This is a genomic window from Mycetocola sp. Y171 (genome assembly GCF_056713165.1).
This window is the reverse complement of the sequence record NZ_JBWYGX010000002.1, coordinates 110434-167574: the sequence shown is the minus strand read 5'-3', so window position 1 is coordinate 167574 and position 57141 is coordinate 110434. Positions and strand designations below refer to the sequence as shown.

The window sequence follows — 57141 nt, the reverse complement described above, 5'->3', positions numbered from 1 at the left end:
GGATGCCGCGTGCTCTGCGCCGCGGACGATGCCGAAGATCATCGGGTTGGTGATGTCGGCCAGGAGCAGCCCGAGGGTGTTCGTCCGGCCGGTCGGCAGGGCGCGGGCCATCGGGTTGAGCCGGTAGTTCAGCTCCTTCGCCGCCTGGTGGATCCGCTCCTCGGTCTTGATGTTGATCCGGCCGGGCTGACTCAGCGCCCGTGAGACGGTCGACGGGTTCACCCCGGCGAGCTTCGCGACGTCGTAAATGGTCGGGGCGGACTTGCCGCCGCGCGGGCCACGCTGCCGCACCGGCTGCTGCGGTTCTTCGGCTACGGCGTCACTCGGCATGTCGGTACTCCTCCGGGCGCGATCTCGGCGCCGTCTCGTCCGCCTCTGCGGTCGGGTCTACGGTATCGCACGGATTTGCGACTCGGCCTACGCCGCGACGCCGGCCTGGATGTCCTGTTCACGCTGTTGCGCGAGAAGTCGGAGCCGATTCGCGCGGCGCTCCTCCTGGCGGTCGGGATCAGGGACGGGTGATGCGAGCAGAAGCCGCTGGGTGTACGGATGCTCCGGGGTGACGGTGACGTCTCCTGCATGCCCCTGTTCGACGATCTCACCCCGGTACATCACGGCCACCCGGTGGCTGATGTGGCGCACGACGTCGAGGTCGTGCGACACGAACAGGTACGAAACTCCTGTGTCCCTCTGGATCTGGAGGAAGAGATCGAGCACCCGGGCCTGCGTGGTGAGGTCGAGCGCTGAGACGGGCTCGTCGCAGACGATGAGCTTCGGCGAGAGCGCGAGAGCTCTGGCGATCGCGACGCGCTGGCGCTGCCCGCCGGAGAACTCCCGCGGGAGCCGCTGGGCGGCATCCGACGGCAGTCCGACCTGATCGAGGAGCTCTCCGACGCGTTTGCGGGCCGCCGCCTTACCGATGCCCTGGACACCGAGCGGTTCGGCGAGGATGTCTCCGATCTCAAGGGCGGGGTTGAGCGATGTGTACGGGTCCTGGAACACGACCTGGAGGTCACGACTCAGTTCCTTGCGCTTTTTCCGGCTGGCGTGGCTGATGTCCTGTCCAGCGAAGGTGATCGAGCCGGCGGTGACCGGGGCGAGGCCGAGGACGGCCCTGCCGAGCGTCGTCTTGCCCGACCCGGACTCTCCGACGAGACCGAGCGTTTCGCCCTGCCCGATGGAGATGTTGATGTCGGTCAGTGCGCGGAACGACTTCGCCCGGAAGCCCGAGCCCGGGTATTCCACGTTGAGGCTGTCGATGGTGAGGAGACGGTCGCCCATCATGCACCGTCCTTTCCGGTTGTCGTGAGCATGGACATCGGCGTCTTGCCTTCGAGCATCGAGCCGAGCAGGGTCTGCGTGTACGGATCCTGCGGATTGCGGAGGATGTCACGGACTTCGCCGGACTCGACCACCCGGCCGCTCTTCATTACGACGACACGATCGGCGAGGTCTGCGACGACACCGAAGTTGTGGGTGACGAGGATGACACCGACGCCCAGACGTTTCTGCAGGTCGCGGATCAGGTCGAGCACCTCCGCCTGGACGGTCACGTCAAGCGCCGTGGTCGGCTCGTCCGCGATGATGAGGTCCGGTTCGCAGCTGATCGCTCCGGCGATGAGCACACGCTGCGCCATCCCGCCAGACACCTCGTGTGGATAGGCGTCGAATGTTCGCTGCGGGTTGACGATTCCGACGCTCTCCAGGAGAGCGATGGCCCGCTTCTTCGCTTCGGCTCTGGAGATCCCGAGGACTGTGACCATCGGTCGGACGAGCTGGGACCCGACGGTGTATGCCGGGTCGAGGTTCGACATCGGTTCCTGCGGGATGTACGAGATGCGCTTGCCGCGGAGGTCTCGGAGGCGGTCCTGGTGCACAGTCTCGTCGCCAGGAGCGACCGAGTACTTTCCGTCGAACTGGATGCTGCCTCCGACGATCCGCGCCGTATCCGGGAGCAGGCCGAGGATGGAGAAGGCGGTCTGGGACTTGCCGGAGCCCGACTCCCCCACGATCCCGAGGACTTCTCCGCGGTCGAGGGAGAAGGACACGTCGTCGACGACCTTCTTGATCGACCCGTCTGCCTGCGGGTAGCCGACAGCGAGGTGGTTGACCTTGAGCAGATGTTTCTCGGTTCCGGCTTCGACCTTCGCGATGATCTTGCGGAGCTTCCCCGTGCGCGGTGACGGGGTGTCACTGCGCGGCGACGGCGCCGGGACGATCGTCTTCTTCGGCTTCGGGATCTTCTGGCCGTCCTCCAGAGCATCGCGCACGGCGTTCCCGAGGAGGACGAGCGCACCGATCGTGAGGCCGATGGCGAGACCTGGCCAGAGCAGGAGGAGGGGGTTGAGGTAGACGTTGCGGAACCCGTCACTGAGCATGACGCCCCAGGTGGCCTCACTCGGGTCACCGAGACCGAGGAACTCGAGTCCGGACTGGATGGCTATCGCCACTCCGCAGACCATCGCGGTCTGGATGATGATCGGGGCCCGTACGACGCTGAAGATGTGCCTGGTGATGATGCTCACGTCGCTGAGACCCGCCACTCGTGCCGCATCGACATACAACTCGTTGCGGACCGACTGCACCGCCGTCCGTGTGAGCCGGAAGTAGCCGGGACTGATCAGCACGCCGAAGACGATCATGCTCGTCCAGACCGACGGACCGAAGGCGGCTCGGACGGAGAGGAGGACGATGATGCCCGGGAGGCTCATCAGCATGTTCGCGAACCAGCTTGCGACCTGGTCGAATTTTCCGCCGTAGTACCCGGCGATCAGGCCGGTGGGCAATCCGATGGCGATGGCGACGATCGCGCAGAGCAACGCGGACAGCAGGGTGAGTTGTGCTCCGTAAACGAGCCGACTGAACACGTCCCGGCCGGCGCTGTCGGTACCGAGGAGGTTGTCGCCGCCTGGGGGCGCCAGCGTATTGGTGATGTTCGCGAAGTTCTGGTCGAACGGAGCGATGAGAGGGGCGAAGACGGCCACGAGCACCACGATGCTGAGGACGGAGAGGGCGAGGACACCGAGCGGGTTCCTCAGTATGCGGCGGAAGACGTGGGCACGCACGACCGTGCCTGCCTGGCCGGGGATGTCGACTTGCTGGGTCATGAGACACGCACCTTCGGGTTGAGCCAGCCGTTGATGAGGTCGACGACCAGATTGACGATGATGACGATGACGACCGTGTAGAGCACGACCCCCATCACGAGCGGGATGTCGCCGAGGGTCGTCGCACTGACGGCGAGGGCGCCCATCCCGGGGAGGGCGAAGATCTGCTCGATGATGACGACACCGCCGAGCATGCCGACGAACTGCAGGCTGAGCACGGTGAGTCCGGCGGGGGCCGCACTGCGAAGCACGTGCTTGAACAGGATCTCGCGTTCGGAGATGCCGCGGCTGCGGAGCGTACGAACGTAGTCCTTCTCCAGTTGCTTGATCACGGCACTCCGAATCTGCTGGGCGCCTGAGGTGACGGCATTGATGGTGAGGGCGATGACCGGAAGGGCCATCGAGGCGATCCAGGCATCCGCGCCTGCTCCAGGCGTGATCGTCGAGATGGCGGGGAAGAATCCGAGCTGGATGCCCAGGACGGTGACGAGGACGATGGCGAGGACGAACCCGGGGATGGCATCTCCGATGACGGCGCCGATCTGCACCACCCGGTCGACCCAGCCGCGCTTCACCGCTGCGGCCATGCCGAGGGCAGTGGCGACGATCGCGGTGAGGAGGATGGCGACGACGACGAGGGTGAGGGTGATCGGGAGCCGGTTGGTGAGGGCGTCGGCGACCGTCTCGGCGCTGAACCAGGAGCGGCCGAGGTCACCGGTGATCGCGGACCCTGCCCAGCCGAAGAAGCGGACGGGGAGTGGCTGGTCGAGGCCGAGCTCGGCCTCCTTGAGCGCGACGGCCCCCTCCGTCGCCTGGTCCCCGAGGATGTTCCTGGCGATGTTCGAGCTGGAGAAGTACAGAAGCGTGTAGGTCAGGATGCTGATCGCCGCGAGGAGGACGACTCCCGCCGCGAGACGCTTGAGAGTGAAGGTAACCATGCTGCTCCATTGCAAGTTGGTTGAGGTATGCGGGGGTGGGGCGGATGCCGATGCATCCGCCCCCGCGCCGGGAATCGGCGCGTCGATGGGTGTTAGCTCGCCGGAGCGAAGTTGTAGATGGACGGAACAGCCTGCTGCGTCTGCGGCGTCGAGGTGATCTTCTTGCCGTTGATGTAGAACATCTGGTCGACGCGGAACAAGGGGGCGAACCAGGCGTTTTCGGTGACGTACGTGTTGACGTCCTTCGCGAGTTCGGCCGATTCGTCGCCACCGGTGCGGACAGCGTCGATCATTTCCTGCAGTTCAGGGTCGGTCGAGTCGAATGCGTTGTACAACGCGTCAGTGGAGATCATCTGGTTGATGGCCACCCACGGTTCGCCCTGGAAGAGGAAGAAGAATGCAGCCGGGTACTTGCCAGAAGAGATGTCCGTCACGATGTTGGCCGGAGGAACTGTCACGGACGTGAGCGTGATGCCGACATCTGCGAATTGCTGGGTCAGGATGGCCATCAGGGATTCGAGGCCGACGAAGGACGGGATGGTCAGGTCGAAGCCGTCTTCGTAGCCTGCCTCAGCGAGGAGTTCCTTCGCCTTCTCGGGGTCGTACGGGTAGCTCTCATCGAGTTCATCCACATACGCGCCGCTGTCCGGCCCGAAGACCTGGTTGGTGACGGTGCCGTAGCCGAGCTGGAACTGCTCGAGGATGCTCTCGCGGTCCAGAGCGTAGTTGATCGCCTGGCGAACCTTGACGTCGCCCATTGCCGGGTTGAGTGCGCCGTCGCGGTCGAGGAGGAGCAGTCCTGCCCAGTCGACCTGGTTGTCGCTGAGCGTGAGGCCAGCGCCCTCGACCTGCGCTGCGGCGCGGGCGTCCACCAGGGTCGCGTCGACCTGGCCGGAGACGATCGCGTTGGTCCGGGCGGTCGGGTCCGTGAGCACCTTGAAGACGATGCTGTCGAACTTCTGGAGGTCCTTGTTCCAGTAGTCCTCGCGAGCGGTGAAGGTGTACTGGGAACCGACGACCGAGGCCTTGGCATCCATCACGTATGGGCCTGAACCGACCGGGTCGGCGGCGATCTCATCGGTGCCGAGGGCGTCGGGGCTGCCCATCAGGCCGAGGGCCTGGCTGAGGTAGTACTCGAAAGCGGGGTCAGGTGACGTGAGCGCGATCTCGATCGTGTCCTCGTCGACGACGCTGACGGAGTCGAGGGCCTTGGCCTGCGCGGCCTGACGTCCGTTGGATGCCGTGAAGCCTTCGAGGTTGGCCTTCGCTGCTTCCGGGGTGAAGTCCTCGCCATCGCTGAACGTCACATCGGTCCGAAGGTCGACGGTGAGCTTGGTGAGGGACTCGTCGTACTCCCATTTCGTGGCGAGCATCGGGCTCAGGGTGCCGTCCGGCTCGCGGAGAATGAGCGAATCGTACGCGGCCTGGTACGGCTGGAGCGCGTGACCCACGTGGGCCTGGCTGGGATCCCACGACGGGATGTCGACGACGGCGCCGAGTGTGAGAGTTCCGCCGCGGGCTGACGTCTTGTCGCCGGCCGGGGTCGAACCACCGGCTCCGCAACCCGAGAGCAGCACTGCTGCCCCGGCTGCGAACGCAGCGACTTTGAGTGAATTACCGAACTTCATTGTTGGCTCCTGTGCATCTTTGCGGGAAGGACCGGATCTTTCTCCGGGTGAAGGGGCGAAGCGGGCCTCGCTGGACTCAGGCTACAAAGGATTGCCCGGTTTGGCAACCGATTGTCAAAATTGCCTCGTCGACCGTTATCTGGGTGTGATAACCCCGGTATTTGCGGGTCAACACTACAAAGCAATCGGTTGCTAAATCTATGGCGCAATACCGCGGAAACACGGAGGGCCCCGCCGCTTTCGCGCCGGGGCCCTCCTGGGATCCGGTCAGCCGCGGACGGCGAAAGTTCCCTCGTCGACGATCCGCGAGTTCAGCTCCGAAAGGAACTCGTCCTCGTCGAAGTCCAGTGAGACCTCCTTGCCCGTCCACGCAGACAGGTGGATGGCGTTCGCAAGTCGCACACCCTTCACGCCGTCCGAGCCTGGGGCGAGCAGCGGTGTGCCGTCCAGGATGTTCGCCGCGAAGTTCTGGAGGACGCCGGAGTGCTGCGTGCCCCAGGCCGAATCGAACTCGATGGTTTCCTGCGTGTACAGCTCGTCGACGTCGAGCTGACCCATGAACAGTTTCATGACGTCGCCCATGTCCATGCTCTCGGAGAGTTCCCGCTCGGGCCGCTTCAGCCGCGTGACCGTTGCGGTCTTGCTGTTCTCGACGACGATCTTGCCCTGGTCGCCGACGATCTCGAACCGGTCCGTCCCCGTGAGCTCATGGGTGGCGGTGATGAAGACGCCTGTCGCGCCGTTGCCGTAGTCGACGAGGGCGGTGACCTCGTCCTCCACGGCGATGTTGCGACGGTAGCCGAAGGCGACCTTCGAGTAGACCGACTTCGGGACGCCGCAGATCCACTGCCACAGGTCGAGCTGGTGGGGTGCCTGGTTGACAAGTACCCCACCGCCCTCGCCGCCCCAGGTCGCGCGCCAGGCACTCTGGTCGTAGTACCCCTGCGGCCGCCACCAGTTGGTGATGATCCAGTTGGACCGCAGGATCGTGCCGATCTCGCCGTTGTCGACGATCTCCTTGAGCCGGACGTAGAGCGGGTTGTTGCGCTGGTTGAACATGATCCCGAAGCTGAGTTCCGGCTTCGATGCCGCGAACGCGTTGAGTTCTGCCACCTGCTTCGTGTAGACGCCAGCAGGCTTCTCGACGAGCGCGTGGATGTCACGCGCCAGGGCGTCGATGCCCATCTGAGGGTGCAGGTAGTGCGGCACACATGTGACGACGGCATCGACCGTTCCGCTCTCGAGGAGTGCGATGTGGTCATCGAAAAACGCAGCATCGGGGTAGGCCTCGGCGGCGACAGCAGCCTTCGCTGGGTCGATATCGGCGATGGCGCCGATCTCCATGTTGGGCACCAGGCCGTCGGCGATGAACGTGGCGTACATCGAGCCCTGGGCGCCGAGCCCGATGATTCCGAGGCGGACTTTTGTCGTCATTGCTGTGGGTTCCGTTCTGAGTTGTCGAGCGTCGGGGAGCCGGGAATTCCGGCCCTGTCGGGGAAGGATTGGTCGTACACGTCCTGGATGATGTCGAACGAGGCGCGGGCTTCTACCGGTCCGATCCAGAACGGGTTACCCGTTCCGAAGCCGGCGTAGAAATCCTGGATGAGCAGCTCGTGCGAGACACCCCAGTAGGCTCGCTCACCCTCTGCCGTCTTCCGCTCCGCGACCGTCTCGACGGCGCCGTCCGCGTGCGTGATCGTGAGATCGCCACGGATGTGCAACGTCGCCCGCTCGGTCACGATCTCGATGTCGACGGGGGCGTTCGCCGAGTGGGCGAGTGTGGCGTAGAAGACACTGCGCGCACCGTTGACGTGCCGCAGCGTCATCTCCGCGGTGTCCTCGACCTCGATGACGTCGTCGAGGAATCGGGTACTCGCGTTGCCGCTGACCGATGCAACCGGGCCGACGAGCCACTGGACGAGGTCGAGGGTGTGGATGGCCTGATTCATCAGCAGCCCACCGCCCCCGGTCGACCAGCGCCCACGCCAGGGGCGATCGAGGTAGTAGTCGGCGCTCCGGTGCCACAGCACCGTTGCCGATGCCCCGAGAACGGCGCCGAGGTCGCCGGTGGCGAGTGCGGCGCTGGCGGCCTGGACAGGGGCGTTGTACCTGTTCTGGAAGCAGACGGCGAGGCGCGCGCCGCTCGTCTCAGCCGCCAGCTGAAGCCGGTCGGCCTCGTCCCGGGTGTGCGCCAGCGGCTTCTCGAGGATCACGTCGATCCCGCGGTCGAGCGCGGCGACCGCGATGGCGGAGTGGGTGTGGTGCGGGGTGCAGATGTGCACGACGTCGGGCTTCAGCTCGTCGAGCAGTTGCCGGTGGTCTGCGAAGCCGGGAACACCGTTCGCCGTGGATGCCGCCGCGAGTCTCCCCTGATCGGTGTCGCAGACCCCGACCAGGGTGGCCCCAGGCACGGTCGCGATGGCATCGAAGTGCAGAGCTGAGATGTCGCCGCAACCGATCACGGCGGCGCGGATGGTTGTCATGAGCGCGCCCCTGCCTGATCGGCGAGCGGGCCGAATCCGATCCGCCGGATGATGCCCTCGTACTGGCGGAGGTGGTCGGCGAATGCGACGTCATCGGCGCTTCTGCCGTCGGAAGGGCCGGCATCGAACGGGAACCAGGTCGCGGCATCTCCGTCAGGGAGTGCGCGTCCGCCGACGACTGCCGTACCGGCGCGAACGGCGGCCGTCGCGGTGCCCGACGCGTCGTCGGGGACGCTGATGGCCACGATATGGATCGCCGTGGCGTCGAGCGCGGCAGCCAGGTCAGGGAAGAGACGTGGGCGTTCGCCTTCGAAGCGATTCACGACATCGTCGGCCAGGGTCTGTCCCGACTGTTCGTCGGTACCGATCAGGGCGACGAGCCTCAGGTCGGGGTGAGCGACAGCGACCCTGGCGTGCGCGCGGGCGAGCTCACCGGATCCGACGATCGCGACGAGAGCGGGCGACCCACTCATCTGGTCGCCACCCCGATGCCGGAGAGCAGCCCGTCGAGGGCCCTGGCGGCCTCGCCGAAAGCGGCGGGACCGGAGAAGCCGCCAAGCGCGTGGGCCTCGTCGAGATGCGGCTCGAGTGAGGCGAAACCGGTGTACCCGTCGTCGCGCAACGCCGTGAGCGTCTGGAGCACCTGCCCGTCACCCTGCCCGGCCGGAACGACCGTGCCGGTCGAGGCGACGGCATCCTTCACCTGCAGGTAGTCGAGGTAGGGGCGGAGCATCGCGAAGCCGTCGTCGTGCGGGGCGGCGACACCGACCTGGACGAAGTTGGCACTGTCCCAGGCCAGGCGGAGCGCAGGGGAACCCACTGACTCCACGAGGTCGAGCACGCGCTCGGGGGTGTCACCGTAGATGTCCTTCTCGTTCTCGTGGAGGAGGACGACGCCCTCGCGCTCCGCATCGTCGGCGAGCAGTCGCATCCGGAGCATCACGTCGTCGCGGGTCGACTCGACGGAGACGCCGTCACCGCGGAAGAACGAGAAGATGCGGATGTTCGGGGTTTCGAGTGTGTGGGCGACACGGATGATGCGGCGCAGGCGCTGGACTTCGAGGTCCGGGGCGAGTGAGATGTCCACTTTGCCGATCGGCGACGCCACCGCGGACACGCCCATGCCCTCCTTCGCCAGGAAGCCGGCGAGGGTCGAGAGCTGGTCGTCGGAGAGGTCTACGACATTTGTGGTCCAGGCGCTTCGCACTTCGATGTGGGAAGCGCCGAGGGCCTTGAGCACGGCGACCTGGACGGCGGGGTCGGGATCGATCTCGTCGCCGAAGCCGGACAGGGTCCAGGTCACCGGATTGGACTGGGTCATGAAAGGAAAACCACCTTTGCGTGTGTTCACGTCACTGGGAACCTCGCCGGAGCAACTCCGCAAGGCAATGCGCCCACTCTAGGCCGGAGTACACGTTTGTGCAACCGATTGCCAAACCTCGCAGGAGCGGCCGGGGCGAGAATGTCCGGCGGTTTGGCAATCGGTTGACAAATTGCGGGGCGATGGTGTCTCATGGATGCTGCGGCGTGTGTTCTTCCCGCCGATCCGTCCCCTGAAAACAAGGATGTCCTCATGGTCGATCTTCGCGCGAAACCCTTCAATCTCGACGACGAAGCGGTCGCGTGGGTCGAGCGGACCGCCGAATCTCTCACCCTCGAGGAGAAGATCGGCCAACTCTTCATCAACCTCAACGTCTCGTTCGACGAGGGTTACCTGGACAACGTCGTGAACAACCTCCACGTCGGCGGGATCCGCTACATGGGCGCCGACTCTGCAGCGGTCCAGAAGCACATCCGCTACGCGCAGTCGAAGGCGAAGGTGCCCCTTCTGGTCGCCTCGAACCCGGAGATGGGCGGAGCCGGCAGCGCAGACGACGGCACCCTCGTCTCGACGCACCTCCAGGCCGGATCACACCCGGACAAGTCGATCGCCCGCCGGATGGGCCGCGTCGCCGGCCGGGAGACGGCAGCGATGGGGTGCAACTGGGCGTTCGCCCCGATCGTCGACATCCATTACAACTGGCGGAACACCGTCATCAGCACGCGCTCGTTCGGCAACACCCCTGACGTCGTCATCGAACGGGCCAAGGAGTACTTCGACGGCATCAGCGAATCGAAGACCGTCTGCGCGATGAAACACTTCCCCGGTGACGGAATGGACGAGCGTGACCAGCACGTCGTCACGAGTTACAACACGCTCGGTTACGACGACTGGACCGCCACATACGGCCGGGTCTACCGCGAGCTCATCGACCACGGCGTGCAGTCGATCATGATCGGGCACATCGGAGCGCCTGAACTGTCGAAGCACTTCCGCCCTGCGATGACGGATGCCGATGTCCTGCCGGCGACTCTCGCCCCCGAGCTCCTCAACGACCTGCTGCGCGACGAGCTCGGCTTCAACGGGCTGATCCTCACCGACGCGTCGATGATGATCGGTATGACCCAGGCGAAGAAGCGCAAGGACCTCGTCCCGGCCGCGATCGCCGCCGGGTGCGACATGTTCCTCTTCTTCCGGAACGCCGATGAGGACTTCCGGTACATGCTCGACGGCTACCGAAACGGCATCATCACCGAGGAGCGACTGCATGACGCCGTCCTCCGGATCCTGGCGCTCAAGGCATCCCTCGGCCTGCACACCACTCCGCGCGACGAACTCGTCCCGTCGCCTGAGGCACTCTCGGTCATCGGCAACGCCGAGCATCACGCCATCGCCGCCGAGATCGCCGACAAGACGGTCACGCTCGTGAAGGACACCCAGGGCAACCTGCCCCTCACGCCGGCGACTCACAAGCGAATCCGCCTGTATGGCATCAGCGGCCAGGCCGACTTCACAGGTACAGACCCGAACGGCTATCTCGAGATCGCTCGCGACGAACTCGAGAGCGCCGGCTTCGAGGTCCACGTGTTCAAGAACGCGAAGCAGCGGGCCGCAGAGGGTGAGGAGAACGTCTACTTCCACACCGTGATGGCTGACGAAGCGAACGAGCAGTACGCCGAGAAGTACGACGCGGCGATCGTGTTCGCCAACGTGACCGGCTTCGCGCAGGAAGCCAGCGTCCGCATCATCTGGTCGACGCCGATGGCGGCGGAGATCCCCTGGTACGTCACCGAAATACCGACCGTCTTCGTCTCGCTCGCACAGCCGAACCACCTCATCGACGTGCCCATGGTGAAGACCATGATCCACGCGCACGCGCCGAGCCGTGAAGCGATCTGCGCTGCCGTCGACAAGATCCAGGGCCTGTCCGAGTTCACCGGGACGTTCAACGAGAACGTCTGGTGTGACACGTTCGGGACCCGCCTGTAGCCGACGGCCTCACATCATCGGCGTCGTCACGTGAGAAATCGGACATACCCGGTTTGCTAGCGTGTACACAGAGCCGCCGTGATCCGGCCGCCCCATGTTTTCTTCGTCTTCCTTCGGTGCGCCGTCGCGTGGACTGTCCGACCTTCTGACCGCTGAACACAAGAGGAGACCTCCATGGCGGATACATCACAGGCCCAGGCCAACATCGGCGTCGTCGGGCTGGCGGTGATGGGCTCGAATCTGGCCCGGAACCTGGCCAGTCGCGAGGGCAACACGGTCGCGGTCTACAACCGCTCGTGGGCCAAGACGGACACCCTTCTCACCGAGCACCCCGAGGCTGGATTCGTGGCCTCGGAGAAGATCGAGGACTTCGTCGCGTCGTTGCAGAAGCCGCGCACGGCGATCATCATGGTGCAGGCGGGCAAGGGCACCGACGCGGTCATCGACCAGCTGACCGAACTCTTCGAACCGGGCGACATCATCGTCGACGGCGGCAACGCGCTGTTCACCGACACCATCCGTCGCGAGAAAGCCGTCCGTGAAACCGGCATCAACTTCGTCGGCGCAGGCATCTCCGGCGGCGAGGAAGGCGCGCTCAAGGGCCCGTCGATCATGCCGGGTGGTTCCGCCGAGGCCTATGAGACCCTCGGCCCGATCCTCTCGTCGATCGCCGCGGTCGCCGAAGGCGAGCCGTGTGTCACGCACATCGGCACCGACGGCGCGGGCCACTTCGTCAAGATGATCCACAACGGCATCGAATACGCCGACATGCAGCTCATCGCAGAGGCCTACGACCTCATCCGCCGCGGAACGGGCAAGTCCCCCGCAGAGATCGCCGACGTGTTCGCCGAATGGAACAAGGGCGAGCTCGAGAGCTACCTCATCGAGATCACCGCGGAGGTCCTCCGTCAGGCCGACGCTAAGACCGGGCGGCCGCTCGTCGACGTCATCGTCGACCAGGCCGGTTCGAAGGGCACAGGCGTCTGGACCGTGCAGACCGCCCTCAACCTCGGCACCCCGGTGTCAGGCATCGCCGAAGCGGTGTTCGCCCGCGGCCTGTCGTCCCACCCGGAGCAGCGCGAAGCGGCATCCGGCCTGCCGGGCCCGAGCGACACCTGGACCGTCGACGACAAGGACGCCTTCATCGAAGACGTTCGCCTCGCGCTGTACGCATCGAAGATCGTCGCGTACTCCCAGGGCTTCGACGCCATCGCCGCCGGTGCTGACGAGTACGACTGGAACATCGACCTCGGCGCCGTGTCGAAGATCTGGCGGGGTGGCTGCATCATCCGTGCGCAGTTCCTCAACCGGATCGCCGACTCGTACGAGGCCGTGCCCGACCTGAAGCTCCTCCTCTCTGCGCCGTACTTCGCTGACGCCATGGCTGGTGCCCAGGATGCCTGGCGTCGCGTGGTCGTCGCATCGGCGCAGTCCGGCATCCCGGCCCCTGCCTTCTCATCGTCGCTCTCCTACTACGACGGCCTGCGTGCCGAGCGTCTGCCCGCTGCCCTCGTGCAGGGCCAGCGCGACTTCTTCGGCGCGCACACCTACAAGCGGGTCGACGCGGAAGGAACGTTCCACACGCTGTGGTCCGGGGACCGCTCCGAGATCCAGGCCACGGACAGCCACTAGACACCCACCGGCCGACGGGTCCCCACCGCTTCCGCGGTGGGGGCCCGTTCCGGTTGCGGGCGAAGCCGGAACCCGTTCGGCCGGGTACGCTCGAGGTAACGCCGCACACCGGAAGGCCCCATGACCTCGAACCTGTCGACGACCACCCCCGAGACCCGCCGCGTGGTCAGCTGGAACCTCCTGCCCGGGCTTCTGCTCGCCGCGTCCGGCTTCCTGCTCTTCGGAGTCCACTGGCGCCCTGGCGGTTACGTCGTCCTCCTCGCTGCGCTGATCGCCGCCGTCATCGTCAATCGCGCTTTCGCGAAGGACCTGCTGCTCATCGCCGCCGGCCTGGTGATCATCAGCCTCGTCCAGATCAACACGGACATCTCCTGGGACCACATGATCATCATGGGGATCGCCCTCGCTGCCGCTGTACTCGTCCCGTACCTGACGTCACGTTTCCTGTACCGCGACCACGCGATCAGGTTCCCGGTGGCGACAGGGCAACGCTGGACGAAGGTCGAATGGTGGTACCTCATCGCCGTTGTCGTGCTGGGCTGGATCCTGCTGCCGATCTACATGATCCCGACCGGTGTCTACGAGAACTGGCCGGCGGCATCCTCCCCTGACGAGATCGCGCGCCTCTTCCTCGGCACCAACGCGCTCGGTATCTGGGACGAACTGTTCTTCATCTGCACGTGCTTCACCCTGCTCCGCCGGCACTTCCCCGACTGGCAGGCGAACCTCATCCAGGCCGTGCTGTTCACCTCGTTCCTCTGGGAACTCGGCTTCCACGCCTGGGGCCCTCTGATCATCTTCCCGTTCGCACTCGTTCAGGGCTGGATCTTCAAGCAGACCAAGTCGCTCAGCTACATCGTCAGCGTGCACCTGCTGTTCGACTTCGTGCTGTTCCTCGTGCTGCTGCACGCCCACAACCCCGAGTGGCTGACGATCTTCCTCTACTGAGAGTCCCCGGCTGGGAATCGCCCGGGTGGCTCGCCTGCCCGTTGGCGGCGCGTCCGTTGCGGAGGACAATGGGGACCCCAACCACGAGGAGATCATCATGACCGACGACCACACCCTGGATACGCCCGTCGAGGACCAGCACCCGCAACCGCTCGACGACAAGGTGGCCGGCATCCTCATCCAGGAGGAAGCCGACCTCGCCGGGCACGATCAGGCCGAGATTCTCGAGGCACTCCGCCAGCGATTCTCGGACGCAGGCATCGCCATCTCCGAGGACGAAATTCTCGAGCAGAGCACTCGGATCGCCGCAGCAGACGCCGGGTCGTTCTCGAGCGAGTGAGGCAGGTCGACTGAGATCACGGGTTCGAAAACTGTCAACCCCCTGTGCGGGGGCCCATTCCGAACTACCCTCAGAAGTAGAAGATTCTCCCCCGAGTTACCCCGCTTAGGCGCTAGTGAGAGCACCCGGACGACGGGATATTCCGGAGAATCCTCGAGGGCGGGATAGTCGGGATATTCCGCCCTCTTCCTTGGCCTGTTGGCCGTCGGCTTATGCCGCGCCGTCGAACATGCTCGTCACGGAGCCGTCCTCGAAGACCTCACGGATGGCGCGCCCGAGCAGCGGGGCGATCGGCAGCACAGTGAGCCGTTCGAACCGCTTCTCCTCCGGGATCGGCAGCGTGTCGGTGACGACGACGGAGTCGATGAAGTCGCTCTGCAGGATCTCGGTGGCCGGGTCGCTGAACACCGCGTGAGTGGCGGCGACGACGACGCCGATGGCCCCTGCGGCTTTGAGTGCCTCCGCGGCGCGAACGATGGTACGGCCGGTGTCGATGAGGTCGTCGACAAGGAGGCAGACACGCCCCTCGACCTGACCGACGATCTCGTGCACGGAGACCTGGTTCGGGACCAGCGGGTCGCGGCGCTTGTGGATGATCGCGAGGGGAACGCCGAGCTTGTCGCTCCAGATGTCTGCGACCCTGACCCGGCCCATGTCAGGGGAGACGATGGTGAGGGTGCTCGGGTCGAGCTTCTCGCGGAAGTGCCCCAGGAGAACGGGCATCGCGAACAGGTGGTCGACGGGGCCGTCGAAGAAGCCCTGGATCTGGGCGGCGTGCAGATCGACAGACATGATGCGGTCGGCGCCCGCCACCTTGAAGAGGTCGGCCACGAGACGGGCGGAGATGGGCTCGCGTCCGCGGCCCTTCTTGTCCTGGCGGGCATAGGGGTAGAACGGCGCGACGACGGTGATGCGCTTCGCTGAGGCCCGCTTGAGCGCGTCGACCATGATCAGCTGTTCCATCAGCCACTCGTTGATCGGTGCCGTGTGGGACTGGATGACGAAAGCGTCGCTCCCCCGCACGCTCTCATCGAAGCGGGCGTAGAGTTCGCCGTTCGCGAAGGTCCTGGCATCCGTCGGCACGAGTTCCGAACCGAGCTCTGCAGCGATGTCGACGGCCAGTTGCGGATGCGCACGGCCTGACACGAGAACGAGTCGTTTCACTCCACTGCTTTTGATGCCCGACACGACCCCTGCTTCCTGCCGACACCGTCGGCGTTACTGCCTAGTTTTCTTCGAGAGAAGTTTGCTGTGCTGCCTCAGCCGCCTGGGCTGCTGCCGTGCCTGGCCGGTGCGAAACCGTCCACCCGTCCATGTTGCGCTGTGGGGCGACGCTGATGGCCAGCGCTCCTGCCGGGACGTCCTTGCGGACGACTGTTCCTGCGCCGGTGTAAGCCCCGTCGCCAATTCTAACCGGAGCGACGAAGACACCGTGCGACCCGGTGCGCACGTGGGAGCCCACGACCGAAGAGTGCTTCTTCACACCGTCGTAGTTGGCGAAGATGCTGCCTGCGCCGATGTTGGAGCCCTCGCCGATCTCGGCGTCGCCGACGTAGGAGAGGTGCGGCACCTTGCTGCCGGTGCCGATCCGGGCATTCTTGGTCTCGACGAATGCCCCGATCTTTCCGTCGGAACCAAGGATCGTTCCCGGTCGCAGGTAGGAGAACGGGCCGACGGATGCCCCGGCACCGATCACAGCGAGGGTCGCGTCCGTGCGCCTCACTTCGGCGCCTTCACCGACCTCGCAGTCGACGAGGGTGGTGTCTGGCCCGATGACGGCGCCGGTCTCGATCGCGGTGGCGCCGAGGATCTGTGTACCCGGCCTGAGGGTGACGTCTGGGGCGAGGGTCGCTGTGAGGTCGATCCACGTCGACGCCGGGTCCTGGACCGTGACACCGGCCATCTGCCATCCCCGCACGATCAGGGCGTTGAGCCGCAAGGCCTGTGCGCTGAGTTGTGCCCGGTCGTTGACCCCTTCGACCAGCCACGGTTCCGCGACCGGGATGGCATCCACGCCGCCGCCGGCCGAGCGGAGCAGCCCGACGACGTCCGTGAGGTACTTCTCCCCCTGCGCGTTGTCCGTGGTGAGGTTCGCCAGCTGTGCCCGCAGGGTGCCGAGCGTGAAGAGGTATACCCCGGCGTTGATCTCGTGGACGGCGAGCTCGGCGTCCGATGCGTCCTTCTGCTCGACGATGTAGTCGAGGCCGCCGGAGTCGCCGCGGATGATGCGACCGTATCCGGTCGCGTCGTCGAGGATGGCGGAGAGCAGGGTCGCAGCCGTCCCCGCGTCGCGGTGGCGGGCGACGAGGGAGGCGAGAGTCTCCGCGTCGAGGAGCGGAACGTCTCCGTTGACGACGAGGACGTCGCCGTCGAAGTCGGCCGGGAGCGCGGCGACGGCCTGCTCGACGGCACGACCGGTCCCGGGCACCTCGTCCTGGTCGACGATGATGCTGTCGGGCAGCTCGGCGGTGATGACCTCGACGAGGCGATCACGCTCGTGCCGAACGACCGCGACCACGTGCGCGGCGTCGAGCGCCCGTGCCGTGGCGAGGACGTGACCGACGAGCGGCACACCCGCGATCGGGTGCAGCAGTTTGGGGGTCGAGGACTTCATCCGCGTCCCCTGGCCTGCGGCCAGGATGACGATGGCGAGCTTGGTGTCTGGCACAGGTTCTCCCCGAGAGTGCGATGGGCGCGAAGCCCGGATGGTGGTCTGTCGTGCCGGTCCGGTTGGCCGGGATTCTCCGCTCCGCCTCCAGGACTCGAACCTGGACCGAACAACTCCAAAGGTTGCCGTGCTGCCATTACACTAAGGCGGACCGCACTCGCGTGCAGGAACCAAGTCTGCCAGATACTTGCCGGACCGCCCGCCGCCGTCTCGCCGTCATAATGGGAACATGCCCGAAGATACCGACGAAGTCGACCGCATCGTCGACGCGTGGCAGACCGAACGACCCGACCTCAACTTCGCCCCGTTGCAGGTGCTGTCCCGAGTCGGGCGGCTGACCAGGCACCTCGACAGGGCACGCAAGACCGCGTTCACCAGGTCGAAGCTCGAGTCGTGGGAATTCGACGTGCTCAGCGCCCTCCGCCGGGCAGGGAGACCGTACACCCTGAGCCCCAAGCAACTGCTGCAGCAGACACTCGTCTCGAGCGGAACCATGACCAACCGGATCGACCGGCTCGTCGATTCGGGCCTGGTCGAACGCAAGGCGGACCCAGGGGACGGCCGCGGCATCCTCGTCGTGATGACCGCAACCGGCCTCACACGCGTCGACGCGGCCATCACCCGGCTTGTCGATGCCGAGTCCGAGCTGCTGTCCGCCCTGTCGACCGCAGACCAGCACAAGCTCGCCGCGCTCCTGCGGAAGCTCAGCCTGGGGTTCGACCAGAACTGACGGACGTCAGCGCCTCATGATCTTGCGCGCGAGCTTGTTGCCCACGAACTGGATCACCTGCACGAACACGATGACGACGAGCACGGCCGCCCAGGTGACGACCGGGTTGAACTGACGGTAGCCGTACTGGATCGCGAAGTTACCGATCCCGCCGCCGCCGATGTATCCGCCGACCGCCGACATGTCCACGAGAACGATCAGCACGAAGGTGTAACCGAGGATCAGCGGTCCGAGAGCCTCAGGCAGAAGGACAGTGCGGATGATCCGGAACGGTCCTGCACCCGCTGCGCGAGCCGCTTCGATCACGCCGGGCGAGACAGTGAGCAGGTTCTGCTCGACGATGCGGCTGATGCCGAACGCCGCACCGATCGAGATGGCGAAGATGAGTGCGCCGTTGCCGATGCCCGTTCCCAGGACGGCGCGCGCAAGCGGCTGGATGGCAGCGATGAAGATGATGAACGGAATCGGGCGGAAGATGTTCACGAGCACGTTGATCACGGTGAAGGCGAACCGGTTCTCGAGGATCGAGCCCGCCCGTGTCGTGTACAGGCCGAGGCCGATGAACAGTCCCGCGATCCCGCCGAACAGCAAGCTGGCCGCGACGATGTACAGCGTCTCCCACGCCGCTTCACCGAGCAGGGGCAGAAGGTCGATGAGTTTGTCCATCTCAGCTCACCTCCGTCACTTCTGAGTGGGTGGCTATTCGGGTCAGCGCCGCATCGATCGCGGCATCCTCACCGGTCAGGGCGAGCGTCAGGTGGCCGAACGCCCGGCCGCGGATGTCGTTGATCCCGCCGTAGACGAGTTCGAAACGGATGCCAGCGGCCGCGAGGTCGAGGAAGACCTGCGCCTGGGAGTCGTTGCCGTCTCGGAACGAGAAGGTGACGATCCTGCCATCGTGGCGGGCTTTGAGCGTGGCGACCTCGACCGGGGACGGGATGCCCTGCACGACGGTCGAGACGAACCGCGCGGATGCCGCGTTTTGCGGCTGGGAGAACACGTCGAAGACGTCGCCGCGCTCGACGATCCGACCACCGTCCATGACCGCGACCTTCGTGGCGAGGCTGCGGATGACGTCCATCTCGTGGGTGATGAGGATGATGGTGACGCCGAGCTCACGGTTCACCCGGTCGAGCAGGCCGAGCACCTCGCTCGTCGTCTCCGGGTCGAGCGCGCTGGTTGCCTCGTCTGCGAGGAGAAGTGACGGGGAGGTGGCGAGAGCGCGGGCGATGCCCACGCGCTGCTTCTGCCCGCCGGAGAGCTGGTCGGGGTAGTTCTTCGCCTTGTCGCTCAACCCGACGAAGGCGAGCATCTCGGCGACGCGGGCCGTGACCTCTGCAGCCGGGCGGCCGGCGACCTCGAGCGGGTACGCGACGTTCCTGGCCACTGTCTTCGAGTTGAAGAGGTTGAACTGCTGGAAGATCATCCCGATGTCACCGCGGACGGCGCGCATCGAGCGTTCGCGGAGCGACGTGATCTCGGTGCCGTTGACGATGATGCTGCCTGAGGTGGCCTTCTCGAGTCCGTTCACCAGGCGGACGAGCGTGGACTTGCCGGCGCCGGAATAGCCGATGATCCCGTAGACGTCACCCCGCTCGACCTCGATGGTCACGCCGTCGATCGCGACGACGGGGGTGCCGCCCTTCTCGGACGATGGGTACGACTTCACGACATCAGTCATGCTGACGATGCTCACGGGGTGTTCCTCTCGCTGACGCGAACAGGCGCCGAAGCGGATGCTCCGGCGCCTCTCACGCTTTCTCGTGCTTTGACGTGGGTCCTAGCCCTGCTTGGCGATGTTTTCCTGCTCGGTCTTGAGCGACGCGATCAGGTCCTCGACCGGGGTCTTCACGATGACAGCGGTTCCGCCGGAGTTCTCGATGACACCGTCGGTGACGGCCTGCGTGTCCTGGTAGATCTCGACGAGCTTCTTGTAGGTCTCGTTGTCAGCGTCCTCCGACCGCGCGGCGAAGATGTTGACGTACGGGAGCGCATTCGGGTCAGACGGGTCGTCCTGGGCGATGGCGTCGGTGGCTTCGAGGCCGGAGTCGACGATGAAGTCGTTGTTGATGATCGCCGCGGCGACGTCAGGAAGCGACGTGGCCGTGAGGGTCGGGTCGAGCTCGGTGACCTTCACACGGGACTTGGACTCATCGATCTCGGAGACGGTGGAGAAGGTGCTTCCTCCGCCCTTCAGCGTGATGAGGTCCGCCGACTGCAGGACGAGGAGCGCGCGAGCCAGGTTGCTGGGGTCGTTGGGCACGGCGACGGTGGCGTCGTCGGGGATGTCCTCGACGTTCTCGTACTGGGTCGAGTAGAGGCCGAGCGGGTAGATCGCCGTCGCGCCGATCGGCACGAGGTCCTGGCCGTTGGCCTCGTTGAACTGCGCGAGGTAGATGATGTGCTGGAACTGGTTGAGGTCGACTTCGCCCTCGGCCAATGCCGGGTTCGGCTGGTTGTAGTCGGCGAAGTCGACAAGCTCGACAGTGATGCCCTCGTCGGCCGCAGCCTCGACGTAGGTCTCCCAGTAGGGGTCGCTCGCGCCGACGACGCCGATCTTGACGGTCTCGTTTTCGCCCGATGCATCGTCGGAGGTGCCGCCGGCGTTCCCGGCGCACCCAGCGAGGAGCGCTGCGAGGGGCACGACGGCCAGAGAGGCCAGGATGCTCTTCCTGAGGGATGACTTCTTCACAGTGGTTCCTTTTGTTCAGCGTTCGTGACGCGTGGTGCGTGGTGCGTGCCATCGAGGGCGACGTGCGGGCACAGCGAACACCGGAGGTTCCCGGAGGAAAAAAGGGGAGCTGCGCCGCGTCGACGCTGGCACAGAGCAAAAATAGCTGGGAATCCTCCAGAAAGCGAAGCGAGTTGTCATGCTCCGTAACAGAAAGTCCGGGCGATCTGGCCTCCAGGCTCAGAATCTTCGATTCCGGGGAAATGCCGCGAAAGCGACCGTCAGTGGGCGCGGTCTGTTGTCGCAGTCCGGCCGATTCCTGAGAAAACGCCGGAACCGGCCGCCGACGGCCGTCAGACGGTGACGTCGACCTCGAGCACCGCCCACGACAGGGCGGGAAGGCTGAGCTTCACTCCCCCATCGAGAACGCTCACCCCGGACAGCGGGCGCAGGCGAACCCGCTCCTCGTCAGGAGAGTTCGACGTGTGACGGTCGCCGTCCGGCGCTTCGAGGACTTCGGCCCTGACGACGTGCTCGGCCCGGAAGCCGTGGAGCACCAGGTCGACGTCGGCAGCATCGTCGAGACTCCGGTTGGCCAGGAACAGCGCCACCCTCGAATTCTCCTCGTCCCAGGTGGCGCTGACGTCGACGACGTCCGCGTCGCCGAACTGGGCGGTGTCGATGCGGTCAGCGGCGACCCTCGCGGAGAGGATCCTGCCGCGAGCGAGCGCGGCCATCCTGGCGAACGGCCAGAAGATGGCCTGACGCCAGGCCGGTCCGTTCTCCTCCGAGCGGATCGGTGCGATCACGTTCACCAGCTGCGCCTGGTTGGCGATGTGCACCCGGTCCCCGTGCCGGAGAAGCGAGTTGAGGAAGGTGCCGACCACGACGGCATCCGTCATCGTGTATTCGTCCTCGATCAGCCGCGGGTGCTCCCGCCAGCCGGACTCCTTGACCCGATGCTCCTGGTCTTCGGTGTCCTTACCGCGCTGGTACCAGACGTTCCATTCGTCGAACGAGAGGTTGATGTGCTTCTTGTGCCTGCCTCGCGCGCGGACGGCGTCCGCGGTGGAGATCACCGACTCGATGAAGTGGTCCATGTCAAGTGCTGAGGCGAGGAAGCTCGCGGCGTCGCCGTCGTGTTCCTGGTAGTAGGCGTGCAGGGAGATGTAGTCGACCTCGTCGTACACGTGGCTGAGCACCGTGTGCTCCCACTCTCCGAAAGTCGGCATCCCTGAGTTGGAGCTGCCGACGGCCACGAGTTCGATGCTCGGGTCGACGTAGCGCATGGCTTTCGCGGCTTCCTTGGCGAGGCGGCCGTACTCCTCTGGGGTCTTGTGGCCGATCTGCCATGGTCCGTCCAACTCGTTGCCCAGGCACCAGAGTTTGATGTCGAACGGCTCATCGGAGCCGTTGGCCTTGCGCAGGTCGGACAGGTACGTGCCACCCGGGTGGTTCGCGTACTCGACGAGCTCGCGCGCGGCATCCACTCCCCGTGTCCCGAGATTGATGGCCTGCATCACCTCGACGTCGGCGAGCCGGGACCAGTCCATGAACTCGTGCAGGCCGAACTCGTTGGTTTCGACGGTGTGCCAGGCGCCGTCCAGTCGCCGTGGTCGTTTCTCGACCGGACCGACGCCGTCTTCCCAGTTGTAGCCGGAGACGAAGTTCCCGCCCGGGTAACGCACGACGGTCGGGCCGAGTTCGCGCACGAGGTCGAGCACGTCTGTGCGGAACCCGGACGCGTCGGCCGAGGGGTGGCCAGGCTCGTAGATTCCGGTGTAGACGCACCGGCCCATGTGCTCGACGAAGGATCCGAACAACCGGCGGGGAACATCCCCCACCGTGAACTCGCGGTCGAGGGTGATTCGCGCCGTGCTCATGTGTGCCTTTCGTCGGTCACGCGCCTACTGCCCGCCGAAGCCGGTGGTGGCGATGCCCTTGATGATCTGTCGCTGGAAGAAGAGGAAGAGGATGATCAGCGGCGCTGCTGCCAGGAGAGCCATCGCCATGTTCTGCGCGTACTGCACGCCGTACGCGCTCTTGACCGTCTGCAGACCGACCGGGAGGGTCATCAGCGACGTGTCGTTGATGATGATGAAGGGCCAGAGGAAGTTGTTCCACGCCGCGATGAAGACGAAGATCGCCACCGCGGACAGGATGGGACGCGAGAGCGGCAGCACGATGGTCCAGAAGATCCGGAGCCGGTGAGCCCCGTCGACGCGCGCAGCGTCCTCGAGCTCGATCGGGATCTGGTCGAAGAACTTCTTGAGAATGAACACCATGGCCGGGTGGACGACCTGAGGCAGGATGAGTCCCCAGTAGGTGTCGACCAGGTTGAAGGCGAGCATCTCGTAGAACAGCGGGATGATGAGCACCTGCGGCGGGATGATGATCGACGCGATGACGAGGAAGTACAGCCAGCCGCGGCCGGCGAAATCGAGTCGCGAGAACGCGTACGCGGCCAGGGCGGCCGTGCCGACCGTGATGACGGTGATCACCGCAGACGTCAGCAGGCTGTTGATCGCCCAGATCGGGATGTTCCCCTCGCTGAGCACGTTGGCGTACGCCTCGAACGTGAAGCCGTTGGGAGCGGACCAGGTGACGGGCGTCGCCCCGGCATCCACTTCGCTCTTCAGCGACGTGACGATGGCCCATGCGAACGGAAGCAGCCAGGCCGCGGCCATGAGGATGAGGATGGCGATCGCGACGATCCGGCCGACGCCGAAACGTTTCTCCCCCGGTTTGCGCGAAGTCGTCGTGCGGGCCCGGACCTCGACGGTGGTCGTGTCGACGGCGGTCATGACCGTGCCCCCCTGCTGCGCGAGATGCGTATCTGGATGATCGAGATGATGATGATGATCGCGAAGAAGATGAACGAGATCGCCGCGGAGTAGCCGAAGCGGTATCCGGTGAATCCTGTCTCAAAGATGTACACGACGGCTGAGCGGGTCGCGCCACCAGGACCGCCAGTGGTCATCTGGTAGATCTGGTCGAACACCTTGAGCGAGGCGAGAACCTGCAGGATGAGGATGAGCCCGGTCGTCGGGGCGAGCTGCGGGATGGTGATCGAGAAGAGCTGACGCCATTTGCCCGCTCCATCGATTGATGCCGCCTCATACTGCTGCTCGGGGATGTTCTGCAGTGCAGCCAGGTAGAGCAGGAAGTTGAAGCCCACCGTCCACCACACGGTCGCGACGACGATTCCGTGCATGGCCCACGCCGGATCCTGGAGCCAGGCGATCGGCTCGACACCGAACGGTTTGAGCATCTCGTTGATGAGCCCGAGCTGAGGGTTGAGCATCCAGACCCAGAACAGCGACACCACGGTCGACGCCAGGAGGAACGGCATGAAGAACGAGAGCCGCCAGAGCCACTGGCCGGGAAGACCGAGGTCGACGAGCAGCGCCATGATGAGCGCGATGAGCACGAGGGGGATCGTCGACAGGACGGTGAACCAGAGCGTGTTGCCCATCGAACGCCACATGTCCGGGTCGCCCAGAGCTTCCGCGTAATTCGCGAAGCCGACGAAATCCGTGTTGGCGCCGGTCAGTGTCGTTCCGGTGAAGCTGAGGTAGAGGCCGTAGAGAATCGGCCAGATGAGGAAGAGGGCGAAGAAGATGCCGAACGGCGCGAAGAACGCCCAGCCTGTGAGGTTCGCCGCCCTCCGCCTCGAGCTCTTTGTATCCGCCGCTGCCGGGCCCGCCTGGCCCTGTGCGCGGCTGCTGACTGCTGATGTCGTCATTGCAGGCTCCTTACTCAGGCGACCGGGTTGGGTTTGGCGAGGAGCTTGTTCAGGCGGTCTTCGAAGCCCTGGATACCCTCAGCGGAGTCGCCGCCTCGATAGACGCCCTGGACGTACTCGGCGAAGTAGGTCTGGAAGTCCGAGCCGGATCCGGTGAACCAGGCCGGCGGGTCGTAGTTGAGCACCTCGGCGGCTGACGCGTAGTGAGCCTGTGGGACGAGGTCGGCGTAACCGTCGGATTCGATGATCGGGAGAAATGCCGGGATGTGGCCGGCACCGGCCCAATCGAATGATCCCTTCAGGACGCTGGAAACGAAGCGGTAAACCTCGCGGCGCTGTGCCTCGTCCGGTGTCGACTGGTGCGGGAGCACGAATGCGTGCGAATCGGCGTATGCGGCAGGGGTGCCGAAGAGGTTCGGGATGGGCTGGGCATCGAACGGGATGCCGGCCTTGACGGCTGTCGGCAGTTCCCAGACACCGGTGAAGAACATGCCGCTCTCGCCGTTGACGAACTCGGCGACGGCGGTCGCGTAGTCGCCGTTGGTGGCGGCGATGGTGCCGTCCAGCAGCTGTTTGATGAAGTCGAGGGCCGTCACGGCTGCGTCGTGATCGATCTGTGCGGGTTCGCCGGGGTTCAGCGACATCTCCGCGCCGAGCTGCTTGTAGAACGTGTAGAACAGCCGCCACATCTGCGCACCGTCACCGAGGTAGCCATACGAGAGCCCGTGTTTTCCCGTCACTTCCTGCATCGCCGCTGCGACCTCGAGGAACTGCTCAGGCGACGTGATCTCGACCAGTTGTCCGTCTTCGCCGAGGACCCCGGCCCGTTCGGCGACGTCCGTGTTGTACATCAGGATGAACGGATGCGCGTCGAGCGCGATCGAGAACAGGTCGCCGTCGATGATCCCCTTCTCCCAGATCCGTTCGGGGAAGTCCTGCTCCGTGACACCGAATTCTTCGAGCAGGTCCAGGTCCCAGGGGTCGAGGAGGCCCCCAGGGGCATAGCCCGGCAGCCGTGACGCGTGCATGATGGCCACGTCAGGGGCCCGACCGCCGACGGATGCCATGGCGAGCTTCGTGTAGTACGGCGTGCCCCAGGCCAGCACCGTCTGCGTGGCGTGGAACTCGGGATTGTCGGCGTTGGCCTGGTCGACCAGGCCGGCCATGACGATCCCGTCACCGCCGGAAAGCAGGTGCCAGAACTTCAGCGGACGGGCTTCGTCGCCGCCGACGACGGAGCAGCCGGCGAGCCCTGGCCCGATCATCGCCCCGCCGAGAACGGCGGCTCCGCCGATCAGCAGAGTTCGCCTGGACAGGTGGGTCAGGTCGGTCATTGTGCACTCCCTCGTGGACCCGGCCAACTTTACAGCGTTGTAAGAATGGCGCAAGCTTTTTTCCCGCGGGAATGCAAAATCCCCCGCCGGCCCTGGTCGGGGCTCAGCGGGGGATCTCGGCGACAGGACCTAGGGTCGGCGGAACTGGTTGACCATTGGGCAGTCGAACGGATCGCGAGCGGAGAGCCCGACCCGGTTGAGGTAGTCGACGACGATCGCGTACGAGCGGACCAGGGTCGTCTCCGTGTATGGGACGCCGATGGTCTTGCAGTGCTCGATCACGATCTCGCGAGCGTGCTTGAGGTGCGGGCGGGGCATGCTCGGGAAGAGGTGGTGCTCGATCTGGTAGTTGAGCCCGCCCATGAAGTAGCTCATGCCACGGCCGCGGATGTTGCGGCTGGTCAGGACCTGCTTGGAGAGGAAGTCGACCTTCGCACCTTCTGCGATGAGCGGCATCCCCTTGTGGTTCGGTGCGAAGGACGCACCCATGTAGACGCCGAAGACGGCCATCTGGACACCGAGGAAGGCGAACGCCATTCCGATGGGGAGGAAGGTGAAGAGAACGGCGAGGTACAGTCCGAGCCGCAGGGCGATGAGTGTGAGCTCGAGCCAGCGCTTGTCGACCTTCTCGGTCGTGAACAGCGTCAGGATGGAGCGGAAGTGCAGGTTGATGCCTTCAAGGGTGAGCAGCGGGAAGAACAAGTAGCCCTGCTTCCTGGTGATGAACGCGAAAACGCCCTTCGCCTTCGCAGCGTCTTCCTCGATGAAGGAGATCGTGTCGATCTCGATGTCGGGGTCCTTGCCGACCGTGTTCGGGTTGGCGTGGTGCCTCGTGTGCTTGGTCATCCACCAGGCGTAGCTGATGCCGACAACGCCATCGGCAAGGATCCGCCCGAGGCGGTCGTTTGCCGGGCCGGACTCGAACACCTGGCGGTGCGAGGCCTCGTGGGCGACGAAGGCGACCTGGGTGAGGATGAGGCCGAGGCCCGCTGCGATGAGCAGCTGGAACCAGGAGTCGCCGAGCAGGATGAACCCGGTAGCGAGTCCGCCGAGCGCAAGGGCAAGGGCGGAGAGGACGAGCATGTAGAACCCGGTGCGGCGCTGCAGGAGGCCGGCCTCCCGGATGGTCTTCAGAAGCGATGCGAAGGTCGTGGTTGGATTTTCCAGCCCATCGATGCGTGCGGTGGTCTTGCGTACAGGGCCAAGGGTCGCAGTAAGCGTCATGGCACCTCCCAAAGTGGTAGGTCCGGCTTCCCAGCCGTGATGTAAACGGGATGTTCCAGACACTACGCGAGTGCATATGCCCGGAACTGATTACAGTACGGCTCTGGGCATATAATCAGCGAAATTTGGCTTGCGGTTGTGCTTTGCCGGAGCGTGGGTTAGTGTGGGCAACGCAGTAGTAGTGTTACGCAGTGATTGATTTACGGCGGTTCCTTCATCTGAAGAACCGCCGTTTCTTGTAGGAGCGGACAGGTACGCCGCATTTGGGATGCCGACAGTCGGCATCCACGCAAGACTCCTAAGGAGATCATCATGGCAACAGGAACCGTCAAGTGGTTTAACGCAGAAAAAGGCTTCGGATTCATCGCTCCCGATGACGGAAGCGCCGACGTGTTCGCGCACTTCTCGGCCATCGCTTCCAGCGGCTTCCGCTCGCTCGAAGAGAACCAGAAGGTTGAATTCGAAACCGCAACGGGCCCCAAGGGCCTGCAGGCTGAGAACATCCGCCCGCTGTAACCAAAACTATTACTCCGTCAGCCTCGGCTGACCTTGTGATTCTTTGAACGCCGGCCTTCACGGGAAACCGTGGAGGCCGGCGTTTTTTGTGCGGTAGGCGACGACGGGGCAACCGGCCGGAACGCCGGCCGGTTGCTCCGGGTGGCTACTCGAGCAGTTCGGAGAGTTCCAGCCAGCGTGTCTCGAGCTCGACCAGGTCGGATTCGTACCCTCGCAGCTTTTCGCTGAGGTCGCCGAGGCCGACGTAGTCACCCTGGTCGTGGGTGGCGAGGAGCTCGTGGGTGTCGACGATCTTCTGCCTGACCTTCTGGATCTTCCTGTCGGTCGAGGCGATCTCCTTCTGCGCGTTCCGCAGCTCGGCTCCCCCGAGCTTCGGGGTCGATGCCTGTACGGCGCCGTCCGCGGCGAGCGGGGCGATCAGTGCGGCAGCGCCCTGGCCGGCCCGGAGAGCGAGGTACTCGTCGACGCCACCCGGGAGGTGGCGCAGGTGTCCGTCCAGCACCGCGTACTGCTGGTCGGTGACACGCTCGACGAGGTACCTGTCGTGCGAGACGACGAGAAGGGTGCCCGGCCAGGAGTCGAGGAGGTCCTCGATCGCGGCGAGCATGTCGGTGTCGAGGTCGTTCGTGGGCTCGTCGAGGATGAGGACGTTCGGCTCGTCGAGAAGAATGAGCAGGAGCTGCAATCTGCGGCGCTGCCCTCCTGACAGGTCCTTCACCGGGGTGGAGAGCTGGGCGCTCGAAAAACCGAGCCGCTCGAGCATCTGCCCGGGGGTCATCTCCTTGTCACCGGTCACGTAGGAGGTCTTCTGCATGCCGACGACCGTCGACACCCGTTCGTTCTCGAACTCGGTGAGTTCGTCGAGCTGCTGGGTGAGGCTGGCGATGCGGACGGTCTTGCCGCGTTTGACCCGGCCGGAGGTCGGTTCGACGGTACCGGTGACGAGACCGAGCAGGGTGGACTTCCCTGCACCGTTGACGCCGAGGATGCCTGTCCTCTCCCCCGGTGCGATCCGCCACTCGATGTCCTTGAGGACCGTCCTCGTCCCTGTCGCCGATTCGGGATCCGGGTATACCACCCCGGCGTCGAGCAGGTCCACGACGTCCTTGCCGAGCCTGGAGGTGGCCATCTGAGCGAGTGCGACCGTGTTGCGGGGCTCAGGTTCGTGTTCGATCAGTTCGTAGGCGGCATCCATGCGGAACTTCGGCTTCGTCGTCCGCGCGGGCGCTCCGCGGCGCAGCCAGGCGAGTTCCTTGCGCATGAGGTTCTGCCGCTTCGATTCGCTCGCGGCCGCCATCCTGTCGCGTTCGACGCGCTGGAGGATGTATGCGGCGTAACCGCCTTCGAACGGTTCGATGATCCGGTCGTGGACCTCCCACGTGGCCGTGCAGACCTCATCGAGGAACCACCGGTCGTGTGTCACGACGATGAGTCCGCCGCTGGAGGGCGACCACCGCTTCTTGAGGTGGTTGGCCAGCCAGGCGATGCCCTCGACGTCGAGGTGGTTGGTGGGCTCGTCGAGGAAGATGACGTCCCAGTCGCCGACGAGGAGCGCGGCGAGGGCGACGCGGCGGCGCTGACCGCCGGAGAGGGAACCGATGGTGGCGTGCCACGGGATGTCCTGGATGAGCCCCGAGATGACGTCACGGATGAGGGAGCTTCCTGCCCACTCGTGTTCCTCGGCCGATCCGACGATGGCCTGGGAGACGATGAGATCGTCCGGCTGCTCGTCGCGCTGGTCGAGCATGCCGATGGTGACGCCGCGGCGTCGGGTGACGCGGCCGCCGTCTGGCTCGATCCGCCCGGCAAGGAGGGAGAGCAGGGTCGACTTTCCGTCGCCGTTGCGTCCGACGACGCCGATCCTGTCGCCCTCGTTCACCCCGGCAGTGACGTTATCGAAGATCACACGGGTCGGGTATTCAAGGTGGAGCTGTTCCGCTCCGAGAAGATGGGCCACCCTCCAAGACTAAGCGCCGGAGGCGGGCCGTCCCACCACTCAGTCGTGCAGCAGCCGGGCCCCGTGAACGGGCCCTGTCACCCGGATGACGTGCAGCCGGGAGGCGCTGAGTCCGACCTGCAGTTCGAGTGCGGTGTCGGCGTCAGGGGCGAGGAACGCGACGGTGGGCCCTGATCCGGACACGATACCGGCCAGCGCACCCATCTGCTCCCCGAGTTCGAGGATGGTGCCGAGTCCAGGGGCGAGGTGGAGCGCCGCAGCCTGGAGGTCGTTGTGCAGTGCTTCGGCAAGCTGTCTGGCGTCGCCGGCCCGGAGGGCCTGGAGCACCTCGGTGTCGACGGTGGGCTGCGCCTGGGCGGGGAAGATGTCCTGTGCGTGGCGTTCCCGGTGGGCGTCGAGAGCGCGGTAGACGTCGGGAGTCGACATCCCGAACTCGGCGAGGGCCAGCACCCAGTGGAAGGTGCCCTTCGCCAGCGCCGGGCTGAGGCGGTCTCCCCTGCCCGTGCCGATCGCCGTGCCGCCGATGAGGGCGAACGGGACGTCAGCGCCGAGCCTCGCTCCCATCGCGATGAGATCCTCGCGCGAGGCATCCGTGCCCCACAGGGCGTCGCAGGCGAGGAGGCTGGCAGCGGCGTCCGCGGACCCGCCGCCCATTCCACCGGCGATCGGGACGTGCTTCTCGATCTCGAGCCGGACTCCTCCGCGGTAGCCGGCCTTGCGGGCGAGCATCCGGGCGGCCTTGATGGCGAGGTTGCTGCCGTCGACCGCGAGTGACGACGTGTCGATCGGACCGCTGAAGCTGACGGAGAAATCGGACGCCGGGAATGCACGGACCTCTTCGTAGAGCGAAACGGCCTGATAGGCGGTGGCGAGGTCGTGGTAGCCGTCGTCCATGAGTTCGCCGACCTTGAGGAAGACGTTGATCTTGCCTGGCGCCCGTGCGTGCGCGAACGTCTGGGCAAGCGGAGCGGTCATGGATCCAACCTAACGCAGCGCAGGGGGCAGGGCGTTTCGCAGGAGTTCCTTCGCCAGGGGCATGGCCTCCTCCGATGGGAGCCCGAGAAAGGTCAGAGCGACGGTGCTCTTGCCGCCTGAGCTCGGCGGGACGCTCGCGGTCACGGCCGTTCCGTCGTCGAGCTTCCACCTGGCGCTGTAGTACTTCCCTGACGCGTTCACCGACGACGCCGGTCGGCCGAGGGCTGCAGAGACGGAGTCAACTGCGGCGGTGAGGGCCGCCTCCTGTTCATCGGTGACGCGACGGGATGCCGTGACCTCGAACGTGCCGTCGGCACGCTGCCCTGGACGGCGTCGCCCGGCGTGCTGTTCGAAATCCACGGTGATGTTCTGCGCCCACCACGGGTTCACACCGTTCTCGGCGACGAGCCAGGTGGCGATGGCGTTGTGGCTCCACGCGTCCGCCCCGACGTCCGCCAGCGTCTCCCGCCAGTGCTCGCGGCTCCGCCCTGTCGCCGCGAGCACGGAGGCGTCCCCCGTGTTCCCGCTCTGCGGCGAGACGACCATCAGAGCGACCCGACCTGCCTGGCAATCGCAAGAAAATCGTGGACGGTGAGTTCCTCACCGCGTGCCGTCGGCGCGACGCCCGCAGCGGTCATGGCATCCGTTGCCGCCGCAGACCCGCCGAGGAGCTGTCCGAGCGACTGTCGCAGCATTTTACGGCGCTGCTGGAATGCGGCGTCGACGATGCTGAACGTGGTGACGCGTTCCTCCTCGGTACCGATCGCGTCTTCGCGTCGTTCGAAGCCGACGAGAACCGAATCCACGTTCGGGACGGGCCAGAAGACCTGACGGCTCACGTTGCCTGCGGTCCTCCACGCGCCGTACCAGCTCGCCTTCACACTGGGGCTGCCGTAGATCTTCGACCCGGGCTCAGCGGCGAGCCGGTGTCCGACTTCGGCCTGGACCATGACGACGCCCGCCCTGATCGACGGGAAGTGCTCGAGGAGGTGCAGCAGGACAGGCACCGAGATGTTGTACGGAAGGTTCGCGACGAGCCTGGTCGGGTCGCCAGGCAGGTCCGTGATCCGCATGGCGTCGGCACTCACGACCGTGAGCGGCGCGCCCGGCTGCAGCAGTTCGACCGTCTTCGGGAGCTGGTCGGCAAGGCGGTGGTCGATCTCGACCGCCACGACACTTGCCCCTGCAGCGAGCAGCCCAAGGGTGAGTGAACCGAGCCCTGGACCCACTTCGACGACGTGTTCGCCCGCAGTGACCTTCGCCACCTTGACGATTCGGCGGACGGTGTTCGCGTCGACGACGAAGTTCTGGCCGAGCTTCTTGGTCGGCTGGACGTCGAGGAGGTCGGCCAGGTCACGGATCTCTGCGGGGCCGAGCAGGCTCATGAGCCGTCCTTCTGTGAGGGGGTGTCGTAGGGGTCAGGGGGCGAGCTCACGGGGTCGTCGTCCCAGTGACCGTAGACGTATTCGGTGTTCGACGAGATCTGGGCGGCCAGCATCGACGGATCGGTGCCGAGGTGGGCCGCGATGGAACGCACCGTGTACGGAAGCAGATACGGAGCGTTCGGCCGGCCGCGGTGCGGCATCGGCGTGAGGTACGGGGCATCCGTCTCGATCAGCAGCAGGTTCCGAGGGGCTACGTCGAGGGCGTCCCGGAGGTTCTGCGCGTTCTTGAACGTCGCGGTACCGGCGAACGACATGAACCAGCCGTTGTCGGCGCACTCCCGGGCGAGCTCGGCGTCACCGGAGAAGCAGTGGAAGACGGTGCGCTGGGGCGCTCCGACACGGCGGAGGGTCTCGAGAACCTCTGCGTGCGCGTCGCGGTCGTGGATCTGCAGGGCGAGGTTGTGGTCCTTCGCCATCCGGATGTGGGCTTCGAACGAACGCTGCTGGGAGTGCCTGCCGTCCGGTCCTGTGCGGTAGAAGTCGAGTCCGGTCTCGCCGATGGCGCGGACGCGGGGGCGGGCGGCGAGTTCGTCGATCGCGGCCAGGGCGTCGTCGAGGGTGCCCTCGGCGTCGAGCCGCGGTGTCTCGTTCGGGTGGATGGCCACCGCGGCAAGCATCCGGGGTTCGATGGCGGCGGTCTCGGCGCTCCAGATGGAGCTGGGCACGTCTGTGCCGACCTGGACGATCCCGCGGACGCCGACACTCGACGCGCGGTCGAGGTGCTGCCGGTAGTCCAGGGCGCCGTCGGCGACCGGGCGACCGGATGCGACGTCGGGGTCGAGGTGCGTGTGGTTGTCGTACACCGGCACGAGAAGAGCCTCAGGCAGCGGGGGGTAGCTGAATTCCGGGCGCGTGGAAGCGGGATCAGTCATGGCTTCGACGGTACCCCACTTGGGCGGCGAATCGAGGCCGGGGATCCGGGCCGGTCAGTTGACGGTGCTCTCGATGCGCGGGAACAGTGCCTCGAGAGCCGAGACCGTCGTTCCTGCCGGGAGCTGGCCCCAGGTCCCCGCTTCGCGGAGCGGCTGGTCGTCGAGCGCTCCGAGGGCTTCGGCGGCGCCGAGCGACGTCCATAGCCGCGCGGTCGCGTCAGGCAGCACGGGTGAGAGCAGCACAGCGAGGGCACGAAGGCCGTCGACGGCCGTGTACAGCACGGTGCCGAGCCTGTCCCGGTTGGCCTCGTCTTTGGCGAGGGCCCACGGTTCCTGGTCGGTGATGTAGCCGTTGAGTTCGTCGACGATCGTCCAGATGGCCGCGAGCGCGTCGTGGACGGCCAGCTTGTCGACGGCGGCATCCGCGTTTGCAGCGGCGGCCGCGACGACAGCGCGGATGCCGAGGTCGGCGTCGGTCGGTTCGGCTTCGGCCGGGACGACACCGTCGTAGTAGCGGCTCACCATCGCCACCACCCGGGAGGCCAGGTTCCCGAAACCATTCGCGAGCTCGGCCTGGTACCTGGCGGACAGGTCCTCCCAGCTGAACGAGCCGTCCTGACCGAAAGCGATGGCGCGCATGAAGTAATACCGGAAGGCATCCGTCCCGAACGTGTCGGTGATCTCGGTCGGTGCGATGCCGGTGAGCTTCGATTTCGACATCTTCTCGCCGCCGACGAGCAGCCAGCCGTGGCCGAAGACCTGCTTAGGCACGTCGAGTCCTGCGGCCATCAGCATGGCGGGCCAGATGACGGCGTGGAAGCGGAGGATGTCCTTGCCGACGATGTGAGTGGCCGGCCATCTGCGGGCGAACTCTTCGTCGTCCTGGCCGTAGCCGACCGCTGTGACGTAGTTGAGGAGGGCGTCGAACCAGACGTAGACGACGTGTGAGTCGTCCCACGGCACCTTCACACCCCAGTCGAAGCTGGACCGGGAGATCGACAGGTCGCTGAGTCCCTGGCGGACGAACTGGATGACCTCGTTTCGCGCGGATTCGGGCTGGACGAAATCCGGCCGCTCCTCGTAGAGGGCGAGCAGTCGCTCGGTGAAGTCGCTCATCCGGAAGAAGTAGTTCTTCTCCTTGAGCAGTTCGAGCGGCTTCGAGTGGATCGCACAGACCTTCTGGCCCTCGAACGGTCCTGTTCCGTCGACGATCTCGGACTGTGGCTTGAATTCCTCACAACCGACGCAGTACAGGGCCTCGTACTCGCCCGAGTAGATGAAGCCGGCGTCGTAAAGCCGCTGGAGGAACAGCTGCACGTTGGTCTCGTGACGCTCATCTGTGGTGCGGATGAAGTCGTCGTTCCTGATGTTGATCGTCTTCAGCAGGGGCTTCCATGCCTCGTTGACGAGCTTGTCCGCCCATTCCTTCGGCGTGGTGCCGTTGGCGGTCGCGGTGCGCAGGATCTTCTCACCGTGCTCATCGGTGCCCGTGAGCGACCAGGTGTCGTCGCCGGCCTGGCGGTGCCAGCGTGCGAGGACGTCTGCGGCCACCTCTGTGTACGCGTGCCCGATGTGGGGCGCATCGTTCACATAGAAGATGGGCGTGGTGATGTAGAAGGATTTGCCGCTGGCCATGGGAACAATCCTATGGCCGGACCCCCCAGCGTTACGCCCGCCCGCGAGTTGCTGGGTTTGCGGGGGTACGAGGCGGGTGCGACCCCCTCATACCTCGCAACTCGCGTCAGTTCTTGACGGCGAGCGCCGCCTGGTACAACTCGCGCCTGCTCAGCCCTGTGGCCTCGGAGACCTGCGCAGTGGCATCCTTCAGCCGCTCCCCCGCCGTGACGAGTTCGAGGACCTGGACGACGCCGTCGTGCAGGTTGAACTCCCGTTTCTCTGCGCCGGCGACGACGACGCAGATCTCGCCGCGCACGCCGGCCCCGGCCCATTCGGCCAGTTCAGTGGCGGTGCCGCGTTTCACTTCCTCGAACATCTTCGTCAGCTCGCGGCAGACGACGACGCGCCTGTCTGCGCCGAAGACGGATGCCGCGTCGGCGAGTGAGGCCGCGAGGCGGTTCGGCGACTCGAAGAAGACCATCGTGCGTCGCTCGTGCTCGAGCAGGCGCAGGGCCTGCACGCGGTCCCCGTGCTTGCGCGGCAGGAAGCCCTCGAACGTGAACCGGTCGGTGGGAAGCCCTGAGACGGCGAGCGCCGTGATGACCGCGCTCGGACCGGGGATGACGGTGACAGCGACTCCCGCGTCGACGGCCGCGACGACGAGGTGATAGCCGGGATCTGACACCGTCGGCATCCCCGCGTCACTGAGCACCAGGAGGTCGGACTCGCGGGCCAGTTCGATCAGCTCTGCCGATTTCTCCCGCTCGTTGTGCTCGTGCAGGCTCACCAGCCGCGGTTTGTGGGCGATCCCCAGCCCCTTGAGCAGCTTCACGGTCGTCCTGGTGTCCTCGGCGGCGACGACCTCGGCCGTGCTGAGTGCGTCGACGAGGCGCTTCGATGCGTCCCCGAGGTTTCCGATCGGGGTCGCTGCGAGGATGATCATGGCTCCAGTCTCCCACCCCGGGCGGCAGGCAGAGCCGCGCCTGTCGTTAGCATTGCAGGGTGTCCACCCCGAATCGCGCGCCGTTCGGCGAGGTCGTGACCGGCGACCAGTCCGACGTCACCGGCCCCGTCGACACCGTCGACGATGAACCCGTCGAACGCGGTTCCCGGCTGGACGAGTGGGCCACGCGGATGCTGTCGACCAGGCGCCGCCGACTGGCCTGGTACTGGGGGGCGCCGCTTCTCGTGACGCTGCTGGCCGGCATCCTGCGGTTCTGGAACCTCGGTCACCCGCACTCCCTCGTCTTCGACGAGACCTTCTACGTCAAGGATGCCTGGACGCTCCTGCAGAACGGGTACGAGTCGTCGTGGCCAGCGGACTCTGATGCCGCGTTCAACCGCGGTGACACGTCCGGATTCCTGGACGACCCGTCGTACGTCGTGCACCCGCCGCTCGGCAAGTGGATGATCGCCCTGGGGCTGGCGGTTTTCGGCGCAGGGGACAGCGTCGGCTGGCGGATCTCCACGGCGATCGTGGGTACTCTCGCCGTCCTGCTGCTCATGCTCATCGCGCGCCGTCTCTTCGCCTCCACCGTCCTCGCGGTTCTCGCCGGGTTCCTCTTCGCCATCGACGGCCAGGCGATCGTCATGTCGCGGGTCGCCATCCTCGACAACTCCGTGATGCTGTTCACCCTGCTCGGATTCGGCTGCGTACTGCTCGACAGAACCAGGCACGAACGGGTGCTCGGCGCGCGCGTGGCCGCCGCCAGGGCAGCCGGTCGGAACCCGGCCTGGGGTCCGGTCATCTGGTGGCGCCCCTGGGTGCTCGCGGCCGGGCTCTCGTTCGGCCTTGCCTCAGGAGTGAAGTGGAGCGGGTTCTACTTCCTCGCCGCGTTCGGGCTCTACCTGATCGTCGTCGATGCACTGACCAGGCGCAGGCTCGGCCTCGGGCTGTGGACAAGTGCGGCCGTGCTCAAGCAGGGACCGGCCACGTTCCTCCTCTTCGTGCCGCCAGCCATCGCCGTCTACGTGGCGAGCTGGACGAACTGGTTCGTCACGGACAACGGCTACTACCGGCACTGGGCCGACCAGGCCTCGAACGCCTGGACGGGAGCGTTCGCCTGGGTCCCTCCGGTCTGGCAGAGCTTCGTGCACTACCAGCAGTCGATCTACACCTTCCACGTCGGGCTGACGCAGCCACATCCATACTCGGCGAATCCGCTGGGCTGGCTCGCCATGACCAGGCCAACGAGCATGTGGTACGCGTCGCCTGGCGCGGGCGAAGAGGGCTGCATTGCCGAGCCGTGCTCCCAGGCGATCACGTCGATCGCGAACCCCGTGATCTGGTGGGCGGCCGTCGCAGCGCTGCTCTACCTCGTCTACCGCCTCGCCCGCTACCGCGAATGGCGGGTGGGCCTGATCCTCATGGGGGTCGTCGCCGGCTACCTTCCCTGGCTGCTCTACACGGAGCGAACCGTCTTCCAGTTCTACACGATCGTCTTCCTCCCCTACCTTCTTCTCGGGCTGGCCTTCGTCATCGGGCTCGTCCTCGGTTCCGCCGAGGACGAAACCTGGCGCAGGAGCAGGGGAATCGCCCTCACCGCCGTCTTCCTCCTGTCCGCAGTGCTCCTCAGCGGGTTCTGGTACCCGCTCTGGTCGGCCACGACCGTGCCGTACTGGTTCTGGATGCTGCATTCCTGGCTGCCGACGTGGGTGTGACAGCACCGCAGGCCCTCCCGGTGTGGCGGTCCCGCGCCCCTGGGCTGGTCCTCGCGGCCGTCGCCGTCGCCGTGGCCGCCGGCGTCCATCTCCTCGTGCCCGTCGTTCCGCTGCTCACCGTCTGCGTGATGCTCGGCATCGTCGTCGGGCAGATCCCGGCGAGCCGTGCCCTCCTGGACGGCGTCTTCGCCGCAGGCATCGCCTTCTCGGCCAGACGGCTGATGAGGATCGGTGTCGTTCTGCTCGGGCTGAAGCTCAGCCTCGTCGACGTCGCCGGCCTCGGCTGGGCCACGTTCTTCAGCACGGTGGCAATCGTGCTGGTGAGCTTCGGCGGCACGTGGGCACTCGGCAAGCTGTTCCGTCTGCCCGGTCACGAGCCGTTGCTCATCGCGACCGGATTCGCCGTCTGCGGGGCGAGCGCGATCGGCGCGATGGCCGGAGTGGTCCGGGCGAAGAACTCGGACCAGGCGCCGCCGATCGCCCTCGTCACCCTGTGCGGGACACTCGCCATCTTCGTCCTTCCCGCGTTCTGGCATCCGCTCGGGCTCGATACCCTGCAGTTCGGTCACTGGGTCGGTGCAGGCGTCCATGACGTCGGCCAGGTCGTCGCAACAGCCCAGCTCGCCGGCTCGGGCGCGCTGGCCGTAGCCCTCGTCGTGAAGCTCACCCGCGTGCTGATGCTTGCGCCGATGGTGGCCGTCGCCGCCGTCGTGGAGCGTCGCCGCGCTGTCCCGACCGGAAGCACGCGGCCGCCGATCGTCCCCCTCTTCGTCGTCGGTTTTCTCTTCGCCATCCTCGTGCGGACCTTCCTGCCGGTCCCCGAAACGGCGCTCTCGGCGGCAGACACCGTGCAGACGATCCTGCTCGCGCTGGCCCTGTTCGCGCTCGGTGCCGGTGTGGATCTCCGCCGACTGCTGACGACCGGCTGGCGTGCGCTCGTCGTCGGCTTGCTGGCCTGGCTGCTCATCGCGCTCCTCGCCCTCGCCGCGGTTCACCTCGTCGGCTGAGCCGCCCAGCCCTCTGCGTCACAGTGTTACGACGACGCAGAACCGGCCGTCGACTGAGCCGGTAGCCTCGGTATCATGGCAGATCGCGAATACGGCTTCCGCACAAGAGCAATCCACGCGGGCAACATCCCCGACTCGGCAACAGGCGCCCGCGCCCTGCCGGTCTACCAATCGACGGCGTTCGTCTTCGACGACACCTCGGATGCCGCGGCCCGCTTCGCGTTGCAGAAGTACGGCAACATCTACTCCAGGCTCGCCAACCCGACAGTGGCCAGCTTCGAGGAAAGGGTGGCCAGCCTCGAGGGCGGACTCGGTGCCGTCGCGACGGCATCCGGCCTCGCCGCGCAGTACATCACCTTCGCCAGCCTCGTCGGCGCAGGCGACCACATCGTCGCGTCCGCGAATCTCTACGGCGGGTCGATCACCCAGCTCGACGTGACCCTGCGCCGCTTCGGTGTCGACACAACGTTCGTTCAGTCGGCGAACCCCGAGGACTACGCCGCTGCCATCACAGACAAGACGAAGCTCATCTTCGCCGAGACGATCGCGAACCCGTCAGGAGAGATCGCCGACATCGAGGGACTCGCCGACGTCGCCCGCGCCCACGGCATCCCCCTCGTCATCGATTCGACGATCGCAACGCCATACCTCAACCGCCCGATCGAGTGGGGCGCGGACATCGTCACCCACTCGGCCACGAAGTTCCTCGGCGGGCACGGCACCACCCTCGGCGGTGTCGTCGTGGAGAGCGGCCGGTTCGACTGGCACAGCGACAAGTTCCCGCTGTTCAGTCAGCCGGTGCCAAGCTACGGCGGCCTGCAGTGGTCGGGCAACTTCGGTGAATACGCCTTCCTCACCCGGTTGCGCGCCGAGCAGCTCCGCGACATCGGCCCCGCCCTGTCAGCCACGTCCGCAGCGCAGCTGGCGCAGGGCGTCGAGACGCTGTCCTACCGGATCCAGGCTCACGTCGACAACGCGGCCGTCGTCGCCGGCTGGCTCGAACAGGACCCGCGCATCGAAGCAGTCAACTGGGCCGGCCTCGAGTCGCACCCGCACCACGAGCGCGCGAAGAAGTACCTTCCGAAGGGCCCAGGCAGCGTGTTCAGCTTCGTCGTCAAGGGCGGCCGTACCGTCGGGCAGAAGCTCATCGAATCCGTCGACCTCGCCAGCCATGTCGCGAACATCGGCGACACCAAGACGCTCATCATCCACCCGGCATCGACCACCCACGCTCAGCTGACCGAGCAGCAGCTCGTCGACGCCGGCGTGCTCCCCGGTGTGGTGCGATTGAGCGTCGGCATCGAAGACGTCGACGACATCATCTACGACCTGGACCAGGCACTCACACAGGCAGTGGAGGCATGACCATGACCGACCTCGTCACCACGCAGCTGCAGAACGGGCTGACCTGCTCGCTCCCGGCGGACTCCCCCCTCGCGAAGCTGCTGAAGTCGCAGCGCACCTGGGTGGGCCCTGACGCGAAGGAACGCCTCGGCATCCTGCGCACGGCGAAATCCGTCGCGATCGTCGGCGCCTCACCGAACCCCGCGCGCTCGAGCTACTTCGTCGGCACCTACCTGCTCCAGTCGAGCGACTTCCGCGTGTACTTCGTCAACCCGAACGCCACCGAGATCCTCGGCCAGAAGGCCTACCCGGACCTCGCCTCGCTCCCCGAGGTGCCTGACATCGTCGATGTGTTCCGTAAGGCGAGCGACATCCCCGCCGTGATCGACGACGTGCTCGCCAGCGGCGCGAAAACCGTGTGGGTGCAGCTCGGCATCTGGAATGAGGAAGCTGCGCGGTACGGCGAGGAGAAGGGCCTCACCGTCGTGATGGACCGCTGCATCAAGGTGGAGCACGCGCGGTTCAACGGCGGGCTCAACCTGTTCGGGTTCGACACCGGACAGATCACGTCACGCAAGAGCCTGCGCTAGCCGTTCGCCCTCCCACGCACCTTTTCTGCGGTGTGCGCAGGATCTGCACCGTTTTCTTGCGTCAGATCGCCCGTGTCGTGTGCACTCTGCCCACCCGGGTTCCTCCCCGTTTATAGTGGCGGAGGACTCCCGCTGGGAGCGGATTCGCAAGGAGGCGATATGACGGCGTACGTCTCTGCGTTCGAGTTGTTCTCGATCGGGATCGGCCCGTCGAGTTCGCATACGGTCGGGCCGATGCGCGCTGCGCTCGCCTTCGTCGCTGCGCTCGACGACGCCGGGACCCTCGACGACGTCGAGCGGATCACGTGCGTCCTCTACGGCTCGCTCGGTTCCACGGGCATCGGCCATGGGACGCCGGATGCCGTCGTCGCCGGGCTCAGCGGCGCCAAGCCTGAAACCTGCGATCCTGCGGCCGTTCACCGGGCCTGGACGGACCTCGAACCCGGCTCGACCCTCATGCTGGCCGGACGGCGTACGATCCGGTTCGAGAAAGCGGATGTCGGCTTCGAACCCCGCACCCGCCTGCCGGGGCATCCGAACGCGATGACCATCCACGCCTGGTCCGGTGGCCAGGAGCCATTCTCGAGTGAGACCTACTACTCGGTCGGCGGAGGATTCATCCGCCGCGAGGGCGAAGATCTCAGCGCGCGCCCCTCCCCGGCTTATCCGCTGCCGTTCGCCACGTCCGTCGCCCTCCTCGAACTCTGCGACCAGTCCGGACTGCGGATCGACGAGATCGCCAGGCGCAACGAAGAAGCCGTCCGCTCCCCTGCGGACGTCGACGCGGGTCTCGACGCGATCTGGGCGGCCATGACCGAATCCGTACAGAACGGCCTCGCAGGCAGCGGGCTGCTCCCCGGAGGACTCCGCGTCAAACGACGCGCAGCAGCCGTGCGCGAGCACCTCGAGATCGCCGAGGCCGAAAGCGGGAGGGAACTGCCGAGCGAGTGGCTGCACTCCTTCGCCCTCGCCGTGAATGAGGAGAACGCCGCAGGCGGGCGCGTCGTCACCGCGCCGACCAACGGCGCGGCCGGGATCATCCCCGCCGTCGGCTCGTACTACCTGCGTTTCGTTCCTGGGGCGTCTCACGACGGCATCCGCCGCTACCTTCTCACCGCGACGGCCATCGGTTCCCTGTTCAAGGCGAACGCCTCGATCTCCGGCGCGGAGGGCGGTTGCCAGGCCGAGGTCGGTTCTGCCTGCGCCATGGCCGCCGGGGCGCTCTGCGCTGTGCTCGGCGGCACCCCAGGCCAGGTGGAGAACGCCGCGGAGATCGCGATGGAGCATCACCTCGGCCTGACCTGCGACCCGGTCGGCGGCCTGGTGCAGGTTCCGTGCATCGAACGGAACGCCATCGCATCGTCGACGGCGGTGAGCGCAGCCCGGCTGTCGCTGCACGGCGACGGCACCCACCTCGTGTCCCTGGATGCCGTGATCGAGACCATGCGGCAGACCGGGGTCGACATGTCGACCAAATACAAGGAGACGAGCGAGGGCGGCCTCGCCGTCAACGTGATCGAGTGCTGACCACCGTCACCGTGTGACGCAGCGTGACCGTGTGTGTCACCGCGTGGGACACGCCGGCCTGTCCCGGCCTAGCGTGGAATCATGCCTCCCCTCCTCAGCGGCCCGACGGTCACGACGCAGTGGCTCGCCGACCACCTCGGCTCGGACGACCTCGTCATCCTCGACGCCACGGTCCTCGTCGTGAGGGACGCCACGGGGACGCCTGCCTTCATCTCCGGCTACGACAGGTACCTGCTCGACGCGCACATCCCCGGCGCGGTCTTCGCGGATCTTCTCGAGGTGTTCAGCGACCCCTCCGCCCGGTTCCCGTTCACCAGACCGGACGCCGCATCGTTCGAGCGCGCTGCGGCATCCGTCGGCATCCGGGCTTCCAGCACCGTCGTCGTGTACGACAGTGCAGGCGGGGCGTGGGCGTCCCGGCTGTGGTGGCTCTTTCTCAGCTACGGGTTCGAGACGATCGCGGTGCTGGACGGCGGGCTGACCGCATGGCACACCGAGGGCCGGGACACCGACGTCGGGCACATCGAGCCTGAGGCGGGTTCGATCGTCGCGAGATCCCGACCGGGGTTCTGGGTGGACAAGGCCGAGGTCGAGCGGGTCGTCGCCGGTGATGCCGGCGGTGCTCTCGTCTGCGGCCTGCCGTCTGCAGAGTTCTCCGGCGCCTCTCCGACCGGGCGACGCCCAGGACACATCCCCGGGAGCGTGAACGTCCCTGCTTCTACACTCATCGAACGCGCAACCAGGACGTTCCTCGACCCCACCGACTTGCGTGCCCTGTACCCGGCGGACGTCACCGGCGCCGACCGTGTGATCGCCTACTGCGCCGGAGGGATCGCCGCGACCGCGACCGCCCTCAGTCTCGTGCTGACCGGGCACGGCAACGTGGTTGTCTTTGACGGCTCGCTCAACGAATGGCTGGCCGACCCGGCAGCACCGGTGTCGACGGGCTGACGCTCAGACCGCTGTCGGCAGCCGGCAGACGAAGTCCTCGCACAGGTACGCTGCCCGCGCCCCGTTCCTGCTGGTTCGCGCCTCGAACAGCTCGAATCCGGCCGAGGCGAACTCCCGCGCCTGCTGCTCGGTGACCAGTGCGGTCACGTCGGTGGCCTGGTGCCGGATGCCGTCGGGCAGGCCCGCGGTGCGTCCGGAGTCGTCAGGACTGACGACGACGAGCTGCACAGGCGTCCCGGCCAGGCGACGCATCAGGGTCAGCGACGTGCCGAACGCGATCGGGTTCGCCAGGGCGAGCCCCGCGACCGGTTCGAGGGCGCTGACGGCTGCGTCGAGGTAGCGACGACCGCCGGTGAGGACATGGAGGCGCCACGCGGCCTGCGCGCTCGCGCTCGTCCCGGACGGGTATGCACCCTCGGAGGGGTCGCTGCCGATGGCGATGCCGTGGCCGGCCAGCACCGGGTCGCCGCCGCCCGGCTCGGCGAAGACCGTGCCCGCCGCCTCACCGGCCGTGAGGATCTCATCGACCAGGGCGCGCGCTGCGATCGCGTAGACCGGCTCGCCTGTCGCTGTGGCGAGCGAGAGGAGGCCGTCTGCGAGCATTCCGTAGTCCTCGAGGGTGGCTCGGGCTGCCGAGCGCCGTTCGGCAACGGATGCACGGATCAGCCGGCCGTCGCCGTCGCGGTGGTTCTCGAGCAGGTAGTCCGCCGCCCATCTCGCCGACTCCAGCCAGTCGTCCCTGTCGAACACCACTGCGGCCCTGGCCATGGCCGCGATGGCCAGGCCGTTCCAGCCGGCAAGGACCTTCTCGTCGAGGGCAGGAGGGTCCAGGAGGGCCCGTCCGCCGGCATCCTCGGCGTAGTAGCCGCCTTCGGAACGCGCACCGTCGATCACCGACTCCGAGTCCTGGGCGCTGGCGTAGCCGCCGGTGGGCAACTGCAGCACGCCGGTCAGGAAGCCGGCCACCCCTGCGGCTGCCTCGCCGGCCCAGTCACGGCTGTCGTCTGCTGCCCACGCGGTCGTGCACGCGTCGAGGAGGAGGGCGTTGTCGTAGAGCATCCGCTCGTAGTGCGGGTCGCTCCAGTCGCGTTTCGTGGCGTAGCGGAAGAATCCACCTTCGACCGGATCGCGGAGAGGCGACGCGGCCATGCGCTCGAGGGTCCGGACGCCGAGCGCGTCCCCTGATGCGAGGAGAAATCCCAGGACGGGGGCGACCGGGAATTTCGGCGCCCCGCCGAAGCCGCCGTACTGGAGGTCTTCGTGTGCGGCGAGCAGGGCGACGGCGGTGTCGAGGTCCGCGTCGGCAGGCAAAGCTCCGCCGGTGGGAACGGGAGACGCGGCAATGGCCTCCCCGATCGCTGCCGCGTTCTGCATCACTTCCGTCCTCCGGTTCGACCACGCGTCGAGTACCGCGTCGAGGACCTGCCGGAACGACGGATGCCCCTGCACCGGCTCAGGGGGAAAGTACGTCCCTGCGTGGAACGCGACCCCACCCGGCGTCGCGAAGACGCTCAGTGGCCAGCCCAGCTGCCCGGTGAACGCGGCGGCCTGTGCCAGGTAACTGGCGTCGACGGACGGGTATTCCTCGCGGTCGATCTTGATGCTGACGAAGTTGTCGTTCAGCACAGCGGCGATCGCCGGGTCGCTGAACGACTCCCTGGCCATGACGTGGCACCAGTGGCAGGTCGAATAGCCGATCGACAGGAAGACGGGGACGTCGCGCGCGGCTGCCTCTTCAAAGGCATCCGTTCCCCATTCGCGCCAGTCGACCGGATTCCCGGCGTGCGAGCGGAGGTAGGGGCTGATGGCGGTGGCGAGGCGGTTGACCATGCCTTCAGCCTAGGCTCGACTGGGCTACCAGGCTCCGACGTACGCGGATATCTCGTCGATCTCGCGGTCGCGGTTGTGCACGAACGGCAGTCCCCTGAGGACCGCGAGTTCGACCCGCTGCTTCACCGCATCCGAGGTGAGGGTGTACTCGGTGAAGTCCGTCGTCGACGCATAGACACCGATCGGAAGGGTGAGCGCCTGGAAGAATCCGAACAGCGGCCGGAACTGGTGCTCGAGGATGAGGGCGTGGCGTTCACCACCGCCCGTCGCCGCCAGCAGCACCGGCTTGTCGACAAGGGAGTACTGGCCGACGAAGTCGAAGAGGTGCTTGAACAGGCCGGTGAACGAACCCCGGTAGACGGGGCTAGCGACGATGAGGAGGTCGGCATCCTCGATCCGGCGGAGTTCTTCTTCGACCCCTGGCACAACCTGCTCGCGCGTGAGCGCACCGGCGAACTCGGGACCGATGTCGCTGAGCTCGATGATGTGACGGGATATCTCCTGGCGTTCGGCGATCGCGTCGAGAATGGTCGTCACGAGCACGCTCGTCTTGGACGGCGCGTGAAGGCTGCCGCAGACCGCGACGACCCTCAGGGGACGATTTCCTGTGTTCTCAACCATGCTGCGACGCTACGCCGGTCACACCGGCGATGCCATGCGCGTGCAACACGACGTAACGCGCGTGTCAGGAGGCGAGGACGACGTTCTTCTCGCCGGCCCGAATCGGCGTCGACAGCCGGTTCCCTGCGGGGGGCAGCGGGCACACGTAGAAGTCGCTGAAGGCGCACGGCGGAAGGTAGGCCCGGTTGAAGTCGACGACCACGCGGCCGTCCTCGTCCGCGAGGGGCATGTCAAGGAACCGGAACCGGTAGCTCTCGGTGCCGCTCGTTCCGTCGGCGAAGACGGCGTGCAAGCCACCTCGCTCGCGCGTGACGGTGATCGACACGGGTCCGTCGGGCAGGTCGAGGTCGACGACGCCGGCGGGTGCGTCCTCGGACCGGTGCCCGTCGATCGTGGTGAACTCCACGCTTGCGTCAGGTGCCGCCGGGCGGAAGGTGCCTTCGAAGATGAAGGACTCATCCGGGTCGAACGCTTCGATGCCGCGCAGGATGGTGCGCGTCGGCGCGTCGGGATCGAGCAGGCGGAGCGCGAGTGCCCCATCGCGCTCGAAGTAGCGCAGTCGCTTCTCACCCCACTCGATGTCCTGGCCGACGCCGAGGGTCACCGTGTCACCGGTGACTGCGCCGATGGGCCGTCCGCTCTGGAGCAGTGTCAGGCCGTCGAGGTCTGGACCCGTTCCGATGATCCCGTCCGGCGCGGCATGCCACTGGCCTGGCACACCGTCGTACTCGGCCGGAGCACCCGCCAGCCAGTGGGTGGCCGCGAGAGCGGCGAGGCCGAGGGGGGAACCTGTGCCCCGTTCCCGGGCTTCGTGCCAGGTGTCCCAGTCGGACGTGAAGGCGTCCGTGCTCGAGTCGAACGTGTCAGGCAACGTCATGGTGTGTCTTCCCTGTCCGGTTAGTTGACGTCGTTCGGGTGGGAGCCGACCCGGCCGTCGCGCTCGAGAGCGGAGATCGCTGCCACCTCGGCATCCGTCAGTTCGAAGTCGAAGACGTCGAGGTTCTCGGCGATCCGCTCGCGGCTGTTCGACTTCGGGAAGACGATGTTGTCGTTCTGCAGGTGCCAGCGGAGAACCACCTGAGCGGGGCTCTTGCCGTGGGCTGCTGCCGCTCCGGCCACACTTGGCTCATCGAAGAGCGGGTACTTGCCCTGGCCGAGCGGGCCCCAGGCCTCGATCTGAATCCCGTTGTCCCGAGAGTACGCAACGACGTCCCGCTGCTGGAGCGCCGGGTGGAGTTCGATCTGGTTGACAGACGGAACGGCTCCGCCGTCGGCGATGATCTTCTCGAGGTGTTCGACGAGGAAGTTCGAGACACCGATCGATGTGGCCTTGCCGTCTGCCTGGATCCGCTGCAACGCTTTCCAGCTTTCACGGTAGAGGTCCCGCTTCGGGGTGGGCCAGTGGATGAGGTAGAGGTCGACGAAGTCCAGCCCGAGCTTCTCGAGGCTGAGGTCGATGGCGTCGTGTGCGGACTGGGTGCCCTGGTCCGAGTTCCACAGCTTGGTGGTGATGAACAGGTCTTCGCGCGGGATGCCGCTGGCCGCGATCGCCCGTCCGACGCCCTCTTCGTTGCCGTAGATGGCTGCGGTGTCGATGTGGCGATAACCGACTTCGAGGGCATCCGTCACGATCCGTTCGGTCTCATCCGGGTCGACCCGGAAGACTCCGAAGCCGAGCTGCGGGATCGTTTCGCCTGAATTGAGAGGGAGTACCGGACCAGTCCACGTTGTCGTCATCGTTCCAGCTAACCACCAGCGGCTGGGGTTCCCAACTTCAGCGGGGTCGGCTTCGCCGTCAGCGGAATCGGCGGCCCTGGTCGCGGCGGAACAGCACGAGCGCGACGACGAGCATGACGAGGGTCCAGACGAGGATGCCGACCCAGGCCCAGGTTTCCAGTGTCCCGCCCTGCACCGCCCAGATCACCAGTTCCCTCGCCTGTCTCGACGGGAAGAACTTCGAGAGGGTGTCGAGCCACGGCGCGAACATCACCGGGGGAAGGAACAACCCGCCCGCGAAGGCGAACCCGAACGAGATGAGCTGGATGACGGCGATCGCAGCCTTGGACGGCATCGAGTAGCCGACGGCGATTCCGATGAGCATGAACGGGAGTGCCGAGACGGCGAGGGTACCGAACCCGAAAAGGATCCGCCACGGTGGCGCCTCCGCGGCTGTGAAGATCCCGCCGATGACGATCACCGGGATGATGGCGACGAGTCCCATCAGGCCGATCGAGAAGATGTAGGCGAGGACCCTGGACATCCCAGGGGCTGGGAGCGTGCGCAGGTACGGGTCCCAGGGCTTCTCTCGGTCCTGGGCGATGCTGAGGCCGAAGCTGAACAGCGAGTTGCTCATCACGGCGAAGACACTGAGCGAGATGACGGCATGGGTCGCGAACAGCGGGTTCGCCGCCACCGTCTCCTGGGGGACGACGAAGAAGAGCAGCGCGAGCGCGGGGAACACGAGGGAACCGATGACGGCGATGGGCACGCGCAGAGTCTCGATGAGGGAGTATTTCGCGTGGACGACGGCGAGGCGGAGAATGGTCATGGCCCGGTGTTCCCTTCGGTGGCCGGCACCGCTGCCGCGGCGCCGGTGAGGGTGAGGAAAGCTTCCTCGAGGCTCGCTCCCCTGACGGTGAGGCCGGCGAACGGGATGCCCGACCGCACGAGGTCGGTTACGGCGGCGTCGGCGTCCTTCACGAAGAAGGTATGTGAGCCGTCGTCCTCCTGCTGGGTGGACATGACGGTGCTGAGCCGGGCGACGGCCGCGGCATCCGGCGTCGTCAGCCGCATCATGCGCACTCCGACCCGGTCGAGGACGGCTCCGAGGTCGTCGTCGGCGAGGATCGTGCCACCGCCGAGGACGACGACCCGTTCGGCGAGCGCCTCGATCTCGTCGAGGTAGTGGCTGGTGACGACGACGGTCGCTCCCTGGTCATGCTGCCGCCTGACGGCATCCCACAGCGTCCGTCTGGCGTCGACGTCGAGCCCTGTGGTGGGTTCGTCGAGGAGGACGAGAGCGGGGCGCCCGACGAAGGCCAATGCAACACTCAACCGGCGTTTCTGCCCTCCGGAGAGAGCGCCGGTCTGTTTCTTGAGCATGGCGGACAGGCCGAACTCGTCGGCCACAGCGGCCGTCGGAACCGGATCCTCGAAGTGTTTGCCGACGAAGTCGATCACCTCGCCGACGCGGAGGGTCGGCGGCAGCGCGGTCTCCTGCGGTGTCGAGCCGAGCAGCCGACGCGTCCGGAAATCGGACGGGCTGGCACCGAACAGCTCGACGCTGCCGCTGGTCGGGCGCCTCAGGCCCTGCAGGAGGGACAGCAAGGTGGTCTTCCCTGCACCGTTGGGCCCGAGGAGGCCGACGATCCGGCCGGCGCCGATCTCGAGCGAGACGTCGTCGAGCGCGGTGACGTCACCGAACCGCCGGGTGACGTGGTCGAAGCGGGCGAGGGAGGTCATGATGCTTCTCCGAGCAGAGCGCGCAGCGACTCCGTGTAGTCCTCGAACGCGCGGCGACCGCTCCGGGTCAATTCAAGGTAGGTCACGGGCGTCTTTCCCTGGTGGGTCTTGGTGACGAGAACGTATGACGCACCTTCCAGCTTGCTGAGGTGGGTGGAGAGATTGCCTGCGGTCATCTCGAGGATCTCCTGGAGTCGGGGAAACGAGATGCTCTCTCCGGATTCCAGCGTTGCGAGAGCTGCAGTGATGCGGAGCCTCGCCTGGGCGTGGATGACGGGGTCGAGGTCAGCCATTGCGCCGCGCTCCGGACAGCGCTGCGCGACGCACCCGCCGCGCATAGATCTCGGAGCCGATCGCGAGCGCGATGAACGCTCCACCGCCGGCAAGCGCGAGGAAGAGGTAGTGGTTGGGGTACTGGAAGAACGGGGCGACAACGGCGACGACGACGAGCCAGACCCCGCTCACGAGAGCGGGGACCGCGTGCCAGATTGCCCCAGACACCATGAACAGCACCCCGGTCATCAGCACGTAAGCAGAAGGGAAGTAGATGCTCGCCACCGCTGGAGGCATCCCGTTGACGATGAGCCCAGCCCCGAGAACGTACAGGGCGATCATCGACACCGACCAGGTCGAGCCGTAGACGGCACCCGTGAATGCGCTCGCCGGGGAATTCTTCACACCGCGGGTGTTGCGGATGCCGAGAACGATCGAAATGACGATCGCAATGGCGACGAGAATGCCGAATCCTGTGGCCGCGATCGGCACCGGGAGCGAGAACGCGGGCTCGGCACCATCGATGAGCCAGAGGAGAAGGAAGCCGACGAGCCAGGCGATCCCCCATGTGGCGGTGATCACTCCGACGAAGCTGCCCATCTGGGTCGTGGCGCTGCGCTGCTGAGCCTGCACGAGCTCGAGCATGGCCGCCGGGTCGAGCGGCTCATCGCCATCGACCGTGCGAGCGTTCGATGCGGATCCGGACTGCCGGTCTCCGTGGTCTGCGTTTTCCATGCTTACTTTGTAACACAAACCACTTTGCTGAATCAAGAGGTTTGCTCGAAATTTCTCGCGAGTTGCCGAGTCTTACGGGTGTCAGGGCATCCGTCACCCATCGAACCGGGCAACTCGCGGGGCGCGTGTCCTACGATGGAGGGCTATGTCTTTCACGATCTCCTACCCTCCCGAGCTGCCCGTCAGCCAGATGAAGGACGAGATCATGGAGGTCATCCGTGACCACCAGGTCGTCATCGTCGCTGGAGCCACCGGGTCGGGCAAGACCACCCAGCTGCCGAAGATCCTCCTCGAACTCGGGCGCGAGTCGATAGCGCACACCCAGCCCCGGCGCCTGGCCGCCAGGACCATCGCCGAACGCATCGCCGAGGAGCTCGGCGTCGAGCTCGGCGGTCTCGTCGGGTATCAGGTGCGGTTCACCGACCAGGCCGGCAAGGACACGAAGGTCAAGCTGATGACCGACGGCATCCTGCTCAATGCGATCCACCGTGACCGGATGCTGCGGGCCTACGACACGATCATCATCGACGAGGCCCACGAACGCAGCCTCAACATCGACTTCCTGCTCGGCTACCTCAAACAGCTGCTGCCGAAACGGCCGGACCTCAAGGTCATCATCACCTCGGCCACCATCGACCCGCAGAGTTTCTCCCGCCACTTCGAGGATGCTCCGATCGTCGAAGTGTCCGGCCGCACGTATCCGGTGGAGATCCGCTTCCGGCCACTTGTCGCAGACGCGCCCGCCGAGGACGACGACCAGGACGACGCCTCCGAGACGCAGCCAGACCTCGACCCCATCGACGGCATCACCGCAGCCCTCGACGAGCTGGCCACTGAATCGATGGGCGATGTGCTCGTCTTCCTCAGCGGCGAGACGGAGATCCGCGACACCGCCGACGCCCTCCGCGCCCGGTATGCCTCAGGCGGCGCCGGCGTCACCGAGGTCCTCCCCCTGTACGGCCGACTGAGCTCGGCCGAGCAGCACCGTGTCTTCCAGCCGAGCACCGTCGCCGGGGTCCGCCGCCGGATCGTCCTCGCCACGAACGTTGCCGAGACGAGCCTCACCGTTCCCGGCATCAAGTACGTCATCGACGCAGGCACCGCGCGGATCTCCCGCTACAGCGTCCGGTCGAAGATCCAGCGGCTCCCCATCGAGGCGATCTCGCAGGCGTCGGCGAATCAGCGCTCAGGACGCTCCGGCCGCACGAGCGACGGCATCGCGATCCGCCTGTACTCGGAGCAGGACTTCGAGGCCAGGCCCGAGTTCACCGAACCGGAGATCCTCCGCACCAACCTCGCCGCCGTCATCCTGCAGATGGTGTCGCTGGGTCTCGGCGACATCCAGGCCTTCCCGTTCCTCCAGCCGCCGGACTCCCGCGGTATCAAGGACGGGCTGGATCTGCTGCGCGAGCTCGGCGCCATCAGCACCGCCGAAGGACAGACCCCTGCCCTGACCAGGGTCGGCCGTGACCTGTCCCGCCTGCCCATCGACCCGCGCTTCGCCCGCATGGTGGTCGAGTCGAAGAGGCACGGTGTCTCCCGCGAGGTGATGGCCATCGTCGCGGCCCTCACCATTCAGGACCCCAGGGAGCGGCCACTGGAGAAGCGGCAGCAGGCGGACGAACAGCACGCCAGATTCACCGACCCGACGAGCGACTTCCTCTCGCTGCTGAACCTCTGGAACTACCTCGAGGACAAGCAGAAAGAGCTCGGCTCGAGCGCCTTCCGGCGGTTGTGCAAGACCGAATTCCTCAACTACCTGCGCGTGCGCGAGTGGCAGGACGTCGTCCGCCAGCTCCGGCAGCTGTCCAAACCGCTCGGGCTCACCCTCTCCGACCGGGCGACGAACCCCGACGGAATCCACAAGTCGCTTCTCGCCGGCCTGCTCTCCCACATCGGTCTGAAGGATGCCGCCGCAGCGGCAGCGAACAGTGCCCGCGGCAAGACCCCTGGCCGCCCGGGACCCGCGAAGAAGGGCGACTACATCGGCGCGAGGCAGACCCGTTTCGTGATCTTCCCGGGTTCCGCCCTGTCGAAGAAGCAGCCGAATGCGCTCATGGCGGCGGAACTCGTCGAGACGTCCCGGCTGTTCGCGCGCACCAACGCGGCCATCGATCCGGCGTGGGCCGAGCAGATCGCCGGGGACCTCGTCAAGCGCAGTTTCTCGGAACCGCACTGGGAGAAGGGACAGGGTGCCGTCGTCGCCTGGGAGAAGGTGATGCTCTACGGTCTCGCCATCGTCCCCCGTCGCCGCGTCCAGTACTCCCGGATCGACCCGGAGCTCTCGCGTGAGCTGTTCATCAGGCACGCGCTCGTCGAAGGTGAATGGGACTCGCCGCAGGCCTTCGACCGAGCCAACCGCAAGCTCCGCAAGGAACTCGCCGAACTCGAAGAGCGCACCAGGCGCCGTGACATTCTCTTCGACGACGAAGCCGTCTTCGACTTCTACAATTCCCGCATCCCCGCCGAGGTGTTCTCCACCCGCAGCTTCGAGGGCTGGTGGCGCGATGCCAGGAAGTCGACGCCCGACCTGCTCACCATGCGGCAGGAGGACCTCCTCCCCGATGACGCTCCCGAGGTCGACGAGGCCCAGTTCCCGCCGGTGTGGCGACAGGGCGATCAGAAGCTCAGCCTGCGGTACCGGTTCGAACCGGGCGCAGAGGACGACGGCGTCACAGTCCAGGTCCCGCTTCCCCTGCTCCCCCGGCTGTCGCCGGCCGGATTCGACTGGCAGGTCCCCGGTCTCCGCCAGGACCTCGTCACCGCCATGATCAAGTCCCTGCCGAAGGCGATCAGGCGCAATGTCGTCCCTGCGGCCGACTGGGCCCGCCGGCTGATGGCCGAACTGCCGGATGCTCCTCCCCAGCCGCTTCCGCAGGCCACGAACAACGACACACTTGCCGCACACCTCGCCATCGCGATCAAGCGACTCTCATATATGCCGATCGAAGCATCCGATTTCGATCTCTCCCGCATTCCCGGCCATCTGCAGGTGACCTTCCGGGTCGTGGACGAGAAAGGACGGCAGGTCGCAACGGGGAAAGACCTCGTCGAGCTGCAGCGCCGCCTGGCCTCCCGTACCAGGGAGAGCGTGGCGAAGGTCGCCGAGGCGACTCCGAACGCCCTCGAACGCTCGGGGATCACCCGGTGGGAGTTCGACGAGCTGCCCAGGTACGTCGACACCCGCCACGCCGGGAACACCATCCGCGGTTATCCCGCGCTCGTCGACGACGGCGCGTCCGTGTCGATCCGGATCATGGCCACGGAGGCCGACCAGCGCCGGGCGATGCCTGGTGGTGTCCGGCGGCTTCTGCTGCTGGCGGTGCCGTCGCCGGTGAGCTACGTGCAGCAGCACCTCACCTCTGCCGAGAAACTCGTGCTCGCCACAAGCCCGTATCCGTCGACCCAGGCCCTGTTCGACGACTGCCTCGTCGCGTGCATCGACGACATCCTCTACCGCGTGTCTCCGGACGGATCCGTGTTCATGCGCGCCGAGTTCGAGACCGTCCGCGACCGGGTCTCAGGCGCGATGATGAACACGATGTTCGACACGGTCTCCCTCGTCGCCAAGGTGCTCACCGCCGCCAGGACAGCGGAGAAAGCGCTCAAACGGGCGACGAGCCTCTCCCTCCTCCCAGCCCTGTCAGACGCAACGGCCCAGCTCAACGGCCTCGTCTTCCCCGGGTTCGTCTCGTCGACGGGAACGGCACGGCTTGCCCACCTGCCCCGTTACCTGGCCGGGATAGCCCACCGTGCGGAGAAGCTCCCGGACAACCCGAATCGCGACCGGGTCTGGATGAACGAGATCCAGGCCGCCACGGCGCTGTTCGAAGCGGCGGGAGGGACGATCCCGCTCGACGCGTTCGCTCCCCCGCACCTCGCGAAGGCGCGCTGGATGCTCGAGGAACTACGACTCAGCCTGTTCGCCCAGAACATCGGCGCTGCAGAGACCGTTTCGCTGCAGCGCATCCGCAAGGTTCTCGCCGGCTAGAGCACCTTCGACAGGAACGCCTGCGTCCGGCCATGCTGCGGGTTGGCCAGGACCTCTCGCGGGTCACCGGACTCGACGACGACCCCACCGTCCATGAAGACGAGGGAATCGGCGACCTCGCGGGCAAAACCCATCTCGTGGGTGACCACGATCATCGTCATCCCGGTGCTCGCGAGTTCCTTCATCACGTCGAGCACTTCGCCGACGAGTTCCGGGTCGAGGGCGCTGGTCGGCTCGTCGAAGAGCATGAGCTTCGGTTCCATGGCCAGTGCCCTGGCGATGGCGACACGTTGCTGCTGCCCACCCGAGAGATGCGCCGGGTAGTGGTCGATGTGGCCGGCCAGACCGACGCGCTCGAGCAGTTCCCTGCCCTTGGCGACCGCTGCGGAGCGGCTCAGCCCGCGGACCTGGATGGGCGCCTCGATGACGTTCTCGAGGGCGGTCATGTGCGGGAAGAGATTGAACCGCTGGAACACCATGCCGATGTCCCGGCGCTGGCGGGCGGCGACCTTCGGCTTGAGCTCGTAGAGCTTGTCTCCGCGCTGTTCGTACCCGACAAGCTCGTCATCGACGAACAGGCGTCCGGCATCGACCCGCTCGAGGTGGTTGATGCAGCGGAGGAACGTCGACTTGCCGGACCCGCTGGGGCCGACGAGACACATCACCTCGCCACGCGCGACTTCGAGGGTGATTCCCTTGAGGACCTGGTTGGAGCCGAAGTTCTTGCAGACGCTTTCGGCGCGGACCATCGGTGCGTCGGTCATGTTCCTCCTCCGCCTCTCTCGGTTGTGCCGTGCCCAAGCACGGGCACAGCCCCTGTCGGTGTCGTCGTTGAGTCGTCGATGGGGGCGTTCCTGTCGAGGCGCATCGCCCCGATGCCGCGGGAGAACCGCTTCTCGAGGAAGTACTGGCCGACCATGAGGATGGAGGTGAACAGGAGGTACCAGCTCGACGCGACGAGCAGCATGGCTACGACGTTGAAGTTCACGGCCGAGATGTCACGCGACCGGGTGTACAGGTCGAGGCTGAACGGCACGGCAACGACGAGCGATGTGGTCTTGAGCATCGAGATGACCTCGTTGCCGGTCGGGGGGATGATGATGCGCATCGACTGCGGGACGATGATCCGGCGCATCGTCTGCGCCCAGCTCATCCCGAGTGCTGTGGCCGCTTCTTCCTGGCCCTTGTCGACCGAGAGGATGCCTGCACGCACGATCTCCGCCATGTAGGCTGCCTCGTTCAGCGCAAGACCGATGACGGCGAGGGTGAACGTGTTCAGCAGTTCGCTGGTCTCCCATGAGGCCAGCGGCTGGAGCCCGGGGACACCGATGTCGATGGTGTTGTAGATCACCGAGATGAGGCCCCAGAACACGAGCTGGACATACACGGGTGTGCCGCGGAAGATCCAAAGGTAGAGCCAGGCCACGCTCTTCACCACGGGATTCGGCGAGAGCCGCATCACGGCGAGCAGAAGTCCGAGAACGATGGCGATGATCATCGAGTAGACGGTGAGCTGGAGGGTCACCCACGCCGCCGCGGCGATGCGCCGGTCGAAGATGTACTTGCCGTATTCAGGCCAGTCATAGGCGGGCCTGAGTGCCGCGTCCCAGACGAACAGCGCAAGCGCTGCGACGAGGACGACGGCGATGACCATGCGCCACGGGTGACGCAGCTTGATGGCCTTGATCGGCCCGGCACCCACCGGCGCGGCGTTTTCCTGCTGCGCCGATGGGTTCTGCATGTCCGCGGGCATGATTAGCCCTTCGAGGCTGCGTTGATCGTGATCTCGTCGAGGCCGCCGTCTGCAACGCCCCACTCGTCGAGGATCTCGGTGTAGGTTCCGTCGGCGATCAGCGACTCGAAGGCGGAGACGATGGCCTCGGTCAGCTCGCTGTCCTTGGCGATCGGGAGGCCGTACGGCGCCTCGTCGAAGGTCTCGCCAGCGGCCTGCAGCTTGTCGGGGTTCTGGGCGATGGCGTAGAGCGTCACCGGGGAGTCAGCGCTGAACGCGTCGGCCTGGCCGAGAGCAACCGCGTTCGCGGCGGCATCCTGGGCCTCGAACTGCAGCTTCTCGATCGGTTCCTTGCCTGCAGCCACACAGGCATCCGACTTGGCCGGGACCTCTTCGGTGTCCTGGAAGGTGGTGGACTGGACGGCGACCTTGAGCCCGCAGGCGTTGTTCGGGTCGACCTCGGTACCCTTGGTCGACGCCCACTGGACGCCTGCCGTGTAGTAGTTGATGAAGTCGACCTGCTCTTCACGCTCGAGCGTGTCGGTGAAGGAGGAGAGACCGAAGTCGAGCTTGTTGCCGACGATCGAGGGGATGATGTTGTCGAACTGAGACGACTTGTACTCGGTCTCGAGCCCGAGCTTGGCGGCCATGGCGTCGATCAGGTCGATCTCCCAGCCGATCACCTTGCCGTCGGGGTCCTTGTACTCATTCGGCGCGTAGTTGGCGTCCGTGCCGATGACGAGCTTGCCGGCCTCCTTGATGTCGTCCGGGAGGAGCGCGACGCTGGCCTCGTCGACGGAGACGCCGCTGCCGCCGTTGCCACCTTTCGATGGGGCGTCCTCGTTGTTCACACAGCCGGTCAGCACGAGGGCAGCGGCTGCCGCCAGGGCCAGGGGTGCAACAAAGGTTTTGATGCGCATGAAGATCGTCCTTACGTTCGCAAACGCCAATGCTGGCGTTACACCGAGACTAACCCAACAGCGACGGGGGTCAGGCCGTCGCAGGCGCGGTTTCGGGCTCAGCGCACCTCGACGGTGCGCTCGTGCAGCCCGGTTGCCCCATCAGGTAGCACACCCTGTCTCTTCGAGGTCTGCTTCTCGCCTTCGGAGTCGACAGCGCGCACACGCAGAGTGTGGGTGCCGGCGCTCGCGTGCCAGGTGTAGTGCCACTGGACCCACGTGTCGATCGAGATCGCCGTGGCGAGAGTCGCTTTCTGCCATGCCCCGTCGTCGACCTGCACCTCGACGCGATCGATCCCGACATGCTGGTGCCAGGCGACACCGGCGACCGTGATCGGACCGGCCGTGAGGGATTGTCCTGTGGCCGGCACGTCGATGCGCGACGAGAGTTTCACCGGGCCCCTCTCCCCCCAGCCACGATCGGTCCAGTAGGCGGACGCGGCGTCGAATCGCGTCACCTCGAGTTCGGTTACCCATTTCGTGGCCGAGACGTACCCGTAGAGTCCGGGGACGACCATGCGAACGGGAAATCCATGCTCCGGCGGAAGGGGCTCGCCGTTCATTCCCAGCGCGAGGATCGCGTTGCGGTCGTCTTCGAGCACTGCGAGTGGCGTCGAGGCCGTGAACCCGTCGATGCTGCGCGAGAGCACCATGTCGGCCCTGGCGCTCGGTACCGCCCGGGCGAGCAGCTCACGAATGGGATAGCCGAGCCACAGCGCGTTTCCGATCAGTCCGTCGCCGACCTCGTTCGAGACGCACGCGAGAGTGGTGACGCTCTCTTCAAGTGGCAGCGCGAGCAGTTCGTCCCAGGTGATGATGACCTCGCGATCCACCATGCCGTGGATGCGCAGGCTCCACGTCGACGGGTCGACCGCGGGGACGGCGAGCGCCGTGTCGATGCGGTAGAACTCGGCGTTGGGCGTTATCACGGAGGTGAGGCCGTCGATCCCGAGTTCGGCGGCGGACGGAACCGATGCCGTCGAGGCGGGCTTAGGCAGCCGGATGGCGTCGCGGGCCGCCGCGATCGTCCGGGAACCGGCCTGCAGCGCGTAACCTCCGACGGCGGAAATGACCCCGAGTGCCGCCGCGCCGCCCGCCCAGCCCAGGAAGCGCCGCCTGTCCACGCCGCCGTCACGAGCCGGGAGCACCGGCGCCGAGAGCGTCTGGACCTCTGGTAACCGGCGCACGAGCAACTGAAGCGCGACGACGGCCGCCAGAGCCGCTATGGCGGCGGGCGCGATGGCGAGCATCGGTGGGTTGGCGCGCGTCGACGCGGCAATCGCTCCGACGACTCCGAGGAGCCAGATGACCACCCGTC

Annotated in this window: 51 protein-coding genes and 1 tRNA gene (2 of these 52 cut by a window edge); 13 read left to right on the top strand and 39 right to left on the bottom strand. The window is 66.3% G+C overall.

Annotation, left to right across the window (positions count from 1 at the left end; all coding sequences use genetic code 11):
- From AC1M2K_RS10405 to AC1M2K_RS10365, 9 genes are all read right to left on the bottom strand, one after another.
- Positions 1–330: the beginning of a LacI family DNA-binding transcriptional regulator gene (locus tag AC1M2K_RS10405; protein WP_480240930.1), read on the bottom strand. The gene continues 735 nt to the left of window position 1, outside the view; the window shows 330 of its 1065 coding nt (coding positions 1–330); the start codon lies at positions 328–330; the stop codon falls past the left edge of the window.
- A gap of 87 nt (positions 331–417) precedes the next feature.
- The gene (locus AC1M2K_RS10400; protein WP_480237366.1) at positions 418–1281 is read right to left on the bottom strand and encodes an ATP-binding cassette domain-containing protein; all 864 of its coding nucleotides are present in this window, start codon (positions 1279–1281) and stop codon (positions 418–420) included.
- The gene (locus AC1M2K_RS10395) at positions 1281–3107 is read right to left on the bottom strand and encodes a dipeptide/oligopeptide/nickel ABC transporter permease/ATP-binding protein (protein WP_480240929.1); all 1827 of its coding nucleotides are present in this window, start codon (positions 3105–3107) and stop codon (positions 1281–1283) included. The genes AC1M2K_RS10400 and AC1M2K_RS10395 overlap by 1 nt, the downstream gene beginning before the upstream one ends.
- On the bottom strand, positions 3104–4045 hold the full coding sequence (locus AC1M2K_RS10390; RefSeq protein WP_480237179.1) for an ABC transporter permease: 942 nt from the start codon (positions 4043–4045) through the stop codon (positions 3104–3106). Before AC1M2K_RS10390 ends, AC1M2K_RS10395 begins: the two co-directional genes overlap by 4 nt.
- Positions 4046–4137: 92 nt before the next feature.
- Positions 4138–5673, bottom strand: coding sequence for an ABC transporter substrate-binding protein (locus tag AC1M2K_RS10385; RefSeq protein WP_480240928.1), 1536 nt, complete (start codon positions 5671–5673; stop codon positions 4138–4140).
- 267 nt (positions 5674–5940) lie between these two features.
- Entirely contained in the window at positions 5941–7107 is a 1167-nt protein-coding gene (locus AC1M2K_RS10380) for a Gfo/Idh/MocA family protein (protein WP_480240927.1), read from the bottom strand.
- Entirely contained in the window at positions 7104–8156 is a 1053-nt protein-coding gene (locus AC1M2K_RS10375) for a Gfo/Idh/MocA family protein (RefSeq protein WP_480240926.1), read from the bottom strand. Before AC1M2K_RS10375 ends, AC1M2K_RS10380 begins: the two co-directional genes overlap by 4 nt.
- A complete protein-coding gene (locus tag AC1M2K_RS10370) occupies positions 8153–8629 on the bottom strand; it encodes a Gfo/Idh/MocA family oxidoreductase (protein ID WP_480240925.1) in 477 nt (158 codons plus the stop codon). The genes AC1M2K_RS10375 and AC1M2K_RS10370 overlap by 4 nt, the downstream gene beginning before the upstream one ends.
- Entirely contained in the window at positions 8626–9477 is an 852-nt protein-coding gene (locus AC1M2K_RS10365) for a sugar phosphate isomerase/epimerase family protein (RefSeq protein ID WP_480240924.1), read from the bottom strand. The genes AC1M2K_RS10370 and AC1M2K_RS10365 overlap by 4 nt, the downstream gene beginning before the upstream one ends.
- 252 nt (positions 9478–9729) lie before the next feature.
- Here AC1M2K_RS10365 and AC1M2K_RS10360 point away from each other — a divergent pair, with 252 nt between their 5' ends.
- From AC1M2K_RS10360 to AC1M2K_RS10345, 4 genes are all read left to right on the top strand, one after another.
- Entirely contained in the window at positions 9730–11466 is a 1737-nt protein-coding gene (locus tag AC1M2K_RS10360) for a glycoside hydrolase family 3 protein (RefSeq protein WP_480240923.1), read from the top strand.
- 174 nt (positions 11467–11640) lie between these two features.
- Positions 11641–13098, top strand: a complete 1458-nt coding sequence (gene gndA, locus AC1M2K_RS10355; protein ID WP_480240922.1) for an NADP-dependent phosphogluconate dehydrogenase — start codon at positions 11641–11643, stop codon at positions 13096–13098.
- 120 nt (positions 13099–13218) lie between these two features.
- The gene (locus AC1M2K_RS10350) at positions 13219–14046 is read left to right on the top strand and encodes a CPBP family glutamic-type intramembrane protease (RefSeq protein ID WP_480240921.1); all 828 of its coding nucleotides are present in this window, start codon (positions 13219–13221) and stop codon (positions 14044–14046) included.
- A 97-nt stretch (positions 14047–14143) separates the two neighbouring features.
- Positions 14144–14386: a hypothetical protein gene (locus AC1M2K_RS10345; protein WP_480237188.1), complete on the top strand. Its 243-nt coding sequence runs from the start codon at positions 14144–14146 to the stop codon at positions 14384–14386.
- Between the two features lie 210 nt (positions 14387–14596).
- On the opposite strand, the gene AC1M2K_RS10340 is transcribed toward AC1M2K_RS10345, so the two are convergent.
- The 3 genes from AC1M2K_RS10340 to AC1M2K_RS10330 all read right to left on the bottom strand — a co-directional run bounded on the left by AC1M2K_RS10340 (position 14597) and on the right by AC1M2K_RS10330 (position 17205).
- A complete protein-coding gene (locus AC1M2K_RS10340; protein WP_480237189.1) occupies positions 14597–15574 on the bottom strand; it encodes a ribose-phosphate diphosphokinase in 978 nt (325 codons plus the stop codon).
- Between the two features lie 37 nt (positions 15575–15611).
- Positions 15612–17054, bottom strand: coding sequence for a bifunctional UDP-N-acetylglucosamine diphosphorylase/glucosamine-1-phosphate N-acetyltransferase GlmU (gene glmU, locus AC1M2K_RS10335; RefSeq protein WP_480240920.1), 1443 nt, complete (start codon positions 17052–17054; stop codon positions 15612–15614).
- Between the two features lie 79 nt (positions 17055–17133).
- Positions 17134–17205: transfer RNA gene (locus tag AC1M2K_RS10330), tRNA-Gln, on the bottom strand.
- A 78-nt stretch (positions 17206–17283) separates the two neighbouring features.
- Between AC1M2K_RS10330 and AC1M2K_RS10325 the strand changes: the two genes are divergently transcribed.
- Positions 17284–17784, top strand: coding sequence for a MarR family winged helix-turn-helix transcriptional regulator (locus tag AC1M2K_RS10325; RefSeq protein ID WP_480237191.1), 501 nt, complete (start codon positions 17284–17286; stop codon positions 17782–17784).
- Positions 17785–17790: 6 nt separating this feature from the next.
- On the opposite strand, the gene AC1M2K_RS10320 is transcribed toward AC1M2K_RS10325, so the two are convergent.
- From AC1M2K_RS10320 to AC1M2K_RS10285, 8 genes are all read right to left on the bottom strand, one after another.
- Entirely contained in the window at positions 17791–18450 is a 660-nt protein-coding gene (locus tag AC1M2K_RS10320; protein WP_480237192.1) for a methionine ABC transporter permease, read from the bottom strand.
- A gap of 1 nt (position 18451) precedes the next feature.
- The gene (locus tag AC1M2K_RS10315) at positions 18452–19480 is read right to left on the bottom strand and encodes a methionine ABC transporter ATP-binding protein (protein WP_480237193.1); all 1029 of its coding nucleotides are present in this window, start codon (positions 19478–19480) and stop codon (positions 18452–18454) included.
- Between the two features lie 84 nt (positions 19481–19564).
- On the bottom strand, positions 19565–20476 hold the full coding sequence (locus AC1M2K_RS10310) for a MetQ/NlpA family ABC transporter substrate-binding protein (RefSeq protein WP_480240919.1): 912 nt from the start codon (positions 20474–20476) through the stop codon (positions 19565–19567).
- 332 nt (positions 20477–20808) lie between these two features.
- The gene (arfA, locus tag AC1M2K_RS10305; RefSeq protein WP_480240918.1) at positions 20809–22338 is read right to left on the bottom strand and encodes an arabinosylfuranosidase ArfA; all 1530 of its coding nucleotides are present in this window, start codon (positions 22336–22338) and stop codon (positions 20809–20811) included.
- Positions 22339–22362: 24 nt separating this feature from the next.
- Positions 22363–23259 (bottom strand): carbohydrate ABC transporter permease, encoded by an 897-nt coding sequence (locus tag AC1M2K_RS10300; protein ID WP_480240917.1) that lies wholly within the window; start codon positions 23257–23259, stop codon positions 22363–22365.
- A complete protein-coding gene (locus tag AC1M2K_RS10295) occupies positions 23256–24200 on the bottom strand; it encodes a carbohydrate ABC transporter permease (RefSeq protein ID WP_480240916.1) in 945 nt (314 codons plus the stop codon). The genes AC1M2K_RS10300 and AC1M2K_RS10295 overlap by 4 nt, the downstream gene beginning before the upstream one ends.
- A gap of 14 nt (positions 24201–24214) precedes the next feature.
- Positions 24215–25534, bottom strand: coding sequence for an extracellular solute-binding protein (locus tag AC1M2K_RS10290; protein ID WP_480240915.1), 1320 nt, complete (start codon positions 25532–25534; stop codon positions 24215–24217).
- A gap of 129 nt (positions 25535–25663) precedes the next feature.
- Complete coding sequence (locus tag AC1M2K_RS10285) at positions 25664–26758, bottom strand: fatty acid desaturase family protein (RefSeq protein WP_480240914.1); 1095 nt, start codon at positions 26756–26758, stop codon at positions 25664–25666.
- A 312-nt stretch (positions 26759–27070) separates the two neighbouring features.
- Between AC1M2K_RS10285 and AC1M2K_RS10280 the strand changes: the two genes are divergently transcribed.
- Positions 27071–27274: a cold-shock protein gene (locus AC1M2K_RS10280; protein ID WP_090712708.1), complete on the top strand. Its 204-nt coding sequence runs from the start codon at positions 27071–27073 to the stop codon at positions 27272–27274.
- Positions 27275–27419: 145 nt separating this feature from the next.
- Here the strand turns inward: AC1M2K_RS10280 and AC1M2K_RS10275 are convergent, their stop codons facing one another.
- The 7 genes from AC1M2K_RS10275 to rsmI all read right to left on the bottom strand — a co-directional run bounded on the left by AC1M2K_RS10275 (position 27420) and on the right by rsmI (position 35083).
- Entirely contained in the window at positions 27420–29231 is a 1812-nt protein-coding gene (locus tag AC1M2K_RS10275; RefSeq protein ID WP_480240913.1) for an ABC-F family ATP-binding cassette domain-containing protein, read from the bottom strand.
- A 39-nt stretch (positions 29232–29270) separates the two neighbouring features.
- Positions 29271–30206, bottom strand: a complete 936-nt coding sequence (locus AC1M2K_RS10270; protein ID WP_480237201.1) for a 4-(cytidine 5'-diphospho)-2-C-methyl-D-erythritol kinase — start codon at positions 30204–30206, stop codon at positions 29271–29273.
- 9 nt (positions 30207–30215) lie between these two features.
- On the bottom strand, positions 30216–30752 hold the full coding sequence (locus AC1M2K_RS10265) for a hypothetical protein (protein ID WP_480240912.1): 537 nt from the start codon (positions 30750–30752) through the stop codon (positions 30216–30218).
- Entirely contained in the window at positions 30752–31591 is an 840-nt protein-coding gene (gene rsmA / locus AC1M2K_RS10260) for a 16S rRNA (adenine(1518)-N(6)/adenine(1519)-N(6))-dimethyltransferase RsmA (RefSeq protein WP_480237203.1), read from the bottom strand. The genes AC1M2K_RS10265 and rsmA overlap by 1 nt, the downstream gene beginning before the upstream one ends.
- Entirely contained in the window at positions 31588–32523 is a 936-nt protein-coding gene (locus AC1M2K_RS10255) for a TatD family hydrolase (RefSeq protein ID WP_480240911.1), read from the bottom strand. The genes rsmA and AC1M2K_RS10255 overlap by 4 nt, the downstream gene beginning before the upstream one ends.
- Positions 32524–32577: 54 nt before the next feature.
- Entirely contained in the window at positions 32578–34158 is a 1581-nt protein-coding gene (gene metG / locus AC1M2K_RS10250) for a methionine--tRNA ligase (protein ID WP_480240910.1), read from the bottom strand.
- Positions 34159–34264: 106 nt separating this feature from the next.
- Positions 34265–35083, bottom strand: a complete 819-nt coding sequence (rsmI, locus tag AC1M2K_RS10245; protein WP_480240909.1) for a 16S rRNA (cytidine(1402)-2'-O)-methyltransferase — start codon at positions 35081–35083, stop codon at positions 34265–34267.
- 59 nt (positions 35084–35142) lie between these two features.
- Here rsmI and AC1M2K_RS10240 point away from each other — a divergent pair, with 59 nt between their 5' ends.
- The 6 genes from AC1M2K_RS10240 to AC1M2K_RS10215 all read left to right on the top strand — a co-directional run bounded on the left by AC1M2K_RS10240 (position 35143) and on the right by AC1M2K_RS10215 (position 42220).
- Complete coding sequence (locus AC1M2K_RS10240) at positions 35143–36801, top strand: dolichyl-phosphate-mannose--protein mannosyltransferase (RefSeq protein WP_480240908.1); 1659 nt, start codon at positions 35143–35145, stop codon at positions 36799–36801.
- Complete coding sequence (locus AC1M2K_RS10235) at positions 36798–37808, top strand: YeiH family protein (protein WP_480241731.1); 1011 nt, start codon at positions 36798–36800, stop codon at positions 37806–37808. Before AC1M2K_RS10240 ends, AC1M2K_RS10235 begins: the two co-directional genes overlap by 4 nt.
- A 75-nt stretch (positions 37809–37883) precedes the next feature.
- Positions 37884–39173 carry an O-acetylhomoserine aminocarboxypropyltransferase/cysteine synthase family protein gene (locus tag AC1M2K_RS10230; protein WP_480240907.1) on the top strand — a complete coding sequence of 430 codons (1290 nt, stop codon included), beginning with the start codon at positions 37884–37886 and terminating at the stop codon, positions 39171–39173.
- Positions 39170–39742: a CoA-binding protein gene (locus AC1M2K_RS10225; RefSeq protein ID WP_480237209.1), complete on the top strand. Its 573-nt coding sequence runs from the start codon at positions 39170–39172 to the stop codon at positions 39740–39742. The genes AC1M2K_RS10230 and AC1M2K_RS10225 overlap by 4 nt, the downstream gene beginning before the upstream one ends.
- 159 nt (positions 39743–39901) lie before the next feature.
- Entirely contained in the window at positions 39902–41269 is a 1368-nt protein-coding gene (locus AC1M2K_RS10220; protein WP_480240906.1) for an L-serine ammonia-lyase, read from the top strand.
- An 81-nt stretch (positions 41270–41350) separates the two neighbouring features.
- Positions 41351–42220 (top strand): sulfurtransferase, encoded by an 870-nt coding sequence (locus tag AC1M2K_RS10215; protein WP_480240905.1) that lies wholly within the window; start codon positions 41351–41353, stop codon positions 42218–42220.
- 3 nt (positions 42221–42223) lie between these two features.
- On the opposite strand, the gene AC1M2K_RS10210 is transcribed toward AC1M2K_RS10215, so the two are convergent.
- The 8 genes from AC1M2K_RS10210 to AC1M2K_RS10175 all read right to left on the bottom strand — a co-directional run bounded on the left by AC1M2K_RS10210 (position 42224) and on the right by AC1M2K_RS10175 (position 49141).
- Positions 42224–44050 (bottom strand): thioredoxin domain-containing protein, encoded by a 1827-nt coding sequence (locus tag AC1M2K_RS10210; protein WP_480240904.1) that lies wholly within the window; start codon positions 44048–44050, stop codon positions 42224–42226.
- 24 nt (positions 44051–44074) lie between these two features.
- Positions 44075–44671 (bottom strand): FMN reductase, encoded by a 597-nt coding sequence (gene msuE / locus AC1M2K_RS10205; protein WP_480240903.1) that lies wholly within the window; start codon positions 44669–44671, stop codon positions 44075–44077.
- 64 nt (positions 44672–44735) lie between these two features.
- The gene (locus tag AC1M2K_RS10200) at positions 44736–45548 is read right to left on the bottom strand and encodes a DUF1684 domain-containing protein (protein ID WP_480240902.1); all 813 of its coding nucleotides are present in this window, start codon (positions 45546–45548) and stop codon (positions 44736–44738) included.
- A gap of 20 nt (positions 45549–45568) precedes the next feature.
- On the bottom strand, positions 45569–46408 hold the full coding sequence (locus tag AC1M2K_RS10195) for an aldo/keto reductase (RefSeq protein WP_480240901.1): 840 nt from the start codon (positions 46406–46408) through the stop codon (positions 45569–45571).
- A gap of 58 nt (positions 46409–46466) precedes the next feature.
- Entirely contained in the window at positions 46467–47219 is a 753-nt protein-coding gene (locus tag AC1M2K_RS10190; RefSeq protein WP_480240900.1) for an ABC transporter permease, read from the bottom strand.
- The gene (locus AC1M2K_RS10185) at positions 47216–48133 is read right to left on the bottom strand and encodes an ABC transporter ATP-binding protein (protein ID WP_480240899.1); all 918 of its coding nucleotides are present in this window, start codon (positions 48131–48133) and stop codon (positions 47216–47218) included. The genes AC1M2K_RS10190 and AC1M2K_RS10185 overlap by 4 nt, the downstream gene beginning before the upstream one ends.
- Positions 48130–48426, bottom strand: a complete 297-nt coding sequence (locus tag AC1M2K_RS10180) for a transcriptional regulator (RefSeq protein ID WP_480237218.1) — start codon at positions 48424–48426, stop codon at positions 48130–48132. Before AC1M2K_RS10180 ends, AC1M2K_RS10185 begins: the two co-directional genes overlap by 4 nt.
- Positions 48419–49141, bottom strand: coding sequence for a hypothetical protein (locus tag AC1M2K_RS10175; protein ID WP_480240898.1), 723 nt, complete (start codon positions 49139–49141; stop codon positions 48419–48421). The genes AC1M2K_RS10180 and AC1M2K_RS10175 overlap by 8 nt, the downstream gene beginning before the upstream one ends.
- An 88-nt stretch (positions 49142–49229) precedes the next feature.
- On the opposite strand from AC1M2K_RS10175, the gene hrpA reads away from it, so the two are divergent.
- Entirely contained in the window at positions 49230–53132 is a 3903-nt protein-coding gene (gene hrpA / locus AC1M2K_RS10170) for an ATP-dependent RNA helicase HrpA (RefSeq protein ID WP_480241730.1), read from the top strand.
- Here hrpA and AC1M2K_RS10165 read toward each other — a convergent pair.
- The 4 genes from AC1M2K_RS10165 to AC1M2K_RS10150 all read right to left on the bottom strand — a co-directional run.
- Positions 53129–53896 (bottom strand): amino acid ABC transporter ATP-binding protein, encoded by a 768-nt coding sequence (locus AC1M2K_RS10165; protein WP_480237220.1) that lies wholly within the window; start codon positions 53894–53896, stop codon positions 53129–53131. The genes hrpA and AC1M2K_RS10165 overlap by 4 nt on opposite strands.
- Positions 53893–54873, bottom strand: a complete 981-nt coding sequence (locus tag AC1M2K_RS10160) for an amino acid ABC transporter permease (protein ID WP_480241729.1) — start codon at positions 54871–54873, stop codon at positions 53893–53895. The genes AC1M2K_RS10165 and AC1M2K_RS10160 overlap by 4 nt, the downstream gene beginning before the upstream one ends.
- Before the next feature lie 14 nt (positions 54874–54887).
- On the bottom strand, positions 54888–55784 hold the full coding sequence (locus tag AC1M2K_RS10155) for an ABC transporter substrate-binding protein (RefSeq protein WP_480237221.1): 897 nt from the start codon (positions 55782–55784) through the stop codon (positions 54888–54890).
- 98 nt (positions 55785–55882) lie between these two features.
- Positions 55883–57141: the 3' portion of a molybdopterin-dependent oxidoreductase gene (locus AC1M2K_RS10150; RefSeq protein WP_480240897.1), read on the bottom strand. It continues 298 nt past the right edge of the window; only the last 1259 of its 1557 coding nucleotides appear in the window; its start codon lies off the right edge, out of view — the gene reads right to left on this strand; the stop codon is at positions 55883–55885.

Coding starts and splice junctions, on each gene's coding strand:
- gndA (WP_480240922.1), top strand. CDS start 11,641: ATGGCGGATACATCACAGGCCCAGGCCAACATCGGCGTCGTCGGGCTG.
- AC1M2K_RS10255 (WP_480240911.1), bottom strand. CDS start 32,523: ATGACTGATCCCGCTTCCACGCGCCCGGAATTCAGCTACCCCCCGCTG.
- AC1M2K_RS10375 (WP_480240926.1), bottom strand. CDS start 8,156: ATGACAACCATCCGCGCCGCCGTGATCGGTTGCGGCGACATCTCAGCT.
- arfA (WP_480240918.1), bottom strand. CDS start 22,338: ATGAGCACGGCGCGAATCACCCTCGACCGCGAGTTCACGGTGGGGGAT.
- AC1M2K_RS10175 (WP_480240898.1), bottom strand. CDS start 49,141: ATGGAAAACGCAGACCACGGAGACCGGCAGTCCGGATCCGCATCGAAC.
- AC1M2K_RS10190 (WP_480240900.1), bottom strand. CDS start 47,219: ATGACCATTCTCCGCCTCGCCGTCGTCCACGCGAAATACTCCCTCATC.
- AC1M2K_RS10300 (WP_480240917.1), bottom strand. CDS start 23,259: ATGACCGCCGTCGACACGACCACCGTCGAGGTCCGGGCCCGCACGACG.
- AC1M2K_RS10160 (WP_480241729.1), bottom strand. CDS start 54,873: ATGCAGAACCCATCGGCGCAGCAGGAAAACGCCGCGCCGGTGGGTGCC.
- AC1M2K_RS10225 (WP_480237209.1), top strand. CDS start 39,170: ATGACCATGACCGACCTCGTCACCACGCAGCTGCAGAACGGGCTGACC.
- AC1M2K_RS10200 (WP_480240902.1), bottom strand. CDS start 45,548: ATGACGTTGCCTGACACGTTCGACTCGAGCACGGACGCCTTCACGTCC.
- AC1M2K_RS10380 (WP_480240927.1), bottom strand. CDS start 7,107: ATGACGACAAAAGTCCGCCTCGGAATCATCGGGCTCGGCGCCCAGGGC.
- AC1M2K_RS10280 (WP_090712708.1), top strand. CDS start 27,071: ATGGCAACAGGAACCGTCAAGTGGTTTAACGCAGAAAAAGGCTTCGGA.
- AC1M2K_RS10400 (WP_480237366.1), bottom strand. CDS start 1,281: ATGGGCGACCGTCTCCTCACCATCGACAGCCTCAACGTGGAATACCCG.
- AC1M2K_RS10345 (WP_480237188.1), top strand. CDS start 14,144: ATGACCGACGACCACACCCTGGATACGCCCGTCGAGGACCAGCACCCG.
- AC1M2K_RS10350 (WP_480240921.1), top strand. CDS start 13,219: ATGACCTCGAACCTGTCGACGACCACCCCCGAGACCCGCCGCGTGGTC.
- msuE (WP_480240903.1), bottom strand. CDS start 44,671: ATGGTTGAGAACACAGGAAATCGTCCCCTGAGGGTCGTCGCGGTCTGC.
- AC1M2K_RS10365 (WP_480240924.1), bottom strand. CDS start 9,477: ATGACCCAGTCCAATCCGGTGACCTGGACCCTGTCCGGCTTCGGCGAC.
- AC1M2K_RS10210 (WP_480240904.1), bottom strand. CDS start 44,050: ATGGTCAACCGCCTCGCCACCGCCATCAGCCCCTACCTCCGCTCGCAC.
- AC1M2K_RS10325 (WP_480237191.1), top strand. CDS start 17,284: ATGCCCGAAGATACCGACGAAGTCGACCGCATCGTCGACGCGTGGCAG.
- AC1M2K_RS10370 (WP_480240925.1), bottom strand. CDS start 8,629: ATGAGTGGGTCGCCCGCTCTCGTCGCGATCGTCGGATCCGGTGAGCTC.
- AC1M2K_RS10155 (WP_480237221.1), bottom strand. CDS start 55,784: ATGCGCATCAAAACCTTTGTTGCACCCCTGGCCCTGGCGGCAGCCGCT.
- AC1M2K_RS10270 (WP_480237201.1), bottom strand. CDS start 30,206: ATGACCGCTCCGCTTGCCCAGACGTTCGCGCACGCACGGGCGCCAGGC.
- AC1M2K_RS10165 (WP_480237220.1), bottom strand. CDS start 53,896: ATGACCGACGCACCGATGGTCCGCGCCGAAAGCGTCTGCAAGAACTTC.
- rsmA (WP_480237203.1), bottom strand. CDS start 31,591: ATGAGCCTGCTCGGCCCCGCAGAGATCCGTGACCTGGCCGACCTCCTC.
- AC1M2K_RS10265 (WP_480240912.1), bottom strand. CDS start 30,752: ATGGTCGTCTCGCCGCAGAGCGGGAACACGGGGGACGCCTCCGTGCTC.
- AC1M2K_RS10220 (WP_480240906.1), top strand. CDS start 39,902: ATGACGGCGTACGTCTCTGCGTTCGAGTTGTTCTCGATCGGGATCGGC.
- rsmI (WP_480240909.1), bottom strand. CDS start 35,083: ATGATCATCCTCGCAGCGACCCCGATCGGAAACCTCGGGGACGCATCG.
- AC1M2K_RS10295 (WP_480240916.1), bottom strand. CDS start 24,200: ATGACGACATCAGCAGTCAGCAGCCGCGCACAGGGCCAGGCGGGCCCG.
- AC1M2K_RS10320 (WP_480237192.1), bottom strand. CDS start 18,450: ATGGACAAACTCATCGACCTTCTGCCCCTGCTCGGTGAAGCGGCGTGG.
- AC1M2K_RS10285 (WP_480240914.1), bottom strand. CDS start 26,758: ATGACGCTTACTGCGACCCTTGGCCCTGTACGCAAGACCACCGCACGC.
- AC1M2K_RS10215 (WP_480240905.1), top strand. CDS start 41,351: ATGCCTCCCCTCCTCAGCGGCCCGACGGTCACGACGCAGTGGCTCGCC.
- AC1M2K_RS10290 (WP_480240915.1), bottom strand. CDS start 25,534: ATGACCGACCTGACCCACCTGTCCAGGCGAACTCTGCTGATCGGCGGA.
- AC1M2K_RS10360 (WP_480240923.1), top strand. CDS start 9,730: ATGGTCGATCTTCGCGCGAAACCCTTCAATCTCGACGACGAAGCGGTC.
- metG (WP_480240910.1), bottom strand. CDS start 34,158: ATGGCCAGCGGCAAATCCTTCTACATCACCACGCCCATCTTCTATGTG.
- AC1M2K_RS10185 (WP_480240899.1), bottom strand. CDS start 48,133: ATGACCTCCCTCGCCCGCTTCGACCACGTCACCCGGCGGTTCGGTGAC.
- AC1M2K_RS10180 (WP_480237218.1), bottom strand. CDS start 48,426: ATGGCTGACCTCGACCCCGTCATCCACGCCCAGGCGAGGCTCCGCATC.
- AC1M2K_RS10385 (WP_480240928.1), bottom strand. CDS start 5,673: ATGAAGTTCGGTAATTCACTCAAAGTCGCTGCGTTCGCAGCCGGGGCA.
- AC1M2K_RS10230 (WP_480240907.1), top strand. CDS start 37,884: ATGGCAGATCGCGAATACGGCTTCCGCACAAGAGCAATCCACGCGGGC.
- AC1M2K_RS10390 (WP_480237179.1), bottom strand. CDS start 4,045: ATGGTTACCTTCACTCTCAAGCGTCTCGCGGCGGGAGTCGTCCTCCTC.
- AC1M2K_RS10395 (WP_480240929.1), bottom strand. CDS start 3,107: ATGACCCAGCAAGTCGACATCCCCGGCCAGGCAGGCACGGTCGTGCGT.
- AC1M2K_RS10195 (WP_480240901.1), bottom strand. CDS start 46,408: ATGACGACAACGTGGACTGGTCCGGTACTCCCTCTCAATTCAGGCGAA.